The organism is Collimonas fungivorans Ter331 (assembly GCF_000221045.1).
Lineage (GTDB): Bacteria > Pseudomonadota > Gammaproteobacteria > Burkholderiales > Burkholderiaceae_D > Collimonas > Collimonas fungivorans_A.
Genome location: NC_015856.1, coordinates 3,383,992 through 3,440,532 on the forward strand (window position 1 = coordinate 3,383,992; position 56,541 = coordinate 3,440,532).

Here is a 56,541-nt window from a genome sequence, read left to right on the forward strand (position 1 = left end):
GCTGATCATCCTGGACGAGCCGACCGAAGGCATCCAGCCCTCCATCATCAAGGACATCGGAAGAGTGATCCGCCTGCTGCGCGAACGCGGCGACATCGGCATCTTGCTGTGCGAACAGTACTTCCATTTTGCGCGTGACTTGGCAGACAACTTTGTGGTGCTGTCGCGCGGCGAAGTGGTGGCCGCCGGCAGCCAGGAGAGCATGGATGACGACAGCGTGAAACGGCACTTGGCGGTATAGTGCCCCATGGATAATTTCACCGCCCAGCCCATGCCGGCGAGCGCCGAGCTTGCCCTGCCCGCGACTTTGCCCCCGATTTTGTCCGAACCGGTGCGGGGCGCCGACAACCAGGCCTGGCTATCGCTGCGCTTTGCCGACGACCGAGGCACCACGCGCCTGCTGGACCGCGCCCATTACGGCCCCTTGCGCGTACAAAAGGCGCTCTATCCGGAACATCCCTCGATCTGCCACGCCATCATCGTCCATCCGCCCGGCGGCGTGGTCGGCGGCGACCAGCTGACCATCAAGGCCGGCGTCGGCGCCGGCGCCCACGCTTTCCTCACCACGCCCGGCGCCGCCAAGTGGTACCAGGCCAACGGCAAGCTGTCGCAGCAGCAGGTCAGGCTGCAGCTTGCCGATTCGGCAACGCTGGAATGGCTGCCGCAGGAAACCATTTTTTTCGACCAGGCCGAGGTTGCGCTGACCCATGAAGTCGAACTGCAAGGCGAAGCCCGCTACATCGGCGGCGAGATCCTGTGCTTCGGCCGCACCGCGTCGGGTGAAACATTCAACCGCGGCCGCATCTCGCAGCAAACCAGCATCCGCCGCGACGGCAAATTGTTATGGTTTGAACAAGGCATGCTGAGCGGCGGCAGCGCGGCCATGCACAACCGCCTTGGATTGGCGGGCTGCACCGTGTGCGCTACCCTGATGGTGGCCGGAAAGCCGTTTTCCGCAAGCTTGGTGCAGCAGCTGCGCGAACTCGCCAGCCAGCTGGCGGGAGAGCGGGCCAGCGTCGGCGCGAGCCAGCTGAAGTCGGTCCTGGTGCTGCGCCACCTGGGACATTCCAGCGAACTGGCGCGGCAGTGGATGATGCAAGCCTGGCAGCTGATCCGCCCGCAACTGCTTGGACATGAAGCATTAATACCGCGTATCTGGAACACATGAATCGACACCACCAACGTCATAGAAAAGAAAGAAAAGCCACATGGACCTGACGCCAAGAGAAAAAGACAAGCTGCTGATCTTCACCGCCGGCCTGCTGGCGGAACGACGTTTGGCGCGCGGCCTGAAGCTGAACTATCCGGAAGCGATCGCCCTGATCAGCGCCGCCATCATGGAAGGCGCACGCGACGGCAAGAGCGTCGCCGAGCTGATGTCCTACGGCAGCAAGATCCTGACGCGGGCCGACGTGATGGAGGGCATCGCCGAAATGATTCCCGACATCCAGGTCGAGGCGACCTTCCCGGACGGCAGCAAGCTGGTCACCGTACATCACCCCATTCCCTAGACTGGAGCAGCCCCATGATCCCAGGAGAAATGCAGATCCAGAGCGGCGACATCGAACTCAATGTCGGCCGCCGCTGCAACAGCGTCACCGTCGCCAACAGCGGCGACCGGCCGATCCAGATCGGCTCGCATTTTCATTTTTACGAAGTCAACCCGGCCCTGCTGTTCGAGCGCGAGGATGCCTACGGCATGCGGCTCAACATCGCGGCCGGCACCGCGGTGCGTTTCGAGCCGGGCCAGAAACGCACGGTGGAACTGGTGGAACTTGCGGGCGACCGCATCGTCTACGGCTTCAACGGCAAGGTCATGGGTGCATTGACGAAACGGGCAAAATTATGAGCAAAATCTCCAGGCACGCTTACGCCGAAATGTACGGCCCGACCACCGGCGACCGCATCCGTCTGGCCGATACCGAGCTGTTCATCGAAATCGAAAAAGACTACGCCACCTACGGCGAAGAAGTGAAGTTCGGCGGCGGCAAGGTGATCCGCGACGGCATGGGCCAGTCGCAACGCATGCATAGGGACGTGATGGACACCGTGATCACCAACGCCGTGATCATCGACCACTGGGGCATCGTCAAGGCCGACATCGGCATCAAGGGCGGCAAGATCGCCGCCATCGGCAAGGCCGGCAACCCGGATATCCAGCCGGACGTGACCATGGTGATCGGCGGCGCCACCGAGATCATCGCCGGCGAAGGCAAAATCGTCACCGCCGGCGGCATCGATTGCCACATCCATTTCATCTGCCCGCAGCAGATGGAAGAAGCCTTGATGAGCGGCGTCACCACCATGCTCGGCGGCGGCACCGGCCCGGCTGCAGGCACCGCCGCCACCACCTGCACGCCCGGCCCCTGGCACCTGCACGCGATGCTGTCGGCGGCCGACGCCTTCCCGATGAACCTGGGGTTCCTCGGCAAGGGCAACATCAGCCTGCCGGGTCCGCTGGAAGAACAGGTGCGCGCCGGCGCCATCGGCCTCAAGCTGCATGAGGACTGGGGCTCGACCCCGGCCGCCATCGACAACTGCCTGAGCGTGGCCGACCGCATGGACGTGCAGGTGGCGATCCATAGCGACACCCTGAACGAAGGCGGCTTCCTGGAACACACGCTGGCCGCGTTCCAGGACCGCACCATCCATACCTTCCATACCGAAGGCGCCGGCGGCGGCCATGCGCCGGACATCATCGCCGCGGTCGGCAACAGCAATGTGCTGCCCTCCTCCACCAACCCGACCCGTCCGTTTACCGTCAACACGCTGGACGAACATCTCGACATGCTGATGGTCTGCCATCACCTGGATGCAGCGATTGCCGAAGACGTGGCGTTTGCTGAATCGCGTATCAGGCGCGAAACGATTGCCGCCGAAGATATCCTGCACGACATCGGCGCCATCAGCATGATGTCCTCCGATTCGCAAGCCATGGGCCGGGTCGGCGAAGTCATCCTGCGCACTTGGCAGACCGCGCACAAGATGAAGGTCCAGCGCGGCAAGCTGGCCGAGGATAGCGGCAGCAAGGCCGACAACTTCCGCGTCAAGCGCTACATCGCCAAGTACACCATCAATCCCGCCATCACCCATGGCATCTCGCATGTGGTGGGATCGATCGAGGTCGGAAAGATCGCCGACCTGGTGCTGTGGAAGCCGGCCTTCTTCGGCGTCAAGCCGTCCACCATCCTGAAGAGCGGCATGATCGCGGCGGCGCAGATGGGCGATCCGAATGCGTCCATCCCGACGCCGCAGCCGGTGCATTACCGGATGATGTTCGGCGCCTACGGCGGCGGCCTCAAGACTTCGCTCACCTTCGTCTCGCAAGCGGCGTACGACGACGGCATCGGCGAGCGCCTGAAGCTGAACAAGCCGGTGGTGGCGATCAAGGACGTGCGCCACCTGCGCAAGCACCACATGATCCACAACAGCGCCACGCCGCATATGGAAGTCAATCCCGAAACCTATGAGGTGCGCGCCGACGGCGAACTGCTGGTGTGCGAACCGGCCAGCGTATTGCCGATGACGCAGCGTTATTTCCTATTCTGATTTTATGGCGACGAAAGCAAGATGTTAATCCTCAACACAAAAGTAGAACACGCCGACCTGATCGAAGGCGAGCTGGTCTTGCCCTATGAACTGCGCGAGAAAAGCCGCCTGTGCGCGGCCTTGAGCAGCGGCGAGGAAGTAGGCGTATTCACGGTGCGCGGCACCGTGCTGCGCCACGGCGACCTGCTCAAGGGCAGCGACGACGGCGGCCAGGAACGCGTGGTCAGGATCATGGCGGCAGCGGAAGCGACTTACCGCATCGAGTGCGCCAGTCCGCACGCCCTGCTGCGCTGCGCTTTCCACCTGGGCAACCGCCACACCCAGGCCCATGTCGGCGACGGTTTCCTGCGCATACGCAAGGACGCGGTGCTGAAAGAAATGCTGCAGGGACTGCAGGCTACGGTCACCGAGGAACAGGCGGCGTTCGAGCCGGAATCGGGAGCCTACGGCGGCGGCCACCACCATCATCACGACGGCTTGCTGGCGCCAGTGCCGCTGCGCCAGAAAATCCACCGGCCCAGCGACGAGCCCGACCGCGAGCCCGGCGCCTGAGCCTGGCAGACAAGATGAACGCAACCGCGCTGCTCCATCTGCTGCAACTGGCCAGCCCGTCGTTGCCGATCGGCGCCTACAGCTATTCGCAGGGGCTGGAAACGGCCATCGACAAGGGCTGGGTCAAGGATCCGGAATCGGCGCGCGGCTGGATCTGCAACAACCTGCAGCAAATAGTGGCGCTATTCGAGGCGCCCGTCTTGTGGCGCCTGCTGCAAGCATTCGAAAGCCGCGACGGCGCCGCCGTGGCGTTATGGACTGAACGCTTCATCGCGGCGCGCGACACGGCCGAGTTCCGCGCCGAAACCATACAGATGGGATATTCGCTGGGCAAGCTGGCGATCGAATTGCAGGTAGGCGACGCCGCCCTGCTGGCGATCCTGCAGGCCCAGCCGGAACTGCCGTTGCCGACCGCCTACGCCTATGCCGCGGTAGCGCTGCAGGTGCCGCACGAAGCGGCGTTGCTGGGCATGCTGTTTTCCTGGGCGGAAAACCAGGTGCTGGTATGCGTCAAGTCGATCCCGCTAGGCCAGGTTGCGGGCCAGCGCCTGCTGCTGTCGTTGCAGGCAGAACTGCAGCTGGCGGCGCAGCAGGCGCAGGAACTGGCCGACCATGAACTGTCGAACTGGGCGCCGGGCCTGTCGTTGCTGTCGATGCAGCATGAAGAACAATACAGCCGCCTGTATCGCTCCTGAAACCAAACATTCACTATTTTTAAGCAGGCATCCAAATGAGCACTTCCTCAACATCCAATCCACTGCGCGTCGGCATCGGCGGCCCGGTCGGCTCCGGCAAGACCGCCCTGTGCGAAATGCTGTGCAAAGGCATGCGCGACCGCTACGACATGGCGGTCATCACCAACGACATCTACACCAAGGAAGACATGGAGATCCTGCTGCGCGCCGACGCCTTGCCGGCGGAGCGCCTGATGGGCGTGGAAACCGGCGGCTGCCCGCACACGGCGATACGCGAAGACGCCTCGATCAACCTGGAAGCGATTTCGCGCATGAGCGCCGATTTCCCTAATCTCGACCTGATCCTGCTGGAGTCGGGCGGCGACAACCTGGCGGCCACCTTCAGCCCGGAACTGTCCGACCTGACCATCTACGTGATCGACGTCGCCGGCGGCGAAAAAATCCCGCGCAAGGGCGGCCCCGGCATCACCCGCTCCGACCTGCTGATCATCAACAAGACCGACCTCGCCCCCTACGTCGGCGCCAACCTGGATGTGATGGCGCACGACGCCAAAAAGATGCGCGGCGAACGGCCGTTCATTTTCACCAACCTGCGCAGCGGCGACGGCGTTGAGCAAGTGATCGCTTTCATCCGCCAGCAAGGCTTACTTGATCAACCCAAATGAGCAACCCAAATGAGCAACCTAAATGAGCACTCAAATGAATTCTTCAAATAAACAGCCATTTTCAAGGAGCCCTGCCATGTCCCGTCCTTCCGCCAGTATTTACGGCCGCCTCAGCGCGCTGGCTTGCGCCGCCCTCAGCATCGCCCCGGCCTTTGCCCATCCCGGCCATCCCGATGCATTCGGCTTCAACAACGGCTTTGCCCATCCGTTCTCCGGCATCGACCATTTGCTGGCGATGCTGGCGGTCGGCTTGTGGGCGGCGCAAAACAAGCGCTCCGCGCTATGGGTGCTGCCATTGGCGTTTCCGCTGATGATGGTGGTCGGCGCACTGCTGGCGTTCGCCGGCTTGCAGATGCCCGGAGTTGAAACCGGCATCGCGGCATCGGTCGCGGTGCTTGGCCTGCTGATCGCTTTTGCCATCCGCATGCCGGTCTGGGCCAGCGCCGGCGTGGTCTCGGTCTTTGCGCTGTTCCACGGTTATGCGCATGGCAGCGAATTGCCGCATGGCGCTTCGGCGCTTTGGTATGGCGTCGGTTTTGTGGCGGCAACGGCGCTGCTGCACCTGCTCGGACTGGCGATCGGCCTGGTCGCCGGCCAGAAAATGGCGGCGCAAGCGGTGCGGCTGGGCGGCGTGGCGATTGCGGCGGTGGGCGGTTATTTGCTGTCCGGCGCATTCTAGAAAAACAAGCATCTCCTGAGCAGCTGCGGCTTGCGGCTGCTCAAACAAAAAGCCAGGTTCTTCCGCAGTTTTGCTGCGGAGACCTGGCTCTTTTTTTTGTACGAGGCCCGGCCCATTCAAATATGCTAATGTCTTTTATCGTGACAAATCATTGCACTCCTTTTTTGCTCATCTGGACTGGATATAACATGACTACTTCGATTGCATACCGGATACCCGGCCGCGCCCGCGATCTCGGCGAACTGGTGGTGCGCCGCGTACTGCCCGCCGGCCGCCACCAAAGCGTGGGACCTTTCCTGTTTTTCGACCACATGGGACCGGTCGACTTCCCCAGCGGCAAAGGCATCGATGTCCGCCCGCATCCGCACATCGGGCTGGCGACGGTCACCTACCTGTTCGAAGGCGCGATCCGCCACCACGACAGTCTCGGCAACGACCAGGAAATCATTCCCGGCGACGTCAACTGGATGACGGCCGGACGCGGCATCGTCCATGCCGAACGCACGCCCGCGACGCAGCGCGCCAATGGCTGGCGCCTGCATGGCATCCAGACCTGGGTAGCGCTGCCGCTGGCCGACGAACAGGGGCCGCCGGCTTTCGTCCACCATCCGGCCGCCAGCCTGCCCTTGGTCGAGGGCGACGGTTACCAGCTGCGCATCATCGCCGGCCGCGCTTTTGGCCGGCAGGCGCCGGTCAAAGTGCTGGCGCCGACCTTGTATGTCGCGGCCGAAATGCAGGCCGGCGCGCAGTTCACGCTGGAGCCGGAATATCCGCAGCAAGCCGTGTATGTCGCCAGCGGCAGCGTAACCATCGATGGCGAAGCGCTGGAAATGGGCGTGCTGGCCGTGCTGGAACCGGATCGGGCGGTCAATATCGCCGCCAGCGAAGCGGCCCAGGTCATGCTGCTGGGCGGCGCACCTATCGACGGGCCGCGCACCATCTGGTGGAATTTTGTCGCCAGCGATCCGCAGCTGATCGAGACCGCCAAAGACAACTGGCGCGAACAACGCTTCGATCCGGTGCCGGGCGACGATGAACGAATCCCCCTGCCGGAAGCATAAGCATAGATTTCAAGTTCCATTTCCAGACCTTGCAAAAGTCAACAGCCGATGACAAAATATGTGATGTAGTCCACACAAGGAATAAATCGGTGAAATCACCCACGAGAAATGCTGGCGAAACCCGCGAGCGCATCCTGGCGGCGGCACGCATATGGTTTTCGCGCGACAACTACCAGAACGTCGGCATCCGCGACATTGCAGCCGACGCCGGCGTCGATGCGGCGCTGGTGAACCGCTATTTCGGGAGCAAGGAAAAGCTGTTTGCGAAAGTGCTGGAAGGCGGCTTCCTGCTGGAAGAACATCTGACGGGAGATCTCTGCGATTTTGGCGCATACATGGTGGCGCGGATCATGGCCGATGCCGAACCGCAGCCGGACCGGGAGTTCGATGCCTTGCGCGTGCTGTTGCGCGCAGCCGGCAGCCAGCTGACCGCACCCATCGTCGCCGACCGCTTCCATGCCGAATTCGTGCAGCCGCTGGCGGCGCGGCTGCGTGGACCTGATGCGGAGTTGCGGGCGGCGCTGGCGGCGTCCTACATCATCGGCCTGGCCACCATGCGCCATGCCCTGCTCTCGCCTTTTCTCCCGCACACCAGCCTGGACCAGGTTGCCGCCCGGACCGGCAGCGCGATCCAGGCCTGCATCGATTCATAAGCGCAACCTGCTCAGAATTCAAGGACGGCTTTGCCCCGGCCGCGCCCGGAGTACGCATAGTCGATTGCCTACTGTATTCGAGCCAGCGCCATGTCAACAGCAGGCTGCGCGCGCCCTGACTTAAGGGCCTCGTTGAAATAGCGCGGCGCCGGCGGTCACTGCATTTGCACCTTCGGTTTCCACAGCGACCAGCCGAGGTTCATGCCGGCCGCCGCGATCAAGATAGCGGCAGCGCCGGCCAGCTGGCTCAGCTGCAGCCGGTGGCCGAAGGCCAGGAAATCTACCGCGATCGCCACGATGGGGTAGATGAACGATAAAGATCCGGTCAGGTAGGTCGGCAATTTCTGGATCGCGCCGTACAGCAGGATATACATCAGCCCGGTATGCACCACGCCGACCGTCACCAGAATGCTCCATGTGCCGATATCGGAAGGCAGCGCCGACAGGTGCGCAAAAGGCGCCAGCATCAGCATGCCGACGCAGACCTGGACCAGCGCGATCAGGTGCGGCGGCGTACCCGCCAGTTTCTTGGCGATGATGGCCGCCACCGCGTAGAAAAAAGCCGCGCCCAGCGCCATCAGTATGCCCGCCAGATAATTGCTGCCGCCGTCGGCGGCGCCCGGTTGCGCCAGCACGATCAGCAGCATGCCGCCGAAGGCGATCGCAAGCCAGGTGAGCTTGTTGAGGGTCAGCCGCTCGGAAAAGAACACTGCGCCGAGGCCGACCAGCATGAACGGCTGGGTGTTGTAGACCGCGGTCGAGATCGAGATCGAAGCGTGGGAATAAGAGATGAACAGCAGCAGCCAGTTGATGACGATGGCGACCCCGCCCAGCGCGGCCAGGGCCAGCAGGCGCAAGGTAATGGCGCCGCGCAGCAGACCCATTGCAGCGCAGACAGCCAGCAAGGTCGCCGCGCCAAATACGCAGCGCCAGAACACCACATCCAGCACCGGCTGGCCGGAAACCACGACGAACCAGCCTATGGTTCCCGAAATAATCATGGCGGCGGTCATTTCAACCGTGCCGCTTACCTTCTTGTCCATATAAAGTCCCCGAAAGCCGTCAGAGCCTGATAATCTCACTTTACAACGGCATTTTCCATGCTCAATCAAAGGAAGTTTTCTGCCAATACCTAATTAAATTAGGCGATATTATCAATATCCGGAGAAATCTAAAATGCTGAACAATGTCGACCAGCGCATCCTCGAAACCCTGCTTAAGGATGCGCGCATTTCGCTGAAAGAACTGGGCCAGCAGGTCGGCCTTTCTTCGCCTAGCGTATCGGAACGGCTGCACCGGCTTGAGGAACGCGGCGTGATCCGCGGCTTCACGGTGGATATCGATCCGCAAGCGCTGGGCTACCAGCTGCAAGCCATCGTGCGCATCCGCCCTTTGCCCGGCAAGCTGCAAATCGTCCAGAAACTGATCGAAGACACGCCTGAATTCTGCGAATGCGACAAGGTAACCGGAGAAGATTGTTATATCGCGCGCCTGTTCGTGCGTTCCATCGCCGAGCTGGACCAGGTCATCGACCGCATCGCCGACAAGGCCGAGACCAATACCGCGATCGTCAAGGCGCAGCCGATCAAGCGGCGGCCGCCGCCGTTCCGCGCCGAGTAGCTAAACGCCATGACGGCGGATGGCAAAACGACCCGGTTGCAGCTGCAAACGAGTCGTTGGATAAATACTGCGGCATGAATCTTCGAAAGCATCCTGCACATGCTGGCGGCGCCGGCAGTTTACCGATAAAGGAGAAGACTCCCGGAACCCAGTCCTATCTGGAAAGTGGCCCCGGCGAAAGGTGAATCTACTCTTGTATCGGCACCCGAACGGCGGCAAGACTCCGGAAAAACCATGCGCGCAAGAATTCTGCGGGGCAAATCAGGAGAAAATCAAGGCAGGATTTTTTACTGAAACGGCAAGGAAGACATTCATCTTCCTTGCCTGGAATATGGAGCGGGAGAAGAGTCTCGAACTCTCGACCTCAACCTTGGCAAGGTTGCGCTCTACCAACTGAGCTACTCCCGCATATGGAGTCTGGAGGCGGGGGTCGGGATCGAACCGGCGTAAACGGCTTTGCAGGCCGCTGCATAACCACTTTGCTACCCCGCCAGGGGTGTGCCTAGTGCAAAATCAGAGCATATTGGCTGGATTGAGTTCAACCAGGCAACACGATCAGCTACTGATTTTACATAAAAAAAGGAAGCTTTTTCCAGCTTCCTTTTTTGAATCTGGAGCGGGAGAAGAGTCTCGAACTCTCGACCTCAACCTTGGCAAGGTTGCGCTCTACCAACTGAGCTACTCCCGCATTTGTTTCTTTTTCTGTATCAACTACAGAGACGACATTATAGTTGTTCTACAGAGATTGTCAACGATTTCGAAAAATTTTCATCACGCATTTTCAAAACACCGACATTTTACTTCACTGCTTGTTGTTTTCTTTTGCAGCGGTGGTTTCCTTTATCAGCGGCCAGGCTTTACGCAAATAATAAAACATGGACCACACCGTCAACACCGCCGCTATCACCAACAGCACCTGTCCCCAGAAACGGGTATCGACGCCAAGCAGGTCGCCATAATACAACAACATTGGGATCGCGACCATCTGTGCCGTGGTTTTAATTTTACCGATCGAGCTGACTGCCACCGATTTCGATGCGCCGATTTGCGCCATCCATTCGCGCAAGGCGCTGATCGCAATCTCGCGGCCGATGATCACAAACGCGATGATGGGATCGACCCGGCCCAGGTGCACCAGCACCAGCAAGGCGCCGGCGACCATCAGCTTGTCCGCGACCGGATCCAGGAAAGCGCCGAAAGCCGAAGTCTGGTTCCAGCGTCGCGCCAGGAAACCGTCGAACCAGTCGGTCACGGCAGCGACGATAAAAATGATGGTGGACGCCAGGCCCAGTTGCAGCGTCGAAAAACCGAGGTCAGGAAGATAGAAAACGCCGACCACCAACGGGATCAAGGCAACCCGCAACCAGGTCAGTAAAATCGGAATATTAAATGGCATAAATGGTTTTATGGGTAAGGAGCCAACTGTTCATATTTTAATTATCTAGGAGTATGCCGCAGTTGGGAAACAAAACCTGCAAAAGCAACAAGCAAAGAACCGGCTTGCAACACAATGCCGGCGGGTGCTAATGCAGCTGCTTGTAGATTTCCTCCGCCAGCAGCCTTGATATCCCCTCCACCGAGGCGATGTCCTCGATGCTGGCGTCCGCCACCCCGCGCAGGCCGCCAAAACGCGCCAGCAGCTTCTGGCGGCGTTTGGCGCCAATCCCTTCAATCTCTTCCAGCCGCGAACTCTGGCGCGCCTTGGCCCGCTTGGCGCGCATGCCGGTGATCGCAAAGCGGTGCGCCTCGTCGCGGATCTGCGCGATCAGCATCAAGGCTGCCGATTCCTTGCCGAGTTCGCGTGCGGCGCGGCCATCGGCAAAGATCAGCGTTTCCAGTCCGACCTTGCGCCCTTCGCCTTTGGCGACGCCAACGATCAGGCTGATATCCAGCCCCAGTTCCGCCAGCACCTGGCGCGCCATTTCAACCTGCCCCTTGCCGCCGTCGATCAGCACGATGTCGGGCATGAGGTTGGACGTAATGCCGTCGCCGCTGGCCACTTTCTCGTAGCGCCGCATCAGCACCTGGCGCATCGCGGCGTAGTCGTCGCCGGGCGTGATGTCCTTGATGTTGTAGCGCCGGTATTCGCCGTTTTGCATGGCGTGATGATGGAACACCACGCAGGACGCCTGGGTCGCCTCGCCCGAGGTGTGGCTGATGTCGAAACATTCGGCCCGCAAGCTGTCGATGTCTTCGATTTCAAGGCCGAGCACTTCCACCAGCGCGCGTGTCCGGGACTGTTGCGAGCCCTGCTCCGAGAGCAGCCTGGCCAGCGAAATCTCGGCGCCCTTGTGCGCCATTTCCAGCCATTGCCGGCGCTGACCCTGCGGCTGGAACAGCAGGTTGATGCGGTGGCCGCACTGCTCCATCAGCGCCACCATCAGGGCCGGCTCGTCGAATTCGATATTCAGGATCAGGGTGCCGGGAATGAAGGTATCGATGTAATGCTGCGCCATGAAGGCTTTGAGCACGGCGACTTCCATGGTTTCGCCCGCCGCTTCTTCCGGGCTCGACAGCACGCCGTCGACGTGGCTTGGAAAATACGCGCGGTCGCCCAGGTGGCGGCCGCCGCGCACCATCGCTAGGTTGACGCAGGCGCGTCCGCCCTGGACGATGACGGCGACGATATCGATATCGCTGTCGCCCACGGTTTCCATGCTTTGCTGATGCAGTACGCGCGACAGCGCAGTGATCTGGTTGCGCACCGCCGCCGCCTGCTCGAACTTCAGCTCGGCGGCATAGGCGTGCATTTTTTTATCCAATGTCGACAATACTTCGGTCTGGCGTCCGCGCAGGAACTTGGCGGCATTATCGACATCGGTCAGGTAATCTTCATGGCTGACCAGCTTCACGCAAGGCGCGCTGCAACGCTGGATCTGGTGCAGCAGGCAAGGCCGGGTGCGGTTGGCGAAAACACTGTCTTCACAGGTGCGCAGCAAGAACACCTTCTGCAGGATCTGCATCGATTCCTTGACCGCCCAGGCATTCGGAAACGGGCCGAAATACTGGTTCTTTTTATCCACCGCGCCGCGGTAATACGCCATGCGCGGATATTCCTGGCCGCTGATTTTCAGGTAAGGATAGGACTTGTCGTCGCGGAACAGGATGTTGTAGCGCGGCTGCAGCGACTTGATCAGGTTGCTTTCCAGGATCAGGGCTTCCGCTTCGCTGCGCGTCACCGTCGTCTCCAGCCGGGCGATGCGCTCGACCATCATGGCGGTGCGCGGGCTGGCGAGATTCTTCTGGAAATAGCTTGAGACCCTCTTCTTCAGGTCGCGCGCCTTGCCGACATACAGGATGTTGTCGGCTGCATCGAAATAGCGGTACACGCCGGGCAGGTTCGGCAGCTTGGCGACGGTCTCCAGCACCACCGCGCGCGGATCGGGAATTTCAGCTTCAGTCATGATGCTAGTGTAGTGTTTCGCACATAATGGCGCTTAAGAAATGGTGGATTTTTGTGTCAGGCTAGGCGGATGGCCGCCCCGCGCGAACCGGAGCGATAGCTGGCCTATCGCGAGGATTCGTAACGACGCATGGCGCGAAAAGACGCGGTCGGCTAGACGCCGTTTATTAAGTGTCATTATGTGCGAAACACTACACTAAACGATACCTTACAGCAGCGCTTGCACCAGCGACCTGGCGGCCAGATAACGCGCATCGGCCTGCAATGTTTCCCAGTCCAAAGCTGCCGTCTGTGGCACCAGCGTCGCCAAGCGAGCGCTGAATGCGGCCGACGAATCGACAGCATCCAGCCCTGCCAGCAACTGATCAGCCTTGTCCGGCGAATTGCAGATCAGGACCACGTCGCAGCCGGCCGCCAACGCAGCCTTGGCGCCGTCCAGCACGCCGCCGGCCGACCCGGCCGCTTCCATGCTCAAATCGTCGCTGAAAATCACGCCGTTGAAACCGATCTCTTCGCGCAGGATAGTCAGCCATTTTTTTGAAAAGCCGGCTGAGTGCTTGTCCACCTTGGAATAAATCACATGCGCCGGCATCACCGCCGCCAGGCTCATGCCGAGCCAGTCGTAAGGCTTGACGTCTTCTTCCATGATCTGCGCCAGGCTTCGGTCATCGATCGGCAGCGACGAATGGGAGTCGCCATGCACATAACCGTGGCCGGGGAAATGCTTGCCGCAGTTAGCCATGCCGGCCAGCGCCAGGCCGTGGTTCAGGCTTTTCGCCAGCAAGGCGACGACGCGCGGATCGCGGTGGAAAGCGCGTTCGCCGATCACGCTGGAATCGCCATAATCGAGATCCAGCACCGGTGTAAACGACAAGTCGACGCCGCAGGCGCGCAGCTCGCTGGCCAGCACGAAACCCAGGGCGGTAGCTGTTTCGACAGCGCCCAGCACATCGCGGTCCCATTGCTGCCCGAGCAGGCGCATCGCCGGCAGGCGGGTGAAACCGTCGGTCCTGAAACGCTGCACCCGGCCGCCTTCGTGATCGACTGCGATCAGTATGCCGGGACGCGCCGCATGAATCGCCGCAGTCAGCGCAGTCAGCTGGGCGCGGTCCTGGTAGTTGCGCGTGAACAGGATCACGCCGCCGGTGAGCGGATGGCGGATGCGGCGGATATCGTCTGCGCTCAGGCTGGCGCCGACCACGTCCAGCATGACCGGACCGAGCGCCGCCAGTTTTTTCGTGTGAGTCTCACTGCTCATAATTTCTCCACAATGACGAAAGCGACCGCGTATTCCACTTCATCGGTAATCGATACCTGGGCGGTCAGCCCCCTGCTTTGCATGTATTCTTCCAGCGCCGGGTTGACCACGACCACCGGCTTGCCGCTGGGCGCGTTCAAGGTTTGCATGGCGCGCCAGGTCATCGGCATCTTCATGCCCAGCCCGAGCGCCTTGGAAAACGCTTCCTTGGCGGCAAAACGGGTCGCCAGGAAACGGATGCCGCGCGCCTCTACCTTGGCTTTACGCTGCAGGTATTTTTCCATTTCCTGGGGCCCCAGGATCTTTTCGGCAAAACGGTCGCCGTTGCGCTGCAGCGCGGCCGCTATGCGCGGGATCTGGATGATGTCGGTGCCGATGCCGTAGATCATGGTTAACCTTTGTCTAGACGTGCTTTCACCATCAAGGCCTTCATTTCGCTGACGGCGGCTTTCCAGCCGACGAACACGGCGTGCGCCACGATGGCGTGGCCGATGTTCAGCTCGGCGATATCGGGAATCGCGGCAATCGCCTGGGTATTGGTGTAATGCAGGCCATGGCCGGCATTGACCTTGAGGCCGCGCTTGACGCCTTCCTGCACCGCGATCTGCACCCGTTCCAGCTCGCTGCGCTGCCCTGCTTCATCGTGCGCTTCGGCGTAGCGTCCGGTATGCAATTCGATTACCGGCGCGCCGATTTCGGCCGCGGCCTGGATCTGGTCGGCTTCCGGATCGATGAACAGGCTGACGCGGATGCCTTCGGCCTGCAGCTGCCGCACCGCTGCCTGCACCTGGGTAAAATACTTGACGACATCGAGGCCGCCTTCGGTAGTCAGTTCGTGCCGGCGCTCCGGCACCAGGCAAGAATCCTCGGGCTTGATCTTGCAGGAAAAATCGATCATTTCCTGGGTCACCGCCGCTTCCAGGTTCATCCGCGTGCGCAGTTGCGGCCGGATGATTTCGACGTCGGCGTCCTTGATGTGGCGCCGGTCTTCGCGCAAATGCAAGGTGATCACGTCGGCGCCCGCCTCTTCCGCCTGCAACGCCGCTTGCAGCGGATCGGGGTAAGTGGTGCCGCGCGCATTGCGCAAGGTGGCGACGTGGTCGATGTTGACGCCAAGGTCGATCACAGCGGAGGTAGGATTGAGATAGCTCATCGTATGCTCAGGTAATGGGATTGGATTTATCGGCGGCAGTCATCTGTACTCTACAGCTGCATCAGGTCGATCAGGATCTGCCGCGTGTTCAATGGCGCGCCGCCCAGGTGGTGGGCCAGCAGGAAACGCATCAGGACCTTGCTCTGGGCCTGGGTGACGACATCGCTGTAGTCTTCCCGCTCCATGTCGAGCAAGGTCTTGCCGCTGACGCGCGGCCAGGAATCGGCCGCGCGTGCAATGCGCGGGCCGCGTTCGGGATCGACCACATAATTTTCAACCGGATCGACCGGCTGGCGGCTGCTGGTGCAGCGCGTGAAATCGCCTGCGACCCCGGTCTGCTTGAGCAGCGCCCGTTCAAACTGGCGCAGGACGATGGGCGCCGGCTCCTGGTGCGCCAGCTGGTTCAGCGTGGTGACGTAGTGATCGAACAGTGCCGCGTGCGGATCGTCGCGCGCGACCAGCTTGACCAGCAGTTCATTCAGGTAGAAACCGCACAGCAACGCCGATTTTTCCAGCGGCAGCAAGCCGCCTACCCATTCGGCGGCGATCAGGGTGCGGATTTCGGATTTGCCGCTCCAGCTGAGCGAGAGCGGCTGGAAGGTTTGCAAGACGCCGCGCAATTTCGACAAGGGCCGTTTGGCCCCTTTGGCGACCAGCGCGATGCGGCCGTAATCGCGGCTGAAGACATCGATGATCAGGCTGGTTTCGCGGTGCGGGTAGCTGTGCAGCACAAAGCCGGGCTGGCCTGTGACGCGGGTATCGAGCGGCCGCGCCCGGCGTTTCGGCGGGCTGGCAGCTGCGGCGCCGCCGATGACGGCGATCAGCTGTTCTTCTGCCGCGCTGGACGGCATGGCTGTTTCTCCAGCGGTTTCTCCGGCGGTGTCGTCAGCGATGATGGCGCTCATGCTCAGTGGAGTGCGGATGCTGGCTGCGGGCTTATTCGTAGCCGTAGGCGCGCAATCCGGCTTCGTTGTCGGCCCAGCCGGATTTCACCTTGACCCAGATTTCCAGGTAGACCGGACCGCCGAACAGGCGTTCCATGTCGAGCCGGGCCTGGGTGGAAATATCCTTGAGGCGGGCGCCCTTCTGCCCGATCACCATCGATTTGTGGGTGTCGCGCTCAACCAGAATTGCCGCAAACACGCGGCGCAGGTTGCCTTCCAGCTCGAACTTCTCGATCAGGACGGTGCTGGTATAAGGCAGTTCATCGCCGACAAAACGGAATACTTTTTCGCGCACGATTTCGGCGGCCAGGAATTTCTCGCTGCGGTCGGTGATGTCGTCTTCGCCGAACATCGGCGGATTGGCCGGCAGGTGCTTGCGGATTTCGCCTTGCAGGTTATCCAGCTGGAAGCGCAGCTTGGCCGAAACCGGCACCACCGCGGCGAAATCGCGCATGGCGGCGATTTTCTGTGCGAACGGCAGCAGCACGGCCTTGTCCTTGACCCGGTCCGATTTGTTGATGACCAGGATGCAAGGCACGTTGGCCGGCAACAAAGCCATCACCTGCTGGTCAGCCGGGCCAAACGTGCCGGCTTCAATGATGTACAGGATGACGTCGGCAGCGGTCAGGGTCGTGGTGACGGTGCGGTTCAGCGTCTTGTTCAGCGCATTCGAATGGCGCGTCTGGAAACCTGGCGTATCGACATACACGAACTGCGTGTCGGCCACGGTCTGGATCCCTGTAATCCGATGGCGCGTGGTCTGCGCCTTGCGCGACGTAATGCTGACCTTGGCGCCGATCAGCTCGTTCATCAAGGTCGACTTGCCTACGTTGGGGCGACCGACAATAGCTATGTAGCCGCAACGGAAATCGGTTGCAGCCGACGATATAGCAGTCGATGCCTGGGGTGTAGAGTCTGTCATGCGGTTTTCGATTTACTCGTAGTATGGGGTGTTGCATTGGATGGGGCTGCCGCCGGGGTTGCGGCGGCCGCGGTTTCCGCAGCCTGGCTGGCTGCCTTGGATGGAGCAGCCGCTTCAGCGCTGCCGTTGGCGGCAGGCACGTGGGCTTTGGCAGGCGCCTTGGCCGCCGCGACTTCAACCAGGCCTTTGTCCTTGGCCGGAGCAGCCGGTTTGGCGGCATCGTCCGGCGCGGCATCGGGCGCATCCGGCTGGATCGTCGCGATCCCGCTCAGTTTCAATTGCGCGGTGCGCGGCTTGGCTTTGCGCGGCGCCGCCGGCGCTTTCACGAATGCCTTTTGCACGGCTTCCAGCGCCAGCTTGGCGGCGGCCTGCTCGCCGGCGCGGCGGCTGCCGCCGTTGCCGAAGACCTGGATATCCAGCTTCGGCACCAGGCATTCGATTTCGAATTCCTGGTTGTGCGCGGCGCCATGCGTGGCCACCACGTTATATTGCGGCAAGGCGATCTTTTTCCCTTGCAGGTATTCCTGCAGCAGGGTCTTGGCGTCCTTGCCAAGAGTCTTGGGATCGACCGTATCGAGGATCGGGATGTACAAGGCGCGGATCACGTCGCGCGCGGCGTCGAAACCGGCGTCCAGGAAAATCGCACCGAACAGCGCTTCCAGCGTATCGGCCAGGATCGAAGGCCGGCGGAAGCCGCCGGATTTCAATTCACCCTCGCCCAAGCGCAGGAATTGCGACAACTCCAGCCTTTGCGCAATTTCATACAGCGATTGCTGCTTGACCAGGTTGGCGCGCACCCGCGACAGGTCGCCCTCGTCTATCTTGGTGTAACGGTCGAACAACAGCGAAGCGACGACGCAGTTCAGGATCGAATCGCCGAGGAATTCCAACCGTTCGTTATGCAAGGTGCTATGGCTGCGATGCGTCAAGGCCTGCTGCAATAACGTAGCATCCTTGAAAGTGTGGCCTAGCCGATTCTGCAATAACATGAGGTCCATTTTTCCGTCGACGTTTACGGTTGTCGTCCGCTGTGATTCTGCTTCGTTCAACACCGGTCAAGACTTGGCGGTGCTGCCCGCGTAATCGATCAACAAGCTGACAGGCCCGACCAGCGGGATTTTTTTCTGGTACGCAAAGCTGATCTGGATATCGTCGCCATTCTTGGTGATTTCCAGGTCCTTGCCCGCAATCGCATCGATATAACCGACCTCGGCCTGCTTGTTGAACGCATTCTGGATTTCCTGCACCGTAGTGCCGGCCGTCCTGGCGCTGGCTATCGCTTTCTTGATCGAAAAATATTCGATCGTGGTCGGCGTCACCTTGGCGATCAGCACGCCGATACAGCCGAGCACCGCCAATATGACGATCAGGCCGAATAATGTAATGCCCTGCTGCTTCCGTGTAGATCCGGAAATTCTTGTCATCCCTGACTCCGCAATGGTTTTAAATGGTTTATTTAAAGAAAGTGCCGATACGCTTGAAATTACCCAGGTTCATCCAGACCAAAAATGCTTTTCCAACAATATTCTCATCCGGTACAAATCCCCAGTACCGGCTGTCTTCGCTGTTATCCCGATTATCCCCCATCATGAAATAATTTCCAGCAGGAACGGTACAGGTAAAACCTTCGGGGTTATAGGAACAGGCATCCTTGTTAGGGAAATCCATCACACCTTCCAGCGAAATCGGCGGCCGGCCGCTGCGTACTGCGATCGTATGTTGCACGTTTGACAGGTTTTCCGTGAATTGCTGGGAATAATCCAGGGTGTCTTCATTCAGGTAGTCCGGCAACGGCGTATAAGAAAGAGCTTGACCGTTAATCGTTAAGCGCTTGTTTTGGTAAGTTATTTTATCACCGGGCACCCCAACCACGCGCTTGATGTAATCGAGCGACATATCCTTGGGATATTTGAACACCATCACGTCGCCGCGCTGCGGCTTATTCACTTCGATCACTTTTTTGTTCAGGATCGGCAGGCGGATACCGTAGGTAAACTTGTTGACTAGGATCAGGTCGCCCACCAGCAGGGTCGGCACCATCGAACTGGACGGGATCTTGAACGGCTCGTACAGGAACGAGCGCAGGAAGAACACCATGGCGATCACCGGGAAAAAGCTGCCGGAATATTCGACCCAGGTCGGCTGACGCAGCAGGTTCGCTTCCAGCGCCGCGCGGCCGCTGTTCTCCAGCTTGATGCCATCGGCGCTCAGCTTGGCGTTGCGGGCGTCGAACTCGGCCAGGGCGGCGTCGGCCTTGGCGCGCCGCTGCCGGCTCAGGTAGAAGCGGTCAAAAAACCAGATGATGCCGGTGACAACGGTCAGGACAAACAGGATTAATGCGAAATTTCCTAAAATTGATTGCAATGTCATTTTTCATCCACTTGTAAGATTGCCAGGAATGCTTCTTGCGGGATCTCGACGGAACCCACCTGCTTCATCCGTTTTTTACCGGCCTTCTGCTTTTCCAGCAATTTGCGCTTGCGGCTGATATCGCCGCCGTAGCATTTCGCCAGCACGTTCTTGCGCAGGGCCTTGACGTTCTCGCGCGAAATGATGTTGGCGCCGATCGCCGCCTGGATGGCGACGTCGAACATCTGGCGCGGAATCAGTTCGCGCATCTTGGCGGCGACGGCACGGCCACGGTACTGGCTGTTGGCGCGGTGCACGATGATCGCCAGCGCATCGACTTTTTCGCTGTTGATCAGCATGTCCACCTTGACCACGTCGGCCGAACGGTATTCCTTGAATTCGTAATCCATCGAGGCATAACCGCGCGAGGTCGATTTCAGGCGGTCGAAGAAATCGAGCACCACTTCCGCCATCGGGATTTCATAGGTCAGCTTGACCTGCTTGCCGTGGTAGCTCATGTCGACCTGCTGCCCGCGCTTCTGGGTGCAGAGCGTGATGACCGAGCCGACATACTCTTGCGGCATGTACAGGTTGACGGTGACGATAGGTTCGCGCACCTCTTCGATATTCGACGGATCCGGCATCTTCGACGGATTGTCCACCAGCATGATGGTGCCGTCGCGCTTCACGACTTCGTAGATCACGGTAGGCGCGGTGGTGATCAAGTCCATGTCGAACTCGCGCTCCAGCCGCTCCTGGACGATTTCCATGTGCAGCAAACCGAGGAAGCCGCAACGGAAGCCGAAACCCAGCGCCTGCGATACTTCAGGTTCGTACTGCAGGGCGGCGTCGTTCAGCTTGAGTTTTTCCAGCGAGTCGCGCAGCGCGTCGTACTGGTTCGCTTCGACCGGGAACAGGCCGGCGAACACTTGCGGCTGCACTTCCTTAAAACCGGGCAAGGCCGCGGCTGCAGGCTTGGAAGCCAGGGTGACGGTATCGCCGACCTTGGCTGCCTTGAGTTCCTTGATGCCGGCGATGATGAAGCCCACTTGGCCGGCGGACAGCGATTCGCGGGCCTGCGACTTAGGGGTGAACACGCCGACGCTTTCAGTCAGGTGCTGCGACCCGGTGGCCATCAGCAGGATCTTGTCCTTGGGACGCAAAGTGCCGTTCTTGATACGCACCAGCATCACGACGCCGACATAGTTGTCGAACCAGGAATCGACAATCAGGGCCTGCAAAGGAGCGTCCGGATCGCCTTTCGGCGGCGGCACCTTGACGATCAGCGATTCCAGCACTTCGCGCACGCCGAGGCCGGTCTTGGCCGAGCAATGCACGGCATCGTGGGCGTCGATCCCGATCACGTCTTCGATTTCAGCAATCGCATTGTCAGGATCGGCGGAAGGCAGGTCGATCTTGTTCAGCACCGGCACCACTTCCACGCCGAGATCGAGCGCGGTATAGCAGTTGGCCACGGTCTGGGCTTCCACCCCTTGCGAGGCGTCGACCACCAGCAGCGCGCCTTCGCAGGCCGACAGCGAACGGCTGACTTCATAGCTGAAGTCGACGTGGCCTGGGGTATCGATCAGGTTCAGGTTATAGATCTGGCCATCCAGCGCCTTGTAGGAGAGCGCCGCGGTCTGGGCCTTGATCGTGATGCCGCGCTCGCGCTCGATATCCATGGAGTCGAGCACCTGGGCTTCCATTTCACGATCAGACAAGCCGCCGCAAGATTGGATGATGCGGTCCGCCAGGGTCGATTTACCGTGGTCGATGTGGGCGATGATGGAGAAATTACGGATGTTGTTCATTGACAGACGCGATTACAAAAAAAGCGCTCTGAGCCGGGTTCGGTACAGTGTTTCGCATTTCACGAAACCTTGCACCTGTGTCCCAGGCGAGCGCCTTTTATGACAGGTTATTCAGTGCCGCCATTTTACCGGATTTCAGAGGGGAAAACCGACAAATCAAAGGCCTGAAGATATTGCCGCCAGTTTAACAAGGAAAGCGTTTTATCAACATACTCCTACAAGTATCTTAAAAGCACCTTAAAACAAGGGCTGCAAGAGTGTCTTTTCATGCTTGACGGCAGGGGTATGCAGAAAATTGTTTCCATTAGGAAACAATGATTGCGGTATCGTCATGCATTCTGATGCCTGGGACGCGGCAGCTCAGCCGCCCTCATCTAGGCGATCCCGTCTAGGCGACCCCATCTAGGCGATCCCACCCAAAAACCCCCTCACGGCATCGACATCGAGAAAATAATGGCAAAGCTGCACGGCCGGCTGGCCGTCCCTGACCCCGGCAAGCACAGGGACCAGCTCATCGTACCTGGCCACCAGTTCCGGGTCCGCATCGACATCGATCAATTCGACCGTGAACCAGCCCGGGGCGTTTTCATCGGGCGCCTGCAAAGCCAGCAACGCCTGCAGCATGTCTTCGCAGAGGTGGCAGTAGGAACGGTTATACAGAATGAAATGCGGTGTTGACATGAATACTCCAGAACCTGGCAAATACGGCAATTGCGCAGCGGCCGCGAGCCGGCAAAAACAAAAAGCTGCAGGCCGTTACGGCCTGCAGCTTCGGACTATCGCTCCCAGCGCAATCAGTTGCTTGGACGCAGCGGCACGAATTGCGACGACTCGCCGCGGCGCACCAGCAGCACCGCCATTTTTTTCGGCTCCAGCTTGGCGACCAGGGCGTTGAACTGCTTGGCGTCCTTGATATCGGTGTTGTTCAGGCGCTGCACCACGTCGCCGGCACGCAGGCCGACCCGCGCCGCACTGCCCTCGGCGGTCTCGATCAGCACGCCGCCGTCCACGCCCAGCTCTTTCTTCCTGGCGTCGCTCAGGTCGCTCACCGTCAGGCCGAGCGCATTGGCGACCTGCTCCTTCTTCGGTTTGACGTCATCGTCGGCGGCGATTTTGTCGGCCGCCAGCTCGGTGATCGTGATCGGGAAGTCGCGGCTGCTGCCTTTGCGCCAGACGCTGATGGTGCCGCGCGCGCCCGGCTTGGTATTGCCGACCAGACGCGGCAAATCGTTAGCCTTGTCGATCGCCACGCCATTGAATTTCAAGATGATGTCGCCCGCCTGCAGGCCAGCCTTGGCCGCCGGTCCGTCGGCTTCGACCCGGGCCACCAGCGCGCCCTCCGCCTTGGGCAAGCCCAGCGATTCGGCCACGTCCTTGGTCACTTCGCCGATCTGCACGCCGATCCGGCCGCGCGTCACCTTGCCCGACGCCTTCAGCTGGTCCGACACGCGCATGGCTTCGTCGATCGGCACCGCAAACGAAATCCCCATGAAGCCGCCGGAGCGGCTGTAGATCTGCGAGTTGATGCCGACCACTTCGCCGCGCATGTTGATCAGGGGACCGCCGGAATTGCCGGGGTTGACCGCGACGTCGGTCTGGATCAGCGGCAGGTAGTCGCCGGTGTCGCGCGCTTTGGCCGAAATGATGCCGGCGGTCACGGTGTTTTCCAGGCCGAACGGCGAACCGATCGCCAGCACCCATTCGCCAGCCTTGATCTTGTCGGAATCGCCCATCGTCAGGCGCGGCAAGTTGGCGCCGTCAATTTTCAGCAAGGCAACGTCGCTGCGGGTATCGGCGCCGATCACCTTGGCCTTGAATTCGCGCTTGTCGGTCAGCGTCACATATACTTCGCTGGCGCCGTCGATCACGTGGGCATTGGTCATGACATAACCGTCGGCCGAAATCACGAAACCGGAACCGACGCCGCGCGGCACTTCTTCCTGCTGCTTGGGATCAGCCTTGCGGCCGCGCTGGCCAGGAACCTGGGGGCGCGGCATGTTGGGAATCGGGACGCCGAAAAAGCGCCGGAAAAAATCCTGCATTTCATCGTCGCTGGGATCGCCGGAATCACCCTGGCCGGCGCCGCCTTTGATTTTTTCAGTGGTGCGGATATTGACTACCGCAGGGCCGGTCTTCTCGACGATGTCGGTAAAGTCCGGCAGGCCGGATACCGGCGCGGCGATCGCCTGGGGGCCGATGCCCATCACGGCGGGAACAAAAAAAGTGGCTGCAACAGGTGCAACGACGGCGACAACCATTGCAGATAAAACGGAACGAAGCGGAACCGGCATTTTCGTAGTCATAGAGTTTTATTTGTTTTTGAGTTCAATCGAATTCGCCACCTGCCTCATCGCCGCAGGCGGCACATCGCCCACAATCGTCAGCCAATAATCTCCTTGCCGCTTGCCGACGATATTCAATGCTCCCTGCTGCAAGGATCCTTCGGTACGGCTCTGGCTGCCTGGCTCGATAAAGATCGAAATCGCCACCAGTCCGTCAGAAAAAATCAGCTGCGACACTTCGCGCCGCATTGCCGCCATGCCGACAGCGCCCTTGGCCGGCGGCGCATCGGCCACCATGCGCTTGAGTTCGCGCACTTTCTTGAAACCGGGAGGCATGCCGGTCACCGTCCACTCGTTCAGGTTGGCCGGGTTGATCAGGCTGTTTTCCGTATGCCAGGAACTGGTGTTGCCAAAGCTCGGCTTCAGGTGGCTGCGATCGATGTTGCCTATGTTGATCTGGGTAAAGGAAATCTGCTCGACGATCTCATTCTTGCCGTTCAGCGTTTGCGCTCGCAACAGCAGGCCGGAAATTTTTTCCGCCCACAGCTTGTAGCCGTAGCGCATATTGTCTCTAGGCTCCAGCAGCACGGCCTGGCAATCGAAACCGGCAACCCGCCCGGTCTCGCCCAATTTGACATTGTAATATTCGGTCAGGTCAGCCGGCAACGCCGCCAGGATGGCCGGAAAACCGTCTTGCGTGACCCGTTTCTCGACGATCTTGGTGCGGGTCTCCGGCATATAGCCGGTGACATCCTCGTTACGCCGGATATATTCGCGCGGCTGGCCGTCGAGAATTTCCAGCTTCTCTACTTCATTCCGGCCTTCCAGCACATGCGTGATACGCGAGGTGCGTATCTGGTTCGCCTGCTGGTAGATGAAAGTACCCGAATAATTCAGCTTTTGCGCCGCTGACTGGATTTTTTTCAACAGCGCCTGCGCTTCCTGCTTGTCGGCCGCATTTGCGGCGTCGATGCTTTCCGCATGCGCGGAAAGCACCATGACCAGCGACAGAACGACTCCCAGCAAGACCCGCGTCTGCCGCATGTTAGTTATTAGCATCAGGGGCAAATGTGGCCGGCCGTGCGTATTGCGCAGCGCTATAAAGGGAAGGAGAGAAACGTTGATGCGCCGTCAGATATTCATCCATCCGCGAATCCCGCAGCACTACTCCGGAATGCGTGACGACATGATCGTCGCTGACCGCGGAAGCGGACGCCAGGGCGAGCTGCGGCGCTGCCGAAGGACCGCCGACGCCGACCACGGCCGTCTGCGGAGTGATGATGAACGCTGCAGCCGCTACCGCCGCAGCCGCCATGCCTGGCAAGGCAAAGCGCTTGATCGAACGTCTGACGCCTGTGCCACCGGCGTGGAGAGGCTGGCCGCCACCGACAGCAATCTGTTCCGATGGCTGCGAAGTGACGGCCAAGGGCGCGGCAATGATAGCCGGCTCAGCCTCCAACCGCGCCGCCATGCGGGCGGAAAAATCCGCACTCATGGTCAACGCCATATCGTCCGAACGCATAATGTCGCCTATCTGGTGATAGACGTCCCACGTGTCGCGGCCCTCTGCCTGACGCAAAGCCGCCAGCGCCATATCCACATAGGCGTTGGACAATTCCCCGTCAGCCAAGGCAGAGATCTGCTCTTGGGTTATATCTTTGGTATTCATAAGTCACCTTAAAACCTGGCCAACCCCTTCGTTCCCGAAAAACCGCTATCTTTTTTACCAACGTTTGTCGATGGCCGTATCCAGCAATGGCCTCAACTTATCTGCGATAGCTTCCCGTGCTCTAAATATCCGACTGCGTACCGTTCCTATCGGACATCCCATTGCTTCAGCAATTTCGTCATAACTCAATCCCTCAATCTCGCGCAAGGTAATCGCCGTACGCAGTTCCGCCGGCAGCGCCTCCATCGCAGTATTCACTGTTTGTGCTATCTGCTTGGTGGCCAGCAAGGATTCTGGAGTGTTTATATCCCTTAGTTGCTCGCCATCGTCAAAAGTTTCTGCTTCCTCTGAATTTGCCTCGGTTGAGGTCGGCGCCCTGCGCCCTTGCGTCACAAGATAGTTCTTAGCAGTATTAATGCCAATCCGATACAACCAGGTATAAAAGGCCGAGTCGCCCCTAAACTGAGGCAGCGCCCGGTAAGCCTTGATAAAGGCTTCCTGCACAACATCCTCGGCTTCTGCCTGGTCGCGCACCAGCCGCGAAACAAGACGCATCAGCTTGCGTTGGTATTTGATAACCAAGAGCTCGAACGCCTTCTTATCGCCACGCTGTACACGCTCGACAAGCAGTTGATCAATTTCGCGTTCTGTCGTCAATCCCCATTCCCTTGTTTTGTTGCGACTTGCATACGGGCGCGAAAATAGATAGCAAGCAATAACAAAAGTTCAATAACATGCTTATTCATTATCCAATCCAGAGAGTCCCGCTTTATTCGCCCGCGTTCGCCTGTGATGCAATCCAGCGACATGCCACGGATAAATTTCTGAAAGTATCGTGAGACACACAATCAGGCAGTATAGCGATTGTTCGGACCGAGCCGCTATCCAATCGAAGGCGCAGCAGCAGTAAATGTGACCAGAGAGTGGTGCCTTCAAGCAATTTCGCTGGCGATGGCATCTGTTTTGCAGTGGGCGCGGCTTGTGCAGTTGCCATATCGGCAATCCTGAGGCGGCCGCTTCCGGAAATATCGATGTGAACTGCGTGTCTGCTACGATAGTAGCGCGTTATTCCGCAAATAGCCGCTGCCAAACACAGCAGGGCCAGAGCAAGGCGCTCGGGTAACGCCAGATCGCCGACAACGCCGGCGGCAATCAGGCCCCCTGTCGATGCGGCCAGCAGACATTGCAGACCAACCAGCGCCGACAATATCTTGGAGGGCTGGATCACGGCTGACAGGGAGATCGACATCATGACGGGTTTAAAACGAATTTCGAACCGGCATCCGCGGAGGCCGGTTCGAAGCCTGCGGCAAAAATTAGTGTAGCGTTTCGCACATAATGACACTTAATAAACGGCGTCTTTTCGCGCCATGCGTCGTTGCAAATCCTCGCGATAGTCCCGCTATCGCTCCGGTTTGCGCCTAGCCTGACACGAAAATACACCATTTCTTAAGCGCCATTACGTGTGAAACACTACACTAGATTTTGCCAAAAACCAGGGTGCCATTCGTGCCGCCAAAGCCGAATGAGTTTTTGACCGCGATGTCTATTTTCATGTCGCGCGCGGTATTGGCGCAGTAATCAAGATCGCATTCAGGATCCTGGTTGAAAATATTGGTGGTCGGCGGCGAGATCTGATTGTGCAAGGCCAGCACGGTAAACACCGACTCCAGGCCACCGGCGCCGCCCAGTAAATGGCCGGTCATCGACTTGGTCGAATTGACCACCAGTTTATAAGCATGGTCGCCGAAAGCCGCCTTGATCGCTTCGGTTTCATTCTTGTCGCCAGGAGGGGTCGAAGTACCGTGCGCATTCAGGTACTGCACCTGGTCAGGGTTGATGCCGGCATCGCGCAAGGCGTTGCCTATGCAGCGACGCGGACCGTCCAGGCTTGGCGCAGTCATGTGGTAAGCATCGCCGCTCATGCCGAAGCCGAGCAGTTCCGCGTAAATCTTGGCGCCGCGCGCCTTGGCGTGTTCGTATTCTTCGAGCACCAGCACGCCGGCGCCTTCGCCCAATACAAAACCGTCGCGGTCCTTGTCCCACGGGCGCGAGGCGGTAGCGGGATCGTCGTTACGCGTCGACAAGGCGCGCGCCGACGCAAAACCGCCAACCCCCAGCGGCGACACGCTTGATTCCGCACCGCCGGCGATCATCACGTCAGCATCGCCATACTGGATCATGCGGCCGGCTGCGCCGATGGAATGCAAGCCCGTGGTGCAGGCAGTCACGATCGCCAGATTCGGTCCTTTCAGACCGTATTTGATCGACAGGTTGCCGGAAATCATGTTAATGATCGATGCCGGGATGAAGAACGGACTGATCCGGCGCGGGCCGCGAGCGGTCAGTTCGGCATGCGTTTCTTCGATCAACGGCAAGCCGCCAATGCCGGAGCCGATGATGACGCCAATCCGCTCAGCATTAGCTTCAGTTACTTCCAGGCCACTGTCTTGCATCGCCTGCATCCCCGCCGCCATGCCATAGTGGATAAAGGTATCCATATGCCGTGCTTCTCTGGCGGGAATGTAATCCTCGATATTGAAGCCCTTCACTTCTCCCGCAAAACGCGTGGAAAGAGCGGCAGCGTCAAACTTAGTGATGGCTGCGATCCCTGATTTGCCTGAGATAATCGCATTCCACGCATCGGCAATCGTATTGCCGACCGGTGAAATGCAACCCAGGCCAGTGATCACAACGCGACGTTCACGTGTGCGGTTCAAGCGGTTCTCCCGGATACATTCAAAGCTTGCTTAGGCCTTAACGTGAGCCGTAGCGTAATCGATAGCCTGTTGCACTGTAGTGATCTTTTCAGCTTGTTCGTCAGGGATTTCCATTTCGAACTCATCTTCCAGCGCCATCACCAGTTCAACTGTGTCGAGCGAATCAGCACCCAGATCGTTGACAAACGACGACTCGGTCTTGATGTCAGCTTCTGCGACGCCCAGTTGCTCAGCGACGATTTTTTTAACGCGTTGTTCGATATCGGACATGTGATGCCTCCATTAGGTTACAGAAAGTGCGCGCATTTTAGCAGGTTTGCGCATTGAAAATTTACTTTCGACATTAGTCTTTAATATTTAATAAAACTACGTCAAAAGCTTCTAAATAGATACAACTTACATTTAACTCTGAAATAAGCCCAGAACTGCAAACTTGCTTCAGTGCATGATCAACTCATGTACATGCCGCCATTTACGTGCAAAGTGCTGCCCGTAATGTAGCTGGCCTGCGGCGACGCCAGGAAAACCACGGCCGCCGCCACCTCTTCCGCAGCGCCCAGCCGCCCCAGCGGGATCTGCTGCAGCAATGCCGCGTGCTGCTCTTCGCCCAGGGCCTTGGTCATGTCGGTATCGATAAAACCGGGCGCAACGCAGTTGACCGTGATATTGCGGCTGCCGATCTCGCGCGCCAGCGCACGGCTCATGCCGGAAACGCCGGCCTTGGCTGCAGCATAATTCATTTGCCCCGGATTGCCGGCCGAACCGACCACCGAAGTGATATTGATGATGCGGCCATGCTTGGCCTTCATCATGCCACGCAAGACGGCGCGCGACAAACGCGCCACCGCGGTCAGGTTGGTCGAAATGACGGCGTCCCAGTCCTCGTCCTTCATGCGCATCGCCAGCTGGTCCTTGGTGATGCCTGCATTATTGACAAGAATCGACAATCCGCCGAACTCCTTGTGCGCCAGCTCGACCGCCGCCGCACAGCCGGCTGCGTCGTTCACATCGAGCACGATGCCGCGGCCGTTTCCCGGCTGGCTGGCCTCCAGGTATTCCGAAATTGCCGCCGCACCCGCCTCCGAAGTTGCCGTGCCGACCACCTTGGCACCACGCTGCAGCAACTGCAGCGCAATGGCCCGGCCGATGCCGCGCGATGCGCCGGTGACCAACGCTACCTGGCCGATTAAATCCTGTAAAACGGTATTTGGTAAAGTCACTTGAAAGTCTCCAACATTTTATCCAGTGACGCCTGGTCGACAATCATGTCGCCGATCAGGCTGTCATTAATACGCTTGGTCAGGCCAGCAAGAACCTTGCCCGGACCGCATTCCACCACATGGGTGACGCCTTCGGCGGCAATCTTCTGCACCGTTTCCACCCAGCGCACCGGGCTGGCCGCCTGCCGCACCAGCGCATCCTTGATGGCTGCCGGATCATTGACGATGGCGACATCGACGTTATTGATCAGCGCAATCTGCGGTGCAGCGAAAACCAGGCCTTGCATGTATTCGCGCAAACGGTCCGATGCCGGCTTCAGCAACGAGGAATGAAATGGGGCCGATACCGGCAATGGCAAGGCGCGTTTCGCCCCTTTTTCCTTGGCGGCGACGCAAGCGCGTTCGATCGCCCCCTTATGGCCGGCGATGACCACCTGCGCCGGCGCATTGAAATTCACCGCCTCGACGATTTCGCCCTGGGCCGCGGCCGCGCAGACCGCACGCACGTCCTCATCCGACAAGCCGAGGATAACCGCCATGCCACCCTGCCCGACCGGCACCGCCTGCTGCATCGCCTGCGCCCGGAACCGCACCAGCGGCACGGCATCCTTGAACGCGATCACACCGGCGGCAACCAGCGCCGAATACTCGCCCAGGCTGTGCCCGGCGACCAGCGCCGGCGCCTTGCCGCCCGCAGCCAGCCAGGCCCGATAGCAGGCGACCGCCGCGGTCAGCATGACCGGCTGCGTGTTGGTAGTCAGGTCCAGCTCTTCTTTCGGCCCTTCGGCAATCAGCTTGCCGAGATCGAACTTCAGCGCCTCGGAAGCCTCTGCGACAGTATCTTTTACTACCGGGTTATCGGCAAAACCGTTCAGCATGCCAACGGCTTGCGAACCCTGGCCCGGAAAAACAAACGCGAATTTATTCATGCCTTACCTAAATGGGTATCAAATTTATTAAACACATGCTTACAGTAGCTTAGGAGGCCTTTAAAGACCGTAGCCTCAGCTACGCTGACTTGGCCCAAGGTCTGTCCGAGAAGCGCAGCTGTACGGAGGTACAGCCCAGGGCAGAGATTGGCGCACTTGTAAACCTTGCAGTAGGTCCTTAAAGGTCTCCTTACATGCGGGCCAGGATCGCACCCCATGTAAAGCCGCCGCCTACGCCTTCCATCATGACGTTGTGGCCGGGCTTGACGCGGCCATCGCGTACCGCCTGGTCCAGCGCCAGCGGAATCGAAGCCGCCGAAGTATTGCCATGCTGGTCGACCGTCACCACCATGCGCTCGTTGTCCAGGCCCAGCTTGCGGGCGGTGCTTTGCATGATGCGGATATTGGCCTGGTGCGGAATCAGCCAGTCGATCTCGGAGGCCGACATGCCGGCCATCTGCAAGGTTTCGTTGGCGACTTTTTCCAGTACCGAGACCGCCAGCTTGAACACCGCCTGGCCGTCCATGTACAGATAAGCGCTGCCCTCGACCACGCCGGCATTGACCTTGCCCGGAACGCACAGGATGTCCTTGTGGCGGCCGTCGGCGTGCAGCTTGGTGGCGAGAATGCCCGGCTCGGCGGAAGCAGTCATGACCACCGCGCCGGCGCCGTCGCCGAACAGCACGCAAGTGGTGCGGTCTTCAAAATTCAGGATCCGCGAAAAAACCTCGGTGCCGATCACCAGCACGTTCTTGTGCGCGCCGGACTTGATGAAACTGTCCGCGATCGAGACTGCATACACAAACCCGCTGCATACCGCCTGCACGTCAAACGCCGCACCGCCGTTGACGATGCCGAGCTTTTGCTGCACTACGCAGGCAGTGCTGGGGAAACCGCCGAAATGATCGGGAGTCGAGGTGGCGACGATCACCAGGTCGATATCGTCGGGCTGCATGCGCGCCATGTCCAGCGCCTGCCTGGCTGCGGCTACCGCGAGATCGCTGGATTGCACATCGGCTTCAGCGTAATGGCGCGCGGCGATGCCGCTGCGCGAGAAAATCCATTCGTGCGACGTCTCTATGCCCTTCTCGGCAAGCTGCGCAGTGAGTTCCTGGTTGCTTACCCGTTTCGGCGGCAAATAGCTGCCGGTACCGACAATTTTGCTATATGTAGTCATGCTGTCTTTTGTTGGGTTGATTCAGTATTAACGATTTCGCCCGATCCGCCATTCGCGCCATCCGGGGTGTCGGCCTGCGGCATCAGCTCCGCAATCGTGGTCGCAATACGAGACAATACATCATATTTGGCTGCATCGAATGCACGCTGTATGGCCCACTCGTAGCCATAGGCGTCGGCGCCGCCGTGACTCTTGAAAACCAGTCCGCGCAAACCCAGCAGGCTGGCGCCGTTATAGCGCGAAGGATTGAGGCGGCGCGAGATGGCCTTGATGGCGCCGCGGGCGATGACGGCGCCCAGCATGTTCAGGAGGCCGCTCTTGAATTCGGTCGTTAAGACGGTCTTGACGAAACGGCCCAGGCCCTCGGAAGCCTTGAGCGTGACATTGCCGACAAAACCGTCGCAGACGACGATGTCGGTGGTGCCTTCGAAGATATCGTTGCCTTCGACATTGCCGTAGAAATTCAGGATGCCTTTTTCATGGTCGGCGCGCAGCAGCTCCGCCGTCTGCTTGACCACTTCATTGCCCTTGATCGCTTCTTCGCCGACATTCAGCAAACCGATCGTCGGCCGCGGCTTGCCTTCCATGGCCGACACCAGGGCCGATCCCATCAAGGCAAACTGGTGCAGATGCACAGGTTCGCAATCGACGTTGGCGCCCAGGTCGAGCATGTAAGTCGGACCGTCTTTCTGGTTGGGGAGGATGGTGCAGATCGCCGGGCGGTCGACGCCGTGCAAGGTCTTCAGCAGATAGCGGGAAACAGCCATCAGGGCGCCGGTATTGCCGGCCGACACGCATGCCTGCACTTGCTGGTCTTTGACCAGGCGCAGGGCGACACGCATCGAGGAATCTTTTTTGCGGCGTAATGCGGTTTCGATGGAATCGTCCATCGTCACCACTTCGGATGCATGGTGCACCGATAAACGCGGATGGGAACTCGCCTTGTGCTTTTTCAGTTGCGCCCGGATTTCTTCCTCGAGGCCAACCAGCACCAACTCGGCCTCAGGCTCGCGGTTGGCAAATGAAACTGCAGCAGGAACGGTAACCGACGGGCCGTGATCGCCACCCATGCAGTCGATAGAAATTTTGATTGTCATTGTTTTGATTCAGTGCCTACTCTAAGCCGTATTATGAGGCAGATTGGGCGCGATTCAAAATGACGCAAGGAAGGATGTGTCGGCATACAAAAACGGCGCCCTGAGAAACTCATCGCGCCGCCTTCGACCTGCATCGCAAGAACAAGTAAGTATTACTCGTCGTTCTTGGTCTTCAACACTTTACGGCCACGGTAAAAGCCGTTCGGGCTGATGTGGTGGCGCAGATGTGTTTCACCAGTCGTTGGCTCGATAGCCAGCGGAGGTGCAACCAGAAAATCGTGGGCACGGTGCATGCCGCGCTTCGATGGGGTCTTCTTATTTTGTTGAACTGCCATGATAACTCCTGCTTTCTTAAGATCTTAAAGTTTAACATATCCAACCCTCAGAACAGGGAAAGGCTGGATATTCCTGCCGCGTTTGTGCGCGGATTTTACTACCTATTGCCACACCTTAGTCACACGGAATCACATTCATGTGAAAATCAGCGCGACAAATTTACCGCAATTCTTTACTAAATCCATTTACTGCCGCTGCTATTTACTGCTGCTTCAAATTCTTGAGCATCGCGAACGGCGACTCTTTCTTGGCGCTTTTCAGGCCCTCAAGCGCAGACTGGTCCGGGCAAACCGGATGTTTCGGCGACAGCGGCAAGGCCAGCAGCGCCTCATCTTCAACCAGCTCTACGATATTCAGTGTTTTAGTGCCGACGATGACATCAATCTCGTCATTATCAAGCAGCGCATCGATTGCATCGGCGCTTTCTTCGTCTTTTGCCAGCACCAGCACCGATTCCGAATCGATATCGAAAGCGAACGACGTCAGGCAGCGCTGGCACATGATCTTGGTCGAACCGCTGACAGTGAGCGTCAGTTGCGGATGCCCTAACTGATCGGCGCCGCCAGCCAGGACCCAGTGCAGGGCGCCGGAGCGATCCGCAGTCTCAGCCGAGAGGCGGCTCAGATCGGCCACCAGCGTATCGCCTTCACGGCGCTCTTTATGGCGCGCATACTCAAACGCGTCGATGACAAAAGCACTCATAGTCAAGAAGCCGAACCCGGAAAACCTGCGATAATAACAGCCTTTTCCCTTATTCGTCAAAGTGTTAGCGCGTTTTCCGCACTTTGGCCGCCATTTGCAGGGATTTTACCGTTCTGCAATCGCAGAAACAACCAATAAGCAACAAAAACCATGGCTTCTTTACAACAGACCACCTCTTCCACGACATCCCTGCCGCGCCTGATCCTCGGTTCCAGCTCGAAATACCGCAAGGAACTGCTTTCCCGGCTGCACGTCCCGTTTGACGTGATCGTGCCGGATATCGACGAAACGCCCCATCCTGGCGAGAGTCCGCAAGCCACCGCCCTGCGCCTGGCCCTGGAAAAGGCGCGCAGCGTGGCGCTGGCGGCGCCAAATGCGCTGGTGATCGGCTCCGACCAGGTGGCGACGCTGGACGACGAGCAGATCGGCAAGCCCGGCAATCACGAGAACGCCCTGGCGCAGCTGCAAAAGATGCGCGGCCGCCGCGTCATTTTCCACACCGCCCTGTGCCTGTGGGATAGCCGCCACAGCCAGCCCGAGCAAGCCGTGCAGATAGAAAACATCCAGACCTTCGTCACTTTCCGCGACTTGCCCGACGCCGAGCTGGACGCCTACTTGCGCATCGAACAACCCTACGACTGCGCCGGCAGCGCAAAAAATGAAGGGCTGGGCATCGCCATCCTGGAAAAAATCGAAAGCACCGATCCGACTGCCCTCACCGGTTTGCCATTAATCGCGCTGACCGGTATGCTGCGCCGCGCTGCCTTCCCATTTTTCCGCACTCCCATTTTCACTAAATAGACCGACATGCCAGGCACCCTGTATTTAATTCCCAACACCCTGGGCCAGAACGAGACCGTATCGCCAGCTGCGGCGCTGGCAACCGTCATCCCGCAGGAAGTCCAGGCGCTTACCGCAAGGCTCGATTATTTCATTGCGGAAAATGCAAAGACCACGCGCGCTTTCCTGAAGCTGATCGATGCAGCCCAGTCGCTCGCCAAGCCGCTGCAGGAAATCCAGATCGCCGAACTCAATGTCAATACCGCCAGCGCCGCATTGCCGGCCCTGCTGGCGCCGCTTCTGGCCGGCCAGGACGCCGGCCTGATCTCTGAAGCCGGCGTGCCGGCAGTCGCCGATCCCGGCGCCAACCTGGTGCGGCTAGCCCACGCGCAAGGCATCCAGGTGCGGCCATTGGTAGGTCCGTCGTCGTTGTTGCTGGCCGTCATGAGCAGCGGCCTGAACGGCCAGAGTTTTGCCTTCAACGGTTATCTGCCCACCGATGCCGAACAGCGCGGCAAACGCATCAAGGCGCTGGAACTGCGCTCGCGCCAGGAACAGCAAACGCAACTGTTCATCGAAACGCCGTACCGCAACAGCGCTTTCCTGGAAGCCCTGGCCAATGCCTGCCAGCCCGGCACGCTGATTTGCGTAGCCACCGACCTGACGCTTGCAACCGAAAGCATCAGGACCCAGACCGCGGCAAAATGGAAGGCCGCCCTGGCGGCAGGCAAACACCCTGACTTCCATAAAAAGCCAACCGTGTACCTGTTCCTGGCCCAATAAATTCATTACACATAACGCAAAACGGCGACGGTATTGCGCCGTCGCCGTATTTGCCTGTCCCGAAAGACATTTATGTTGAGAAGTCGAAAACTTCTCGGTGCCGCATCCGAGATGCGGGGGTTTGTCCGGTAGTAATTGCGCTACTCCAAAACAAGGGGTTGTATTGCGATGGAGTGACTCTTTGCTATCGAAACAATCTCAATCTGTATGGTGATGGGTTTTGGTATTCCGATAATCGTCCCCTCCGTTCGCTGTTCCTTGAGTACCTTAAATATACGACAGGATCGCGAAGATACAAGGCCGATTATGGTATTACCATATGCCGGTTTCCACTTTGATATTTATCTTAAGGCCCGCACGCCGGCAGGCCTTGCATGAAACTCAACGCAAGCTTGGCTTGATGTCATTCGCCAGCGATTGCACTACGCCGGCGCCCATCGCCACGCCGAATTTTTTCAGCACGCGTTCAGGCAAACCTTCGCTCTTGGTGTAATCGACAATATCTTCCTGCTTCAAGACATCGCGAGCCACGCTGTCCACCGTGCCGTAGCCGTCGGCCAGGCCCATCTCGACTGCCTTCGAGCCGCTCCAGAACAGGCCCGAGAAAGTTTCCGGCGTTTCTTTCAGGCGCGCGCCGCGGCCCTTGCGCACCACGTCGATGAACTGCTGGTGGATTTCCGCCAGCATGGTTTGCGCATAACCTTTCTGGGTCGCGCTCATCGGGCTGAACGGATCGAGGAAACCTTTGTTCTCGCCGGCGGTCAGCAGACGCCGCTCGACGCCGACCTTGTCCATCAGGCCGGTGAAACCGAAGCCGTCCATCAGCACGCCGATCGAGCCGACGATGCTGGCCTTGTTGACGTAAATCTTGTCGGCCGCGGCGGCAATGTAATAACCGCCCGAGGCGCACATTTCGTCGACCACCACATACAGCGGCTTGTTCGGATATTCCTTGCGCAGGCGCGCGATTTCATCATTGATGATGCCGGCCTGCACCGGGCTGCCACCGGGGCTGTTGATGCGCAATATCACGCCGACCGAATCGTCCGCGGCGAAAGCGTTGTCAAGCGCCGGCACCACCACGCCGGCCGAACCGTTGCCTTCCGATTCGATCGCGCCGTTGATCTTGACCAGCGCCGTATGCGCACCGACCGTCTGCGTATCCGAGCCTTCGTAATTCATGCCGAGCCACACGCCGAAGACAATCAGGCCGATCACGGTCAGCTTGAAAAAAATCCCCCAGCGGCGGCGCGCGCGCTGTTCACGCAACGACGCGAACGCCAGCTTTTCCAGCACTTCGCGCTCCCAGCCTTCTTTTTTGACGGGCGTGGCCGCATTCTCAAAATCGTTATTGCTCATGGTGTTTGCTCACTTCGTTTATCCGAAATCGTTATTGAACAGACCAGCCTGTCAGGCAATCACAGGCCGCACATATTCATCAGGGATCCAGAACACCTGATCATTGCTTTCTTCAACCAGAATCTTGTGCAAACGTCCGCCGCGGCACGGGCCGCCGGCGCAATGCCCGGTTTCCGGCTCGTACACTGCACCGTGCGTGGCGCACATCAGGTACAAACCGCTGGACTCGAAAAACTCGCCCTCGTTCCAGTCCAGCTCCAGCGAGATGTGCGCGCACCGGTTCAGGTAAGCGTGGACGACATTGTGGTGGCGCACGGCGAATGCAACCGCCTCCTCGCCCCAGGCGGTAACCGCAAAACGCACGCCTTTGCCGCGCTCTGCCAGCGCAGAAGAAGCACAGAGGGGAAGGCGGTTATCGTTCACGGCGCGTCGCTCAATGGGTCGGTCAGGCGTTGGCGTTAAGCCAGGCGTGCAACTGCACGGTCGAGGTGGCGTTGAACAAGGGCTTCAGCGCATCCAGCTCATGCGCCGGGTGCGCGCCATACTGGACCGCGATTCCCGCGGCGCCGGCATTGATGGCCATCTGCAGGTCATGGGTGGTATCGCCGATCATCACCGTGCGCTTCAGGTCCTGGCCCAGCTCTCGCGTCAGTTCCTGCAGCATGGCCGGATGCGGCTTGGAAAAAGTCTCGTCGGCGCAGCGGGTAGCATCGAACGCCGACAGCAGCTTGGTCTCATGCAAGGCGCGGTTCAGGCCGACCCGGCTCTTGCCGGTGGCGATCGCCAGGAAATAACCCTGCTGCGACAGGTCCGCCAGCATTTCGCGCACGCCGTCGAACAAGGTCAGGTCCTGGTCTTGCGCCAGGTAGTGATAACGGTAACGCTCCACTACCCGCGGATACTGGCTGGGCTCCAGGCCCGGCATCGCAACCTGCATGGCTTCCGCCAGGCCCAGCCCGATCACGTGCGAGGCGGCCTTGTTGTCCGGGACCGCCAGTCCCAGGTCCCTGGCTGCAGCCTGGATACATTTCACGATGATGGCGGTGCTGTCCATCAAGGTGCCATCCCAATCAAATACAATTAAATCAAAATTCTTTCGCGCCATATTGCCTGGCAATACCTTGCCAGCTCCTGTAATTGGTTTGGCCTGCCGATCGGAAAAACCGGCAAACCGATAAGCAAATACTAACTGATATTCTGATCGCCCTCAGCTTCCGATATTGCCGCCGGGATATCTTTCGGCAGGCTTTTCAGGAATCTTTCGCATTCCGGCGGCAGCGGCGCCTTGAGGGTCACCGGCTTGCCCGTTTCCGGATGGGCGAAAGTAATCTGGTAAGCATGCAAGAACATCCGCTTCAGCGCGACACGTTGTCCGTCAGCCTTCTGCAAAGCCCGGTTCAAGGAAAAGTCGCCGTATTTATCGTCGCCGGCGATGGCGAAGCCGCTGGCCGACAGATGGACCCGGATCTGGTGGGTGCGGCCGGTCTTCAGCTCGGCTTCCAGCAAAGCATAGTCGCCATAACGCCGGATCAGGTTGAAAATCGTGTGCGACGCCTGGCCGTCGGCCTGCACCCGCACCCGGCGCTCGCCATCGGCCGCCGTATACTTGTGCAGCGGCAACTTGACATGCTGGCGCTCGTTTTGCCAGTCGCCGTGCACCAGCACCAGGTAACGCTTGTCGGTGTCGCCGTCGCGCATCTGCTCGTGCAGGTTGGTCAGCGCGGAACGTTTCTTCGCCAGCAGCAAGATGCCGGAAGTATCGCGGTCCAGCCGGTGCACCAGTTCCAGGAACTTGGCTTGCGGACGGGCGGCGCGGAGTTGCTCGATGACGCCATAGCTGACGCCGGAGCCGCCGTGCACGGCGACCCCGGCCGGCTTGTCGATCACCAGTAAATGATTATCTTCCAGCAATATCTTGAATTCCGCCCCTGGCGCTACCGCTTGTGTTTGCTTTTCAGCAATTCGAATCGGCGGCACCCGTATGACGTCGCCCTCGACCAGGCGATAAGTCTGGTCGATACGGCCTTTGTTGACCCTGACCTCGCCGGAGCGCAACACGCGATAGATATGGCTCTTGGGCACTCCTTTACAAATACGCAATAAAAAATTGTCGATGCGCTGACCTGCGTCGTCTTCCGCAATAGTCAGCATTTGGACGGCAAGAGGCGGCGCAATTGCTGTTAACTGTATACCTTGCTCCACGGCTACCTTGGGTTCGGCCTTATGCTTGCCCGCGGCTTGTGTCCGCGGCTCGGGGCGAGTCTTGACTCGTCCTCCAGAAAATCTCGCTAAGTCCTTCATTTTGAATATATAATTGTTCCGCAATTGTTAGAAAACAGTTGCTGGTGTAAGAATAAAAAGACCATTCTACACAGGGGCGTCCCCATCAGCCTCGCCAATTTGCAAATTTGATGGGAAATGTGTACGCATCACCCCTGCGCGAGTCAAGGTCGCACCGTTGTTGTCATCGGATAACGCGCACGGATGCTGAACAAGAATGTCTGGATGATTAGGATAAAGTCCGGCGAGCCCGATGCGATCCAAACGATCGCGACGAGCTCGCCGGTTGATGTAGTGTTTTTAAATTTGCCGCGTACTTACTGAAACCAATGCTTTATTTGGCTCTATCAAGCTGCTCACCGCCAAGCGTCGTGCTCGCGTTCCGCGAACCGCAGGATGCTGTACCGGCGCGCGCTGGTAGTTTTCAGTAAAACGGCAGCACTATATCCGCGCCTGTGCACTGCGCTCATATAGCGCATACACACCAAGGCAATTCTCTCCCCCCTGACACTCCGTTCTCGCGTACATCCTTGTACTTTTTGTCGCTGACAGAAATGCTGAAGAACAGCAATCTTTAAGCGCCATTGCATTGACCCAAGGGTCACGGAGCGAAAAATGAAACGCATGTTGTTTAATGCCACGCAGCAAGAAGAACTGCGCGTGGCTATTGTTGACGGGCAAAAGCTCATCGACATCGATATCGAAACCACCGGACGCGAACAACGCAAGTCCAATATCTACAAAGGTGTGATTACCCGTATCGAGCCGTCGCTGGAAGCCTGTTTCGTCAACTACGGTGAAGAGCGTCATGGCTTTTTGCCGTTCAAGGAAGTTGCCCGCACTTACTTTAAAGAAGGTGTAGACGTCCGCAGCGCATCGATCAAGGATGCCCTGCGCGAAGGCCAGGAAATCATGGTGCAGGTCGAAAAGGAAGAGCGCGGCAACAAAGGCGCGGCCCTGACCTCCTTCGTTTCACTGGCTGGCCGTTACCTGGTCCTGATGCCGAACAATCCGCGCGGCGGCGGCGTGTCGCGCCGGGTCGAAGGCGAGGATCGCCAGGAACTGCGCGAAACCATGGATCAGCTGGACCTGCCTAGCGGCATGTCGGTGATTGCCCGCACTGCCGGCATCGGCCGCAACGTTGACGAATTGCAATGGGACTTGAACTACCTGATGCAACTCTGGCGCGCCATCGAAGGCGCCGGCACCCAAGGCAAAGGCGCGTTCCTGATTTATCAGGAATCGTCGCTGGTGATCCGTGCGATCCGCGATTATTTCCAACCGGACATCGGCGAAATCCTGATCGACACCGACGAAATCCACGACCAGGCCCAGCAGTTCATGGCCCACGTCATGCCTGACATGGTGCATCGCGTTAAGCGCTACCGCGACGACGTGCCGCTGTTCTCCCGCTTCCAGATCGAACACCAGATCGAAACCGCGTATTCGCGCACCGTGCCGCTGCCATCCGGCGGCGCCATCGTGATCGACCATACCGAAGCCCTAGTGTCGGTTGACGTCAACTCCGCCCGTGCTACCCGCGGCGGCGACATCGAGACCACCGCCTTCAACACCAATTGCGAAGCAGCTGAAGAAGTTGCGCGCCAATTGCGTTTGCGCGATCTCGGCGGCCTGATCGTGATCGACTTCATCGACATGGAGAATTCGAAGAACCAGCGCGAAGTCGAAACCCGCCTGAAAGACGCCCTGCGCTATGACCGCGCCCGCGTCCAGATGGGCAAGATCTCGCGCTTCGGCCTGATGGAACTGTCGCGCCAGCGCCTGCGTCCGTCGCTGTCGGAAGGCAGCCACGTGACTTGCCCACGCTGCAACGGCACCGGCCATATCCGCGATACCGAATCGTCAGCTCTGCAAGTCCTGCGCATCATCCAGGAAGAAGCGATGAAAGAAAACTCGGCCGCGATCCACGTCCAGGCGCCGGTCGACGTCGCCGCTTTCCTGCTGAACGAAAAGCGCGGCGAGATCCTGAAGATCGAAACCCGTCACCGGGTCGGCATCATCCTGATCCCGAACAAGCACCTGGAAACCCCGCATTACAAGCTGGAACGCCTGAAGCACGACGATCCGCGCCTGGAAGAAACCCAGGCCAGCTACGCCATGGCAGAGCAAGCGGATACTGACATCGGCTACAGCAAGACCCAGAAAGAAGAAGGCAAGCCGCGCCAGGAAGCCGTGGTCAAGGGTATCACGCCAGACCAGCCGGCCCCTATCGTCGAGCGCAAGCCAGTGGAAGCGCGTCCGACAGCGGTTGCCGCTGCCAGCCCGGCAGAAACAGGTTTCCTCGGCAAGATCTTCGGCTTCTTCTTCAGCAAGCCGGCAGCGCCGGCAGCAACTCCTGCCGCTACCGCCGAAGCCAAGGGCCCGCAGCAACGCGGCGACCGTGGCGACCGCAACAACCGTGGCCAGCGCGGCCGTAACCGCAGTGGCCGCAACCGCGATGGCAGTGCGCAGGAAACACGCGACGACAACGCCAAGAAACCGCTGGTAGAAGCTGTCGAAGCAAAAACCCAGCAAGCCCGTCCGCCGCGTCCTCCGCGCGAGCCTAAGGAGCAGCGGGAGTCTACTAAAGAGCAACGCGAACCCAGCGACAGCAAGGCGGAAACACGCAATGAAGGCCGGCGCGAACGCGCCGAACGCCCGCCGCGTCCGCCACGCGAAGAGCGCAAGGAAAACCTGAGCGAAATCAAGGTCGACGAGACCTTGCTCAAGGGTGGCGTAGTCGCCGCTGCCGGCGTTGCCGTCAGCAGCATCGCCGAAGCTGCTGATGCTACGGAAGCGGTGCAAGCCGATAGCGGACGCGTTGAAGCCAAAGCCGGTGAAGACGAAGAACCACGCCGCCGCCGCCGCCGCGGTGGCCGCAACCGTAACCGCCGCGACCGCGACGGCGCCGAGGGCACCACTGAAGGCAGCAGCGACGACATCGAAACAGGCGAAGCCGCTGCAGCAGCAGACGTGGCCGATACCGGCAACGATGCAGATGCTCCCGAGGCAGTGAGCGCTCCAGCTCCAGCCGAAGCAAGCAGCCCGGCCGGCAACAGCGTACCGATGATGGCCTCGGCAGTGCCGATGGCACAGGAAAGCGCTGCTCCGGCAGTTGAAACGACAGCGGCGCCGACCGCCTTGTCGAATGCAATCGCAGCGCCGCTGGTGCCTCAGCACATTGCTCCGCAAGAGGAAGCCGCTCCCGTCGTCGCTGAAGCGGCGCCGGCAGCAGCTCCTGTGCAAGAGCCGGTTGTGGCAGCGCCGGTTGTGGCAGAACCTAAACCGGCCGCATCTGAGCCGGTAGCCGTTCCCGCAGCAATCGTGCCGGAACAACCTGCTGCACCTCAAGCGGCTCCGGCAGTTGCCAGCCAGCCGCTAGCAGAACCGCAGATCGAAGAAACCCCTGCGCTGCTGGCTCCGGCAGCGCCCGTGGTTGCCCCGGTGGTTGCTCCCGTGATTGCCCCTGTGGTCGCTGAAACGGCGGCGCCGGTAGCAGAAGCGCCAGCCGTCATCAAGGCAGCCGTTTCCAGCGGATCGCCTAAGGTGGAAGACCTGCAAAGCGTACTGGCTGCAGCCGGCCTGACCCTGGCGGCGACCGATCCGAGCAAACTGCGCGCTGCACAGGAAGCAACGGCCAACATCGTTGCCGCGCCACATGTGCCGCGCGAGCGCAAGCCTTTGCCGGCGCAGTCCAGCGAACCGCTGGTGCAGATCGAAACCCAGCGCCCGCAGTAAGCCGGTGCGCCACCTGGTGGCGTAGCAGCTAGACAGTAGTACAACAAAGGGAGTCCCAGACTCCCTTTGTCACGTCTGGCGCAGGCGATATGTTTGAAATTGCGAGAATTGCCGCACTTGCTGCTTTTCGCCAGGCGTCTGAAGCTAAAAAGCGACGCCCATGGTATCTTGTACAAGTTGCTACCTTATATTTATTAGATGCAAGACATTGCACATTTTTCCAGACACACATCATGACTAGAAAAGTCATCCCGCTGATCGATAGCCGCAGTTTTTTGCCGCTGCCCTTGCCGCCTGCATTGCCCTCTATCCTCGAAACGCCGACCGGCCTGATAGCGGATGAGCTGGGGCGGCCGCTGCACGACTTGCGCATCTCGGTCACCGACCGCTGCAATTTCCGCTGCGTCTATTGCATGCCGCGCGCGGTATTCGACAAGGACTATGCGTTCCTGCCGCACACCGCCCTGCTGTCGTTTGAAGAAATCACGCGCCTGGCGAGCCTGTTCGTCGCCCACGGCGTGCACAAGATCCGCCTGACCGGCGGCGAACCCCTGCTGCGCAAGCACATCGAAAAGCTGATCGGCATGCTGAGCGCCCTGAAGACACCGGATGGCAAGCCGCTCGACCTGACCCTGACCACCAACGGTTCATTGCTGGCGAAAAAAGCCCAGGCCCTGAAAGACGCCGGCCTGAACCGCGTCACCGTCTCGCTCGACGCACTCGATGAAAACATCTTCCAGCGCATGAACGACGCCGACTTCCCGGTGGCCGACGTCTTGCACGGGCTGGATGTAGCACATCAAGTAGGACTCGGGCCGATCAAGGTCAACATGGTGGTCAAGCGCGGCGTCAACGAGCAGGAAATCCTGCCGATGGCGCGCTATTTCAAGAACACGCCGTACATCCTGCGCTTCATCGAATATATGGATGTGGGCGCCTCCAACGGCTGGAAGATGGATGAAGTAGTGCCCTCCGCCGAAGTGGCGCAGATAATCCAGAGCGAACTGCCGATGCAGCCGCTGGCAGCCAACTACGCCGGCGAAACCGCAAAGCGCTGGCGCTACGAAGACGGCATTGGCGAAGTCGGCCTGATTTCCAGCGTCACCCAGGCGTTTTGCCACGACTGTTCGCGCGCCCGCCTGTCGACCGAAGGCAAGCTGTATACCTGCCTGTTCGCCAGCGCCGGCCACGACCTGCGCGCCTTGCTGCGCAGCGAATGCAGCGACCGCGAAATCTCCAGCGTGATCGGCCAGCTGTGGCGCGCCCGCGACGACCGTTATTCCGAGTTGCGCACGCAGCAGACCGAGGGCCTGGCTTCGCCCCTCAAGAAAGTGGAAATGTCGTACATAGGCGGCTGAGCGGGCCACGCCATGGAAACTTGTTCGCCCCCCTCTGCACTGAATATCACCGGCCTGATACTGGCCGGCGGCCGCGGCACGCGCATGGGCGGGATCGACAAAGGCCTGGCCCTGCTCGACGGCCAGCCGATGGCGGCGCATGTCGTCGCGCGCCTGGCGCCGCAGGTGAACAGCCTGATCATCAACGCCAACCGCAACCAGGACAGCTACGCGGCGTTCGGCGCGCCGGTCTGGCCCGATGAGCAGCCTGGCTTCGCAGGCCCGCTAGCGGGCCTGCAGGCCGGCCTGCGCCACTGCGCTACGCCCTACCTGGCGACCGCCCCCTGCGACTCGCCCTACCTGCCGCATGACCTGGTGCAGCGCCTGGCGCAAGCACTGGCCAGCGCCGGCGCCGACCTGGCGGTGGCCTCCACCCGCGAAGGCAGCGACCAAGACATCTGGCCGCAGCCGGTATTCATGCTGCTGAAAACCGCTTTATTGACCGACCTCAATGACTACCTGCAGGGCGGCGGGCGTAAGATGGAAACCTGGTACCGCCGCCTCAACTATTGCGAAACGCTGTTTACCGATGCCGACGCCTTCCGTAACATCAATACCCGAGAACAGTTACTACAGCGATAATGCAAACGCAATGACCAACCTGAATATCCGTCCCGCCAAGCCATCCTTGTCCGAACTGACCAGCTGCCTGTCGGACTACGATCCGGACGCCATGCCGGTAAGGCAGGCGCAGGCCATCATCAGCGATTGCATCACGCCAGTCACTGCGATCGAAAAAGTGGCGCTGCGCAGCGCCCTCGACCGCGTGCTGGCCAGCGACATCATCTCGCCGATCGACGTCCCGGCGCACGACAACTCGGCCATGGACGGCTATGCCTTCAACTCGGCCGACCTGCGCAGCGATGCCGATACCGTGCTGGCGGTGGCCGGCACCGCCCACGCCGGCCGCGCCTACCTGGGAGCGGTCGCCAGCGGCCAGGCGGTGCGGATCATGACCGGCGCCCTGATGCCGGACGGGCTCGACACTGTCATCCCGCAAGAATTTGTCAGCCCCGGCAGCGCGGCAGGTTTCGTCACCATCCCGGCCGATGCCGTCAAACCCGGCGCAAATCGCCGCCTGGCCGGCGAAGACCTGAAAGCCGGCAGCGCCGCGATTGCCCAGGGCCGCATCCTGCGCCCCGCCGACCTCGGCTTGCTGGCCTCGCTCGGCATCGCCGAGATCCCGGTAAGGCGGCGTCTGCGCGTGGCGTTTTTCTCGACCGGCGACGAACTGCGCTCGGTGGGTGAAGTGCTGGATCCCGGCTGTGTTTACGATTCCAACCGCTACACCTTGTACGGCATGCTGCAGCGGCTGGGCTGCGACATCATCGACATGGGCGTGGTCGGCGACGATCCGCAGGCGCTGGAAAGCGCATTTCGCAGCGCTTGCGAGAATGCCGACGCCATCATCACTTCCGGCGGCGTCTCGGTCGGCGACGCCGACCACACCAAGCAGATGATGGCGCAGCTGGGCGACGTCGCCTTCTGGAAAATCGGCATGCGCCCGGGCCGTCCGCTAGCGTTCGGCAGCATTACGTCGGGCGGCAAGCAAGCGCTGTTCTTCGGCCTGCCCGGCAATCCGGTGGCGGTCATGGTGTCGTTTTACTTTTTCGCGCGCGAGGCTTTGCTGCAGCTGATGGGCGCGCAGGTCGCCCCGTTGCCGCTGATGCGCGCCACGGCGGCCGTCGCCATCCGCAAGCGCCCGGGACGCACCGAGTACCAGCGCGGCATCCTCAGCATGAACGACAGTCAGTGGAGCGTGCGCCCTACCGCCGCCCAAGGCTCAGGCATCTTGCGTTCGATGGCGGAAGCCAACTGCATGATCGTGCTGGCGCATGAACAGGGCGGCGTCGCCGCCGGCGATGCGGTCGAGGTGATCCTGTTCGATGGCCTGATCTAAGGACGCGCATGGAATTCCGCGCTGCCCATATCGAAGACGCCGACGCCATCACCGCGCTGATCCACTGCTTTGCACATGAATTCCTGGCCACGCCTGGCGGCAAGGGCGCCGAAGGTTTTTTCGAATCCGTCTCGGCAGCCGCCGTAAGAGGATATATTCCCGATCCGCGCTATCAGTACCACCTGGCTTTTGAAGACAACGTACTCGCGGGATTTATCGCACTGCGCGACCGCAGCCACCTGTGCCATCTGTTTGTCGCCCGGGATTTTCAACGCCGCGGTCTGGCCAGGCAGCTTTGGCAGACAGTGAAAACAGCAACCGCCGCGCTCGGGACCATCGACGCATTTACGGTCAACTCCTCGCCTTTCGCGCAGCCTGTCTATGAGCGCTTCGGCTTCGTCAAAACCGGCCCACAAGTTGAAATGCATGGCATATGCTTTGTGCCGATGCGTTTGTCCCTCAGCTAAAACGCTGAACAACGAAATACTCCGACGATCTCAAACCCTGCTGCGCGTCATCGCGGAGCTCACAATCGAGAGAGCGTGGCCTGATCACGCTCTCCTCCAAAATATTTTTGCAAACACTCGTTGAAAACCTGGTTATCGAGCGTAGCTTCGGCGAACAAGGTCATCGAGGATTGAAACTTCATGTAGTCGGGAAAACCGAAAATATCTTCTATCGAGCGCCCGTCCACACCCGCAACCAGCCGGCAGCATTCCCGCAGGCGCGGCCCCAGCAGCGGATGCTCAAGGTACGCCCGCGCTTCTCCAAGCGATGAGATCGCATACCTGGCCGCCGTGGCGCTGTGTCCCAGTCCTTCAATCTGAGGAAAAACAAACCACATCCAATGGCTCCGCTTGCTGCCCTGGCTCAATTCTTCGCGTACGATATCGAAGACCGGCTGGTGGGCCGCTACAAAGCGTTGCAGATTGTATTGATCGCTCACGTCTTTCTTCCATCGAAAGGAAAAACCCCATGATCTCTCATGTTTTTGTCGGCGTCGCCGATTTTCAGCGCGCGTTCGGCTTCTATTCCGCCATCATGGAAGTCCTGGAGCTGCAGCTCAAATTCTGCGACGCGGACAAACCGTGGGCGGCCTGGATGGCCAGCGGCAAGGCGCGCCCCCTGTTCATCATCGGCGCTCCCTATAGCGGCGCGGCCGCTGCCGGCAACGGCCAGATGATCGCTCTGCTCGCTCCGACGCGCACCGCCGTCGACAAAGCCTACGCTGCGGCCTTGCGCAACGGCGGATCCTGCGAAGGCGCGCCCGGGCTGCGCCTGGAATATCATCCGGATTATTACGGCGCCTATTTCCGCGATGCAGATGGCAACAAGCTTTGTGTCTGTTGCCACGACGCTGTGGCTTAAAGTTAAAAACCGTCGCGCGCGGTCTCCATGTCAAAGCAGGCCATCAATTCACATTGATGGCCTGCAAAAAATACTGCATTGATTTACGTCCGGCTGCTGTCTTCAGAACGTGGAGCACTGGAACAAGCCAGGATGCCCGAAGCAGGTGGTAGTTGCCGGGTAACGTTCGGTATTGTCTTTTGTGTCGAGCCGCAGCACGCAACTGCGCCATTCATTGCTATTGCTTTTATACCCCAGTCTTTCGCAAGCCGGGCCATAGATGCGCATCATCTGGTCGACGTCGCGCTGTGCCTGGGCGGCGCGTTCGGCATCCGTGGCGCAACCGGCCAGCATGGCGACCGCGGCCAAAATTATGAGCGTACGCATGATCAACTCCTTTTCTTTCGGGCCTGTTCAGCAAACTTCGGTTTTCTGTTTTCCGCAGGCAAATGTGCGGGTATCCAACACCCGGCGGCGCATGCTGTGCACATAGTATAGGACAGAGCTTATTGCTCCACTATTTCCAATCATGCATAGTTGCTACCAGATGTAACCGTCCCGATCCCGGCCGGCAAAAAATTCAGGATGCGGCTTGTTTAGTGAAATACTGCTTCAGCTTTCGTCGTCCGGCGCCAATTCCGGCTCTTTGCCCAGCAGCAGCTGTGCGGCATCGCTCGGCAAGGCCTCCACCGATTTCAGCTTGCGCGCCATCTGGCGGCTGCGCACTTCGGCCTGGTCGATATTCTTGGCGGCCCGTTCCAGGGTCAGCTTGGTGGCCGCCAGCACGTCGCCGAACTTGCCGAATTCGGTCTTTACCGCGCCCAGCACTTGCCATACTTCGGATGAACGCTTCTCCAGCGCCAGCGTCCTGAATCCCATCTGCAAGCTGTTCAGCAAGGCCGACAAGGTCGACGGCCCGGCGATGCTGATGCGGTGCACGCGCTGCAATTCGTCGGCGAGGCCGGAACGGCGCATGACTTCGGCGTACAGGCCTTCGGTCGGCAGGAACAGGATGGCGAAGTCGGTGGTCAGCGGCGGCGACAGGTATTTCTCGGCGATGGTCTTGGCTTCGCCGCGCACCGCGCGCTCCAGTTCGCGCGAGGCTACGGCTACGCCTTCGGCATCGGCGCGGTCGGCGGCCTCGGCCAGGCGCTCATACTGTTCTTTCGGGAACTTGGCGTCGATCGGCATCCACACCGGCGTGCCGCCGTCGTCGTTGCCGGGCAACTTGATGGCGAATTCGACCCGTTCGCCGCTGCCGGGAACGGTTTCCACATTCTTCGCGTATTGTTCCGGCGTCAGCACCTGCTCCAGCAGCATTTCCAGCTGTACTTCGCCCCAGGTGCCGCGCGTCTTGACGTTGGTCAGCACCCGCTTGAGGTCGCCGACGCCGATCGCCAGCTGCTGCATCTCGCCCAGGCCCTGGTGGACTTTTTCCAGGCGGTCGGAAACGATCTTGAACGACTCGCCCAGGCGCTGCTCCAGCGTTGCATGCAGTTTCTCATCCACGGTCTTGCGCATTTCTTCCAGGCGCAAGCCGTTGTCGTTTTGCAGGTCCTTGATCTTCGCTTCCAGCGTGGCGCGTACTTCCGCCATGCGCTGCGCATTCGATTCGGTCAGCGCCGCCAGCGTCTGGTTCAGCGTATCGCCGAAGCGCTGCAGCGACTGCGCCTGTTCCTCCCGATTGGTCTGCGCCTGCTGGTTCATCGCCAGCCGCATGCTGTCGAGCTGCTGGGCGTTGGTTTCGTTGAGCTTGACCAGTTGCTGGGCAAAAGTGTCGATCTGGTTGTTCTGCAAGGTGGCGACGCTGGTCATCTGCGCCGCCAGGGTCTGCTGCAGCTGGCCGAAACTGCTGCCCAGTTCCTGCCGCATGCCCTGGGCGCTGGTCTGCACCTCGCTGCGCAGTTCGCGCTGCTGGCGCTCGCCAATATCTTGTTGATGGCGCTGCAGGTCGTTTTGCAGCTGCGTCAGCTGTTGCGCGGGATCGGCGCCGCGCGAGCTGCGCAGGATGGCGATGATCTGCAGCACGATAAGAACGGCGGCGACGGCAAGCAGGATGAGCAGTTCGGTTGATGTCATGTATTCTTCGATAAGCTAAAAATGGATTGCGGTGAAATCACGGCTGGGCGTCTGCCTTGTTGCGCATCCAGTCCGCAGTCTGGAAGAAGGATGTCAGCAAATGCTCCTGCAGCCTTTCCTCCATGCCGACATCCTGCATCGCCAGCGCCATGCAGCGCAGCCACTGGTCGCGTTCCGGCGTCGCGATCGCATACGGCAAATGGCGCGCGCGCAGGCGCGGATGGCCGAAGCGTTCTATGTACAAATCGGGACCGCCGCTCCAGCCGGTCAGGAACCAGTAAAACTTGTCGCGCGAGCCGTCGAGCGTGGTCGGATGCAGGGCCCGGATCACGGAAAATTGCGGCTCCAGGTCCATCAGGTCGTAGAAACGGTCGACCAGTTCGCGCAGCTTGCCGGCGCCGCCTATCATGTCGTAGAGGCTGGCCTGCTGTTGCGCCGGCTCGCTGGCGGCAGTGGTGTGTTCTGTAGTCATAGGGAAGAATGGTAACGTAAGCCGCCATTATCCCCGAATTGACATAACCAGGCTCAGGCTTCGCGCAAGGTCTGCAACGGCGGCTGGTTCAATACATGGCGCAGGCCGACCCAGCCGCCGGCAAACGTGCAGGCGGCGCCGATCGCCATCCCCGCCAGCCATACCAGCGGGCTGAAGGTCCAGGTAAAGCTGAACACATAGTGCGCCAGGGCCCAGCCGGTTGCCGCCGCGCCGCTGGCCGCCAGGAAACCGGCCAGGCTGCCGATCAGGGCGAACTCTATCCATTGCGATTGCGACAACTGCTTGCGGGTGGCGCCCAGCGCGCGCAGCAGGCCGGCTTCGCGGGTGCGTTCGTCTTGCGAGCCGACCAGCGCCGCATACAGCACCAGCGCGCCGGACAGCAGGGTAAACAGGAAAAGGAATTCGACCGCCGCCACCACTTGGTCGATCACGCCCTGGATCTGCTTGATGACGCTGCCGATATCGACCACCGTCAGGTTGGGAAAATCGCGCGTCAGCTGGTTGCCGAAATTGATGTGCGCATCCGGCAAATTGAAAGCGGTGATCCAGGTTTGCGGCATCTCGGCCATCAGCTTGGGGTTAAGGATGACAAAAAAATTCACCCGCATCGAACCCCACTCCAGCTTGCGCAGGCTGGTGACCGGCGCCGTCACCAGCTGGCCGGCGATGTCGAACTGCAGCTTGTCGCCCAGTTTCAGGTTCAGGGTCTTGGCCAGGCCTTCTTCGACCGAGGCTTCGGGCCGGCTATCGTCAAACCAGCGGCCGGCGGTCAGCGTATTCTGCGCCGGCAGCTGGTTCATGGTGGACAGGTTGAATTCGCGGTCGACCAGCCGCTTGGCGCGGTCGTCCGGATAGGTATCGGCGGTGATCGGCTTGTCGTTGACCTGGGTCAGGCGGCCGCGGATCATCGGAAACAGCTGCGGCTGGGCGATGCCGGCCGCCTGCAGGCGTTGCGTGATGTCGGCGCGCTGGTCGTCCTGGATATTGATGACAAAACGATTTGGCGCGTCAGCCGGGGTAGCCTGGCGCCAGGCGCCGACCAGGTCGCCGCGGATCACCGTCAGCAGCAGCAAGGCCATCAAACCCAGCGACAAGGCGACGATCTGGACGACGGTGGCCACCGGCCGCCGCTGCAGCGCGGTCAGCGCAAAACGCCAGCTCGGATGTCGCGACAGGCCGCGCACATGGCGCGATCCCTTCAACGCCAGCCAGCCGAGCAAGGCGAACAGGCCGAAACCGCCCAGGAAGCCGAGCGCAGTCAGCAAGCCCAGCTTGATGTCGCCAGCCTGCCACAACAGCAGGCCGATAAATGTCAGCGTCCCGAGCCCATAAGTGGCCAGCACCAGCGCTTGCGGCGCATCCTGTTCGCGCCGGATCACGCGGTTATGCGGCACGTTGCGCAGCTGCAGGACCGGCGGCAAGGCAAAACCGACCAGCAGCAGCAAGCCGGTGACCAGGCCTTGCACCGCAGGCATCACGCTGGCGGGCGGCAAGTCGCTGGCGACAAACTTGCCCAGCAAATCCAGCAGCATGAAATGCGCGCCGAAACCCAGCGCGACGCCGATCAGGCTACCGGCCAGGCCGACCAGCAGGAATTCCAGCAAATACAGTTGCGTCACCTGGTTCTGCGTCAAGCCGAGACAGCGCAGCATGGCGCAGGCATCCAGGTGGCGCAACATGAAACGGCGCGCCGCCATCGCCACCGCGACCGCCGCCAGCAAAGCCGACAACAGGCCGACCAGCGACAGGAACTGCTGGCCGCGATCGAGCGTGGCGCGCATTTCAGGACGGCCGTTTTCCAGGCCTTCGATGCGCACACCCTTGAGGTTTTCGCGGCTGATGTCGCTTTCCACCCATTGCTGGAAATCCTGCACCTGCTGCGGTTCGCCCGCCAGCAGCAAACGGTAGATCACGCGCGAGCCGTCCTGCACCAGGTTGGTGGAGGCCAGGTCGGCCATGGACAGCATCACGCGCGGCGCGAAGTTGATGAAACCGCTGCCGCGGTCGGGCTCGATCATCAGGACTTTGGCTATCTTGAAAGTGCGGTCGCCCAGCTTGAGCGGATCGCCCACCGCCAGATTGAGCGCGGTCAACATGTTGGCGTCCAGCCATACCGTGCCTGCCGCCGGGATTTCCCGGGTAGTCACATCAGCGCCGCCCAGCTTGTCTGCGACCACCAGGCTGCCGCGCAGCGGATAGCCGGCGCTGACCGCCTTGAGCGAAGCCAGCTGCGACCTGGTGCTGTCGCCTTCGCCGGCGATGGCCATGCTGGGGAATACCACCGTGTCGGCCAGGGTCAGCCGGCGCCGTTGCGCCTCGCTGCGCCAGCCGGGGCTGATGCGCTGGTCGCCGGAAATCAGCAGGTCGGCGCCCAGCAGCTGGTGCGCATCGCGGCTCAGGCCGGCGCGCATCCTGTCTACAAAAAAACCGACCGCCGACAAGGAGGCGACGGCCACGATCAGTGCTATCAGCAAGAAACGTAATTCGCCCGCGCGCCAGTCGCGGCGGGTCATGCGTATGGACTGCAGAAAGATCATGTAGCAAGCCTTTGGAAAACCCAGCGCAGGCCGCGCCACAACTTGGGCAGCAGCCAGATCGCAAACAGGAAAAACAGGATCAGGAAGGCAAACAGCAGCCAGGGATGGAAAAACGCCGCCCACAGGCCGCCCAGCACGGTGGCGTCTTCGGCAAACGAAGCGGTCCAGTTGCTCAGCGGTTCCGGCGTGGTGTTGATCATGGCGCGGCTGCCGGCCTTGGTGGCATGGGCGCCCAGCGCAAACGTGCCGCCGATCAGCGCCGCGATCGTGGTCCAGGCCGGATCCATGTGGCCCATGGCGGCCACCGCCAGGATGGCGCCGGCCGGAATCCGGATAAAGGTGTGGACCGCGTCCCAGACCGAATCGAGGCCGGGAATCTTGTCGACCAGGAACTCGATGGCGCCCAGCAAACCGGTGACGCCTATCACCCAGGGCGATTCCAGCACCTGCAGCGCCTGCGGCAGGTCGATCCAGCCCAGGCGGCCGAACCAGCCGGCGATGAACAGCGCCATGTACAGGCGGATGCCGCTGGCCCAGGACAAACCGCCGGCAAGCGCAGCGCTAGATAGTGTATCGATCATGATGTCCCCTCTCGGCGGTCTGTTTTTCCCAGGTAATGACTAGCGTAACTTAAATCTACGCCAGCCGCGCGGGAATAGCCATCTCGACGGCAAAATCTGCCACAGGATCACAAGTAGGGCGGGCACCTGTGCCCACGTGGACGTGGCGAGACGCGTAGTCCGGGAAGCGCAGTCCGCGACTAGAATCTCAGCGAGGCGAGTATCCGCAGCACCGCGTGGGCAAGAAAACCTTGCCCACCCTACGATTCGACCAGCGGCGCTACCTGCACGTCGCCGCATTGGGCGCGGTGGCGCAAGGCGTGGTCCATCAGCACCAGCGCCAGCATCGCCTCGGCGATAGGCGTGGCGCGGATGCCGACGCACGGATCGTGGCGGCCGAAAGTCTCGACCGTGGCCGGATTGCCCTGCTTGTCGATCGACTGGCGCGGGGTGCGGATGCTGGAAGTCGGCTTGATGGCGATCGATACGGTGATGTCCTGGCCGCTGGAAATGCCGCCCAGGATGCCGCCGGCATTGTTGGTCAGGAAGCCGTGGCGGGTGATTTCATCGCCATGCTGCGATCCCCGTTGCGCCACCGAGGCAAAACCGGCGCCGATTTCCACGCCCTTGACGGCGTTGATGCCCATCATGGCGTAGCCGATCTCGGCGTCCAGCTTGTCGTACAAAGGCTCGCCCAGGCCGACCGGGACCCCGGAGGCGACGATATCGATGCGCGCGCCGCAGGAATCGCCATCCTTGCGCAAGGCGTCCATGTACGCTTCAAGTTCGGCGATCTGGCTGGCGTTGGCGGCAAAAAACGGGTTGTTGGGCACATGCTCCCAGGATTCGAACACGACCGGGATTTCGCCCAGCTGGCTCATGCAGCCCTTGAACGTGGTGCCGTATTGCTGCAGCAGCCACTTCTTGGCGATCGCCGCGGCGCCGACCATGGGCGCGGTCAGGCGCGCCGAGGAACGGCCGCCGCCGCGCGGATCGCGGATGCCGTATTTCTGCCAGTAGGTATAGTCGGCATGGCCGGGACGGAAGGTATCGACGATATTGCCGTAATCCTTGCTGCGCTGGTCCTGGTTGCGGATCAGCAGCATGATCGGGGTGCCGGTGGTCTTGCCTTCGTAGACGCCGGACAGGATCTCCACCGTATCGGGTTCCTGGCGCTGGGTCACATGGCGCGAGGTGCCCGGCTTGCGGCGGTCGAGGTCGGGCTGGATATCGGCTTCGGACAGTTCCAGGCCCGGCGGGCAGCCATCCACCACGCAGCCGATGGCCGGGCCGTGGGATTCGCCGAAATTGGTGACGCTAAACAGACTGCCGAAGGTATTGCCGGGCATGATGATCCAGATAAAAGGAGGCTGAAAGACATGATTTTACCAGCGCCGCCTCTCAGGGGCTACCTGGCTGGCAAAATCATTGCCTTTTCAACATCCCAAGTCAGGGCAGTTTCGCCAGCTGCGCCGTCAGCAGGTCGAAGAAGCCCTGGGTATCGCCTTCCGTAATCCAGCGCGCGTTTTCCGGGCGCTTGGTGGAACGGTAATAATCGACCACGGTGGCGCCGAAAGTCAGCCCTTCGCGGGTATCGACCTCGACATTCGCCATGCGCCCCTTGAACAGGTCCGGCCGCAGCAGGTAGCCGATGGTGGTGGCGTCATGCACCGGGCCGCCGGGCAAGCCGTATTGCTTGATATCGTGTTCGACATAGGCGTCGAGGATGTCGGCGGCAATCTTGCCGGCCTGGTTGCCGATCTTGCGCAAGCGGTCGATGCGCTCCGGGCTGGTCAGCATCTTGTGCGTCACGTCCAGCGGGATCACGGTGATCGGCAGGCCGCTCTTGAACACCACATCGCTGGCATGCGGATCGGCGAACACATTGAATTCCGCCGCCGGCGTGATATTGCCGCCGTTGAAATGGGCGCCGCCCATCATCACGATTTCCTTGATGCCCTGCTTGATCCCGGGATTTTCGATCAGCGCCATGGCCAGGTTGGTTTGCGGCCCGAGCGTCACGATGGTCATGCTTTGCGGTTTTGCCGCGGTCAGGGTATCGATCAGGTATTGCACCGCATTGCCCTTGGCCAGCGGCTGTTTCGGTTCGAATACCTTGACTCCGGTGACGCCTTCGGCGCCGTGCACTTCGGCGGCATAGATGGGCGCCCGCAGCATCGGACGGGCGCAGCCGGCATACACCGGCACATCCGGCCGGTTGGCCCATTCGCGCACCATGCGCGCATTGCGCGAGGTGTAGTTGAGCTGCACGTTGCCGGCCACCGTGGTCAGCGCCCGCACGTCCAGCTTGTCGCGCGCCGACAAGGCCAGCAGCAAGGCGATCACATCGTCGGCGCCGGGATCGGTATCGATGATCAGCGGCACGGGAGCGGCGGTGGCCGCCAGCGCCGAACCCATCGGCAAAGCACTCAGCAACAGGCCGCCGGTCAGCAGCTTGCCGCCGTGGGTCAGGAAATTGCGGCGAGCCATGGCGGCGTCCTCCAGTATGTGTTTGGTCATCTCGATTCTTTCCTTGGTTCTTTGGTCCAGCGGCGCTTGATTTATTGCCAGGCGCCGCGCAAAGCCTGCACCTGCTGCTGCAGATATTCCGGCGTCGCCTGCTCCGCCGCCACCGGCTCGCCGACCGCCAGCTGCAAGGCCGACAATGGGCCGCGCTTGAACGAACGCTGGAACGGATTACCGGCGCTGCGGGTCCACATGCTGCCCCACAAGCCGCTCAGGGCCATCGGGATCACCGGCACCGGCGTGCGTTCGACGATTTTCTTGATGCCGCCGCGGAATTCGTTCATTTCGCCGGTGCTGGTCAGTTTGCCTTCCGGGAAAATGCAGACCAGGTCGCCGTCTTCCAGCGCCGCAGCGATCTGGTCAAAGGCGCGCTCCATCAGTTGCGGATTCTCCTTGGCCGGCGCAATCGGGATCGCCTTGGCGGTCTTGAACAGCCAGGCCAGCACCGGGATCTTGAAAATCCGGTGATCCATGACGAAGCGGATAGGGCGCGGGCTGGCCGCCATGATCACGATCGCATCGACGTAGCTGACGTGGTTGCAGACCAGCACCGCGGCACCCTCGTCCGGAATACGGTCGCGGTCGACGGTATGCACGCGGTGGATGGTATGGATCAGTATCCAGGCCACAAAACGGACCAGGTATTCCGGCACCACGGTGAAGATGTACAGCGCCACCAGCGCATTCAGGATCGCCGTCACCAGGAAAATCTGCGGGATGGTGAAACCGGATTGCAACAGCACCATCGCTACCAGCGCCGCCACCACCATGAACAAGGCGTTCATGATATTCATGCCGGCGATGGTGCGCGACAAGTGCCGGCGGTCGCAGCGGGTCTGGATCACCGCGAACAGCGGCACGATGTACAAGCCGCCGAACAGGCCGATCATTACGCAGTCGAACAGGATGCGCCAGCTGCCGTGCTGCTGCACGAACCCGGCCATGTCGACCGCCGTAGTATTGGTATAGCCGACGCTGGCCAGGAACAGGTCAAGGCCGAACACCGACAGGCCGATCGCGCCAAACGGCACCAGGCCGATTTCCACCTTGTGGCCCGACAAGCGTTCGCACAGCAGCGAGCCGGCGCCGACGCCGAGCGAGAACACCGTCAGCAGCAGCACAAAAACGCTGTGGTCGCCGTGCAGGTAGTTTTTTGCATACAAGGGAAATTGCGCCAGCACGATGGCGCCGTAAAACCAGAACCAGGAATTGGCCAGCATGGCCAGGAACACCGGCCGGTTCTTGCGCGAAAAACCCAGGTTGCGTACGGTTTCGGTAACCGGGTTCCAGTTGATCTTGAGCCCCGGTTCCGCCGC

General features: G+C 60.3%; 59 protein-coding genes and 3 tRNA genes (2 of these 62 cut by a window edge). 20 read left to right on the forward strand and 42 right to left on the reverse strand.

The window, feature by feature from the left end:
- The 11 genes from urtE to CFU_RS14745 form a co-directional block, all read left to right on the forward strand.
- A protein-coding gene (gene urtE / locus CFU_RS14695; protein ID WP_014006829.1) for an urea ABC transporter ATP-binding subunit UrtE crosses the window boundary here: on the forward strand, nt 1-241 show its 3' end. It extends 458 nt beyond the left edge of the window; only the last 241 of its 699 coding nucleotides appear in the window; the start codon falls outside the window, past its left edge; its stop codon occupies nt 239-241.
- 6 nt (nt 242-247) lie between these two features.
- A complete protein-coding gene (locus CFU_RS14700) occupies nt 248-1,168 on the forward strand; it encodes an urease accessory protein UreD (RefSeq protein WP_014006830.1) in 921 nt (306 codons plus the stop codon).
- A gap of 40 nt (nt 1,169-1,208) precedes the next feature.
- On the forward strand, nt 1,209-1,511 hold the full coding sequence (locus tag CFU_RS14705) for an urease subunit gamma (protein WP_014006831.1): 303 nt from the start codon (nt 1,209-1,211) through the stop codon (nt 1,509-1,511).
- Nucleotides 1,512-1,525: 14 nt separating this feature from the next.
- Nucleotides 1,526-1,849: an urease subunit beta gene (locus tag CFU_RS14710; protein WP_014006832.1), complete on the forward strand. Its 324-nt coding sequence runs from the start codon at nt 1,526-1,528 to the stop codon at nt 1,847-1,849.
- Complete coding sequence (gene ureC, locus CFU_RS14715; RefSeq protein WP_014006833.1) at nt 1,846-3,549, forward strand: urease subunit alpha; 1,704 nt, start codon at nt 1,846-1,848, stop codon at nt 3,547-3,549. The genes CFU_RS14710 and ureC overlap by 4 nt, the downstream gene beginning before the upstream one ends.
- Nucleotides 3,550-3,570: 21 nt before the next feature.
- Nucleotides 3,571-4,101, forward strand: coding sequence for an urease accessory protein UreE (ureE, locus tag CFU_RS14720; RefSeq protein WP_014006834.1), 531 nt, complete (start codon nt 3,571-3,573; stop codon nt 4,099-4,101).
- 14 nt (nt 4,102-4,115) lie between these two features.
- On the forward strand, nt 4,116-4,796 hold the full coding sequence (locus CFU_RS14725) for an urease accessory protein UreF (RefSeq protein WP_014006835.1): 681 nt from the start codon (nt 4,116-4,118) through the stop codon (nt 4,794-4,796).
- A 35-nt stretch (nt 4,797-4,831) separates the two neighbouring features.
- On the forward strand, nt 4,832-5,461 hold the full coding sequence (gene ureG / locus CFU_RS14730) for an urease accessory protein UreG (protein ID WP_014006836.1): 630 nt from the start codon (nt 4,832-4,834) through the stop codon (nt 5,459-5,461).
- A 76-nt stretch (nt 5,462-5,537) separates the two neighbouring features.
- On the forward strand, nt 5,538-6,140 hold the full coding sequence (locus CFU_RS14735) for a HupE/UreJ family protein (protein ID WP_041742116.1): 603 nt from the start codon (nt 5,538-5,540) through the stop codon (nt 6,138-6,140).
- Nucleotides 6,141-6,328: 188 nt separating this feature from the next.
- Complete coding sequence (locus tag CFU_RS14740; protein WP_041742117.1) at nt 6,329-7,201, forward strand: pirin family protein; 873 nt, start codon at nt 6,329-6,331, stop codon at nt 7,199-7,201.
- 89 nt (nt 7,202-7,290) lie between these two features.
- The gene (locus tag CFU_RS14745) at nt 7,291-7,854 is read left to right on the forward strand and encodes a TetR family transcriptional regulator (RefSeq protein ID WP_041742118.1); all 564 of its coding nucleotides are present in this window, start codon (nt 7,291-7,293) and stop codon (nt 7,852-7,854) included.
- Between the two features lie 155 nt (nt 7,855-8,009).
- Here the strand turns inward: CFU_RS14745 and CFU_RS14750 are convergent, their stop codons facing one another.
- A complete protein-coding gene (locus CFU_RS14750; protein WP_041742119.1) occupies nt 8,010-8,897 on the reverse strand; it encodes a DMT family transporter in 888 nt (295 codons plus the stop codon).
- Nucleotides 8,898-9,030: 133 nt separating this feature from the next.
- Between CFU_RS14750 and CFU_RS14755 the strand changes: the two genes are divergently transcribed.
- Complete coding sequence (locus tag CFU_RS14755) at nt 9,031-9,474, forward strand: Lrp/AsnC family transcriptional regulator (protein WP_014006841.1); 444 nt, start codon at nt 9,031-9,033, stop codon at nt 9,472-9,474.
- Nucleotides 9,475-9,806: 332 nt separating this feature from the next.
- Here the strand turns inward: CFU_RS14755 and CFU_RS14760 are convergent.
- From CFU_RS14760 to CFU_RS14895, 28 genes are all read right to left on the reverse strand, one after another.
- Nucleotides 9,807-9,882: transfer RNA gene (locus CFU_RS14760), tRNA-Gly, on the reverse strand.
- A gap of 10 nt (nt 9,883-9,892) precedes the next feature.
- Nucleotides 9,893-9,966 (reverse strand) — tRNA-Cys (locus tag CFU_RS14765).
- Nucleotides 9,967-10,086: 120 nt separating this feature from the next.
- Nucleotides 10,087-10,162: transfer RNA gene (locus CFU_RS14770), tRNA-Gly, on the reverse strand.
- Nucleotides 10,163-10,276: 114 nt separating this feature from the next.
- Nucleotides 10,277-10,870 carry a CDP-diacylglycerol--glycerol-3-phosphate 3-phosphatidyltransferase gene (gene pgsA, locus CFU_RS14775; RefSeq protein WP_014006842.1) on the reverse strand — a complete coding sequence of 198 codons (594 nt, stop codon included), beginning with the start codon at nt 10,868-10,870 and terminating at the stop codon, nt 10,277-10,279.
- Between the two features lie 127 nt (nt 10,871-10,997).
- Complete coding sequence (gene uvrC / locus CFU_RS14780) at nt 10,998-12,878, reverse strand: excinuclease ABC subunit UvrC (protein WP_014006843.1); 1,881 nt, start codon at nt 12,876-12,878, stop codon at nt 10,998-11,000.
- 207 nt (nt 12,879-13,085) lie between these two features.
- Nucleotides 13,086-14,135, reverse strand: a complete 1,050-nt coding sequence (nagZ, locus tag CFU_RS14785) for a beta-N-acetylhexosaminidase (RefSeq protein WP_014006844.1) — start codon at nt 14,133-14,135, stop codon at nt 13,086-13,088.
- The gene (gene acpS / locus CFU_RS14790; RefSeq protein WP_014006845.1) at nt 14,132-14,524 is read right to left on the reverse strand and encodes a holo-ACP synthase; all 393 of its coding nucleotides are present in this window, start codon (nt 14,522-14,524) and stop codon (nt 14,132-14,134) included. Before acpS ends, nagZ begins: the two co-directional genes overlap by 4 nt.
- 2 nt (nt 14,525-14,526) lie before the next feature.
- Entirely contained in the window at nt 14,527-15,288 is a 762-nt protein-coding gene (pdxJ, locus tag CFU_RS14795; protein WP_014006846.1) for a pyridoxine 5'-phosphate synthase, read from the reverse strand.
- Nucleotides 15,289-15,338: 50 nt separating this feature from the next.
- Nucleotides 15,339-16,193: a DNA repair protein RecO gene (recO, locus tag CFU_RS14800; protein ID WP_014006847.1), complete on the reverse strand. Its 855-nt coding sequence runs from the start codon at nt 16,191-16,193 to the stop codon at nt 15,339-15,341.
- 31 nt (nt 16,194-16,224) lie between these two features.
- On the reverse strand, nt 16,225-17,154 hold the full coding sequence (era, locus tag CFU_RS14805) for a GTPase Era (RefSeq protein ID WP_014006848.1): 930 nt from the start codon (nt 17,152-17,154) through the stop codon (nt 16,225-16,227).
- A complete protein-coding gene (gene rnc, locus CFU_RS14810) occupies nt 17,151-18,152 on the reverse strand; it encodes a ribonuclease III (RefSeq protein ID WP_014006849.1) in 1,002 nt (333 codons plus the stop codon). The genes era and rnc overlap by 4 nt, the downstream gene beginning before the upstream one ends.
- A 57-nt stretch (nt 18,153-18,209) precedes the next feature.
- Nucleotides 18,210-18,578 (reverse strand): DUF4845 domain-containing protein, encoded by a 369-nt coding sequence (locus CFU_RS14815; RefSeq protein WP_014006850.1) that lies wholly within the window; start codon nt 18,576-18,578, stop codon nt 18,210-18,212.
- Nucleotides 18,579-18,606: 28 nt separating this feature from the next.
- Nucleotides 18,607-19,524, reverse strand: a complete 918-nt coding sequence (gene lepB, locus CFU_RS14820; RefSeq protein ID WP_014006851.1) for a signal peptidase I — start codon at nt 19,522-19,524, stop codon at nt 18,607-18,609.
- Nucleotides 19,521-21,314, reverse strand: a complete 1,794-nt coding sequence (gene lepA, locus CFU_RS14825) for a translation elongation factor 4 (RefSeq protein WP_014006852.1) — start codon at nt 21,312-21,314, stop codon at nt 19,521-19,523. The genes lepB and lepA overlap by 4 nt, the downstream gene beginning before the upstream one ends.
- A 402-nt stretch (nt 21,315-21,716) precedes the next feature.
- Nucleotides 21,717-21,995, reverse strand: coding sequence for a glutaredoxin family protein (locus CFU_RS14830; RefSeq protein ID WP_041742120.1), 279 nt, complete (start codon nt 21,993-21,995; stop codon nt 21,717-21,719).
- A 113-nt stretch (nt 21,996-22,108) separates the two neighbouring features.
- A complete protein-coding gene (locus CFU_RS14835) occupies nt 22,109-23,572 on the reverse strand; it encodes a DegQ family serine endoprotease (protein ID WP_238531318.1) in 1,464 nt (487 codons plus the stop codon).
- A gap of 51 nt (nt 23,573-23,623) precedes the next feature.
- Nucleotides 23,624-24,655, reverse strand: a complete 1,032-nt coding sequence (locus CFU_RS14840) for a MucB/RseB C-terminal domain-containing protein (protein WP_238531319.1) — start codon at nt 24,653-24,655, stop codon at nt 23,624-23,626.
- On the reverse strand, nt 24,642-25,265 hold the full coding sequence (locus CFU_RS14845) for a sigma-E factor negative regulatory protein (protein WP_014006856.1): 624 nt from the start codon (nt 25,263-25,265) through the stop codon (nt 24,642-24,644). Before CFU_RS14845 ends, CFU_RS14840 begins: the two co-directional genes overlap by 14 nt.
- Nucleotides 25,266-25,319: 54 nt before the next feature.
- A complete protein-coding gene (gene rpoE, locus CFU_RS14850; protein ID WP_014006857.1) occupies nt 25,320-25,922 on the reverse strand; it encodes an RNA polymerase sigma factor RpoE in 603 nt (200 codons plus the stop codon).
- Between the two features lie 112 nt (nt 25,923-26,034).
- Entirely contained in the window at nt 26,035-26,517 is a 483-nt protein-coding gene (locus tag CFU_RS14855) for a hypothetical protein (protein WP_050808603.1), read from the reverse strand.
- A gap of 226 nt (nt 26,518-26,743) precedes the next feature.
- The gene (fabF, locus tag CFU_RS14860; protein ID WP_014006858.1) at nt 26,744-27,985 is read right to left on the reverse strand and encodes a beta-ketoacyl-ACP synthase II; all 1,242 of its coding nucleotides are present in this window, start codon (nt 27,983-27,985) and stop codon (nt 26,744-26,746) included.
- A 30-nt stretch (nt 27,986-28,015) separates the two neighbouring features.
- Nucleotides 28,016-28,255 carry an acyl carrier protein gene (gene acpP, locus CFU_RS14865; protein ID WP_014006859.1) on the reverse strand — a complete coding sequence of 80 codons (240 nt, stop codon included), beginning with the start codon at nt 28,253-28,255 and terminating at the stop codon, nt 28,016-28,018.
- A gap of 179 nt (nt 28,256-28,434) precedes the next feature.
- Nucleotides 28,435-29,205, reverse strand: a complete 771-nt coding sequence (gene fabG / locus CFU_RS14870; RefSeq protein ID WP_014006860.1) for a 3-oxoacyl-ACP reductase FabG — start codon at nt 29,203-29,205, stop codon at nt 28,435-28,437.
- The gene (fabD, locus tag CFU_RS14875) at nt 29,202-30,134 is read right to left on the reverse strand and encodes an ACP S-malonyltransferase (protein WP_014006861.1); all 933 of its coding nucleotides are present in this window, start codon (nt 30,132-30,134) and stop codon (nt 29,202-29,204) included. The genes fabG and fabD overlap by 4 nt, the downstream gene beginning before the upstream one ends.
- 190 nt (nt 30,135-30,324) lie before the next feature.
- On the reverse strand, nt 30,325-31,311 hold the full coding sequence (locus CFU_RS14880) for a beta-ketoacyl-ACP synthase III (protein WP_014006862.1): 987 nt from the start codon (nt 31,309-31,311) through the stop codon (nt 30,325-30,327).
- Nucleotides 31,308-32,408, reverse strand: a complete 1,101-nt coding sequence (gene plsX, locus CFU_RS14885; protein ID WP_014006863.1) for a phosphate acyltransferase PlsX — start codon at nt 32,406-32,408, stop codon at nt 31,308-31,310. The genes CFU_RS14880 and plsX overlap by 4 nt, the downstream gene beginning before the upstream one ends.
- A gap of 152 nt (nt 32,409-32,560) precedes the next feature.
- Nucleotides 32,561-32,743, reverse strand: a complete 183-nt coding sequence (gene rpmF, locus CFU_RS14890) for a 50S ribosomal protein L32 (protein ID WP_014006864.1) — start codon at nt 32,741-32,743, stop codon at nt 32,561-32,563.
- A 202-nt stretch (nt 32,744-32,945) separates the two neighbouring features.
- Nucleotides 32,946-33,446 carry a YceD family protein gene (locus CFU_RS14895; protein ID WP_041742123.1) on the reverse strand — a complete coding sequence of 167 codons (501 nt, stop codon included), beginning with the start codon at nt 33,444-33,446 and terminating at the stop codon, nt 32,946-32,948.
- Between the two features lie 150 nt (nt 33,447-33,596).
- Here CFU_RS14895 and CFU_RS14900 point away from each other — a divergent pair, with 150 nt between their 5' ends.
- The gene (locus CFU_RS14900; RefSeq protein ID WP_014006866.1) at nt 33,597-34,247 is read left to right on the forward strand and encodes a Maf-like protein; all 651 of its coding nucleotides are present in this window, start codon (nt 33,597-33,599) and stop codon (nt 34,245-34,247) included.
- Between the two features lie 6 nt (nt 34,248-34,253).
- Nucleotides 34,254-35,009, forward strand: coding sequence for an SAM-dependent methyltransferase (locus CFU_RS14905; protein WP_014006867.1), 756 nt, complete (start codon nt 34,254-34,256; stop codon nt 35,007-35,009).
- A 381-nt stretch (nt 35,010-35,390) separates the two neighbouring features.
- On the opposite strand, the gene CFU_RS14910 is transcribed toward CFU_RS14905, so the two are convergent.
- The 4 genes from CFU_RS14910 to CFU_RS14925 all read right to left on the reverse strand — a co-directional run bounded on the left by CFU_RS14910 (nt 35,391) and on the right by CFU_RS14925 (nt 38,519).
- The gene (locus tag CFU_RS14910; RefSeq protein ID WP_014006868.1) at nt 35,391-36,368 is read right to left on the reverse strand and encodes a S49 family peptidase; all 978 of its coding nucleotides are present in this window, start codon (nt 36,366-36,368) and stop codon (nt 35,391-35,393) included.
- A gap of 51 nt (nt 36,369-36,419) precedes the next feature.
- Nucleotides 36,420-36,791: a Rieske (2Fe-2S) protein gene (locus tag CFU_RS14915; protein ID WP_014006869.1), complete on the reverse strand. Its 372-nt coding sequence runs from the start codon at nt 36,789-36,791 to the stop codon at nt 36,420-36,422.
- A gap of 22 nt (nt 36,792-36,813) precedes the next feature.
- Nucleotides 36,814-37,473, reverse strand: a complete 660-nt coding sequence (locus CFU_RS14920) for an HAD-IIIA family hydrolase (protein WP_041742124.1) — start codon at nt 37,471-37,473, stop codon at nt 36,814-36,816.
- Between the two features lie 80 nt (nt 37,474-37,553).
- Entirely contained in the window at nt 37,554-38,519 is a 966-nt protein-coding gene (locus CFU_RS14925) for an RluA family pseudouridine synthase (protein ID WP_238531320.1), read from the reverse strand.
- Nucleotides 38,520-39,263: 744 nt separating this feature from the next.
- On the opposite strand from CFU_RS14925, the gene CFU_RS14930 reads away from it, so the two are divergent.
- From CFU_RS14930 to CFU_RS14950, 5 genes are all read left to right on the forward strand, one after another.
- Nucleotides 39,264-42,386 (forward strand): ribonuclease E/G, encoded by a 3,123-nt coding sequence (locus tag CFU_RS14930; protein ID WP_014006873.1) that lies wholly within the window; start codon nt 39,264-39,266, stop codon nt 42,384-42,386.
- Between the two features lie 233 nt (nt 42,387-42,619).
- Nucleotides 42,620-43,744: a GTP 3',8-cyclase MoaA gene (gene moaA / locus CFU_RS14935; RefSeq protein WP_041742125.1), complete on the forward strand. Its 1,125-nt coding sequence runs from the start codon at nt 42,620-42,622 to the stop codon at nt 43,742-43,744.
- 12 nt (nt 43,745-43,756) lie between these two features.
- Nucleotides 43,757-44,365, forward strand: coding sequence for a molybdenum cofactor guanylyltransferase MobA (gene mobA, locus CFU_RS14940; protein ID WP_014006875.1), 609 nt, complete (start codon nt 43,757-43,759; stop codon nt 44,363-44,365).
- Between the two features lie 10 nt (nt 44,366-44,375).
- The gene (gene glp, locus CFU_RS14945; RefSeq protein ID WP_041742126.1) at nt 44,376-45,683 is read left to right on the forward strand and encodes a gephyrin-like molybdotransferase Glp; all 1,308 of its coding nucleotides are present in this window, start codon (nt 44,376-44,378) and stop codon (nt 45,681-45,683) included.
- An 8-nt stretch (nt 45,684-45,691) separates the two neighbouring features.
- Nucleotides 45,692-46,150: a GNAT family N-acetyltransferase gene (locus CFU_RS14950; protein ID WP_014006877.1), complete on the forward strand. Its 459-nt coding sequence runs from the start codon at nt 45,692-45,694 to the stop codon at nt 46,148-46,150.
- A gap of 59 nt (nt 46,151-46,209) precedes the next feature.
- Here the strand turns inward: CFU_RS14950 and CFU_RS14955 are convergent, their stop codons facing one another.
- Complete coding sequence (locus CFU_RS14955) at nt 46,210-46,629, reverse strand: DUF1810 domain-containing protein (RefSeq protein WP_014006878.1); 420 nt, start codon at nt 46,627-46,629, stop codon at nt 46,210-46,212.
- Between the two features lie 29 nt (nt 46,630-46,658).
- On the opposite strand from CFU_RS14955, the gene CFU_RS14960 reads away from it, so the two are divergent.
- Nucleotides 46,659-47,051 (forward strand): VOC family protein, encoded by a 393-nt coding sequence (locus CFU_RS14960; protein ID WP_014006879.1) that lies wholly within the window; start codon nt 46,659-46,661, stop codon nt 47,049-47,051.
- A 102-nt stretch (nt 47,052-47,153) separates the two neighbouring features.
- Here CFU_RS14960 and CFU_RS14965 read toward each other — a convergent pair whose 3' ends face one another.
- The 8 genes from CFU_RS14965 to CFU_RS15000 all read right to left on the reverse strand — a co-directional run.
- On the reverse strand, nt 47,154-47,417 hold the full coding sequence (locus CFU_RS14965; RefSeq protein ID WP_041742127.1) for a hypothetical protein: 264 nt from the start codon (nt 47,415-47,417) through the stop codon (nt 47,154-47,156).
- 225 nt (nt 47,418-47,642) lie between these two features.
- Nucleotides 47,643-49,109 carry a DNA recombination protein RmuC gene (gene rmuC / locus CFU_RS14970; protein ID WP_014006881.1) on the reverse strand — a complete coding sequence of 489 codons (1,467 nt, stop codon included), beginning with the start codon at nt 49,107-49,109 and terminating at the stop codon, nt 47,643-47,645.
- Between the two features lie 37 nt (nt 49,110-49,146).
- Nucleotides 49,147-49,518 carry a group II truncated hemoglobin gene (locus tag CFU_RS14975; protein WP_425304704.1) on the reverse strand — a complete coding sequence of 124 codons (372 nt, stop codon included), beginning with the start codon at nt 49,516-49,518 and terminating at the stop codon, nt 49,147-49,149.
- Nucleotides 49,519-49,634: 116 nt separating this feature from the next.
- Nucleotides 49,635-52,136 carry an ABC transporter permease gene (locus CFU_RS14980; RefSeq protein WP_041743536.1) on the reverse strand — a complete coding sequence of 834 codons (2,502 nt, stop codon included), beginning with the start codon at nt 52,134-52,136 and terminating at the stop codon, nt 49,635-49,637.
- Nucleotides 52,136-52,720, reverse strand: coding sequence for a DUF4126 domain-containing protein (locus CFU_RS14985; RefSeq protein ID WP_014006884.1), 585 nt, complete (start codon nt 52,718-52,720; stop codon nt 52,136-52,138). Before CFU_RS14985 ends, CFU_RS14980 begins: the two co-directional genes overlap by 1 nt.
- A 239-nt stretch (nt 52,721-52,959) precedes the next feature.
- Nucleotides 52,960-54,048: a chorismate synthase gene (gene aroC, locus CFU_RS14990; protein WP_014006885.1), complete on the reverse strand. Its 1,089-nt coding sequence runs from the start codon at nt 54,046-54,048 to the stop codon at nt 52,960-52,962.
- 100 nt (nt 54,049-54,148) lie between these two features.
- A complete protein-coding gene (locus CFU_RS14995) occupies nt 54,149-55,219 on the reverse strand; it encodes a nucleoside hydrolase (protein ID WP_014006886.1) in 1,071 nt (356 codons plus the stop codon).
- Nucleotides 55,220-55,260: 41 nt separating this feature from the next.
- Nucleotides 55,261-56,541, reverse strand: partial view of an MFS transporter gene (locus CFU_RS15000; RefSeq protein WP_014006887.1) — the 3' portion only. Its footprint extends 606 nt past the window's final position; 1,281 of the gene's 1,887 nt are visible here — the last part of the coding sequence; its start codon lies off the right edge, out of view — the gene reads right to left on this strand; it ends in the stop codon at nt 55,261-55,263.

Coding starts and splice junctions, on each gene's coding strand:
- CFU_RS14845 (WP_014006856.1), bottom strand. CDS start 25,265: ATGAATACCAAAGATATAACCCAAGAGCAGATCTCTGCCTTGGCTGAC.
- mobA (WP_014006875.1), top strand. CDS start 43,757: ATGGAAACTTGTTCGCCCCCCTCTGCACTGAATATCACCGGCCTGATA.
- CFU_RS14880 (WP_014006862.1), bottom strand. CDS start 31,311: ATGACTACATATAGCAAAATTGTCGGTACCGGCAGCTATTTGCCGCCG.
- CFU_RS14950 (WP_014006877.1), top strand. CDS start 45,692: ATGGAATTCCGCGCTGCCCATATCGAAGACGCCGACGCCATCACCGCG.
- CFU_RS14855 (WP_050808603.1), bottom strand. CDS start 26,517: ATGATGTCGATCTCCCTGTCAGCCGTGATCCAGCCCTCCAAGATATTG.
- CFU_RS14710 (WP_014006832.1), top strand. CDS start 1,526: ATGATCCCAGGAGAAATGCAGATCCAGAGCGGCGACATCGAACTCAAT.
- fabD (WP_014006861.1), bottom strand. CDS start 30,134: ATGAATAAATTCGCGTTTGTTTTTCCGGGCCAGGGTTCGCAAGCCGTT.
- CFU_RS14905 (WP_014006867.1), top strand. CDS start 34,254: ATGCCAGGCACCCTGTATTTAATTCCCAACACCCTGGGCCAGAACGAG.
- lepB (WP_014006851.1), bottom strand. CDS start 19,524: ATGACATTGCAATCAATTTTAGGAAATTTCGCATTAATCCTGTTTGTC.
- moaA (WP_041742125.1), top strand. CDS start 42,620: ATGACTAGAAAAGTCATCCCGCTGATCGATAGCCGCAGTTTTTTGCCG.
- CFU_RS14895 (WP_041742123.1), bottom strand. CDS start 33,446: ATGAGTGCTTTTGTCATCGACGCGTTTGAGTATGCGCGCCATAAAGAG.
- CFU_RS14725 (WP_014006835.1), top strand. CDS start 4,116: ATGAACGCAACCGCGCTGCTCCATCTGCTGCAACTGGCCAGCCCGTCG.
- pgsA (WP_014006842.1), bottom strand. CDS start 10,870: ATGCCATTTAATATTCCGATTTTACTGACCTGGTTGCGGGTTGCCTTG.
- CFU_RS14750 (WP_041742119.1), bottom strand. CDS start 8,897: ATGGACAAGAAGGTAAGCGGCACGGTTGAAATGACCGCCGCCATGATT.
- era (WP_014006848.1), bottom strand. CDS start 17,154: ATGACAGACTCTACACCCCAGGCATCGACTGCTATATCGTCGGCTGCA.
- CFU_RS14925 (WP_238531320.1), bottom strand. CDS start 38,519: ATGCTGACTATTGCGGAAGACGACGCAGGTCAGCGCATCGACAATTTT.
- ureC (WP_014006833.1), top strand. CDS start 1,846: ATGAGCAAAATCTCCAGGCACGCTTACGCCGAAATGTACGGCCCGACC.
- CFU_RS14900 (WP_014006866.1), top strand. CDS start 33,597: ATGGCTTCTTTACAACAGACCACCTCTTCCACGACATCCCTGCCGCGC.
- pdxJ (WP_014006846.1), bottom strand. CDS start 15,288: ATGAGCTATCTCAATCCTACCTCCGCTGTGATCGACCTTGGCGTCAAC.
- CFU_RS14920 (WP_041742124.1), bottom strand. CDS start 37,473: ATGGCGCGAAAGAATTTTGATTTAATTGTATTTGATTGGGATGGCACC.
- lepA (WP_014006852.1), bottom strand. CDS start 21,314: ATGAACAACATCCGTAATTTCTCCATCATCGCCCACATCGACCACGGT.
- aroC (WP_014006885.1), bottom strand. CDS start 54,048: ATGCCCGGCAATACCTTCGGCAGTCTGTTTAGCGTCACCAATTTCGGC.
- CFU_RS14740 (WP_041742117.1), top strand. CDS start 6,329: ATGACTACTTCGATTGCATACCGGATACCCGGCCGCGCCCGCGATCTC.
- ureE (WP_014006834.1), top strand. CDS start 3,571: ATGTTAATCCTCAACACAAAAGTAGAACACGCCGACCTGATCGAAGGC.
- rmuC (WP_014006881.1), bottom strand. CDS start 49,109: ATGACATCAACCGAACTGCTCATCCTGCTTGCCGTCGCCGCCGTTCTT.
- CFU_RS14755 (WP_014006841.1), top strand. CDS start 9,031: ATGCTGAACAATGTCGACCAGCGCATCCTCGAAACCCTGCTTAAGGAT.
- CFU_RS14705 (WP_014006831.1), top strand. CDS start 1,209: ATGGACCTGACGCCAAGAGAAAAAGACAAGCTGCTGATCTTCACCGCC.
- rnc (WP_014006849.1), bottom strand. CDS start 18,152: ATGGACCTCATGTTATTGCAGAATCGGCTAGGCCACACTTTCAAGGAT.
- CFU_RS14910 (WP_014006868.1), bottom strand. CDS start 36,368: ATGAGCAATAACGATTTTGAGAATGCGGCCACGCCCGTCAAAAAAGAA.
- plsX (WP_014006863.1), bottom strand. CDS start 32,408: ATGACAATCAAAATTTCTATCGACTGCATGGGTGGCGATCACGGCCCG.
- CFU_RS14700 (WP_014006830.1), top strand. CDS start 248: ATGGATAATTTCACCGCCCAGCCCATGCCGGCGAGCGCCGAGCTTGCC.
- CFU_RS14830 (WP_041742120.1), bottom strand. CDS start 21,995: ATGTCAACACCGCATTTCATTCTGTATAACCGTTCCTACTGCCACCTC.
- acpS (WP_014006845.1), bottom strand. CDS start 14,524: ATGATCTACGGCATCGGCACCGACATCATCCAGATCCCGCGCATAGCG.
- CFU_RS14815 (WP_014006850.1), bottom strand. CDS start 18,578: ATGACAAGAATTTCCGGATCTACACGGAAGCAGCAGGGCATTACATTA.
- CFU_RS14835 (WP_238531318.1), bottom strand. CDS start 23,572: ATGGTTGTCGCCGTCGTTGCACCTGTTGCAGCCACTTTTTTTGTTCCC.
- recO (WP_014006847.1), bottom strand. CDS start 16,193: ATGAGCGCCATCATCGCTGACGACACCGCCGGAGAAACCGCTGGAGAA.
- CFU_RS14930 (WP_014006873.1), top strand. CDS start 39,264: ATGAAACGCATGTTGTTTAATGCCACGCAGCAAGAAGAACTGCGCGTG.
- CFU_RS14965 (WP_041742127.1), bottom strand. CDS start 47,417: ATGCGTACGCTCATAATTTTGGCCGCGGTCGCCATGCTGGCCGGTTGC.
- CFU_RS14975 (WP_425304704.1), bottom strand. CDS start 49,518: ATGATAGGCGGCGCCGGCAAGCTGCGCGAACTGGTCGACCGTTTCTAC.
- glp (WP_041742126.1), top strand. CDS start 44,376: ATGACCAACCTGAATATCCGTCCCGCCAAGCCATCCTTGTCCGAACTG.
- ureG (WP_014006836.1), top strand. CDS start 4,832: ATGAGCACTTCCTCAACATCCAATCCACTGCGCGTCGGCATCGGCGGC.
- rpmF (WP_014006864.1), bottom strand. CDS start 32,743: ATGGCAGTTCAACAAAATAAGAAGACCCCATCGAAGCGCGGCATGCAC.
- CFU_RS14840 (WP_238531319.1), bottom strand. CDS start 24,655: ATGCTAATAACTAACATGCGGCAGACGCGGGTCTTGCTGGGAGTCGTT.
- CFU_RS14995 (WP_014006886.1), bottom strand. CDS start 55,219: ATGACCAAACACATACTGGAGGACGCCGCCATGGCTCGCCGCAATTTC.
- acpP (WP_014006859.1), bottom strand. CDS start 28,255: ATGTCCGATATCGAACAACGCGTTAAAAAAATCGTCGCTGAGCAACTG.
- CFU_RS14985 (WP_014006884.1), bottom strand. CDS start 52,720: ATGATCGATACACTATCTAGCGCTGCGCTTGCCGGCGGTTTGTCCTGG.
- CFU_RS14960 (WP_014006879.1), top strand. CDS start 46,659: ATGATCTCTCATGTTTTTGTCGGCGTCGCCGATTTTCAGCGCGCGTTC.
- CFU_RS14735 (WP_041742116.1), top strand. CDS start 5,538: ATGTCCCGTCCTTCCGCCAGTATTTACGGCCGCCTCAGCGCGCTGGCT.
- uvrC (WP_014006843.1), bottom strand. CDS start 12,878: ATGACTGAAGCTGAAATTCCCGATCCGCGCGCGGTGGTGCTGGAGACC.
- nagZ (WP_014006844.1), bottom strand. CDS start 14,135: ATGAGCAGTGAGACTCACACGAAAAAACTGGCGGCGCTCGGTCCGGTC.